Raw genomic sequence first — 57,671 nt, 5'->3', positions numbered from 1 at the left:
TCCTTAGTAGAGTTCGGGCAATCGAAATACGCTGCTTTTGCCCGCCGGAGAAATTCTTTCCTCTTTGCTCCACAAGGCTTTGATAAGCGTTTTCCTTTTCGATAATAAAATCATGGGCTTGGGCAGCACGGGCTGCTGCCTCGACTGCTTTCCCGTCCGCCGGATAACTGCCAAACGTTAGATTTTCTTCAATTGTTCCCGAAAACAAAATACTGTCCTGCAAGATCACGCCGATATTTTCCCTCAGCTCTTTTATTTTTATCTTTTTAACATCCAGGCCGCCGATCAGCACTTGTCCGGCTGTGGCATCATAAAGCCTTGGAATCAAATGGACAAGGGAGCTTTTTCCGGAACCCGTAGCGCCAATAATCCCAATCTTCTCACCCGCTTTTATCTTCAATGATATATCGTTCAATACATATTCACTGTGTTCATTGTATTTAAAAAAAACATTTTTGAATTCAATGTCAAAGCCGTTCATTCCAAGCGAACAAGCCTGATCCTGAATGGACGGCGCCGCCTCCAATACATCATTGATTCTGTCTGCAGAAGCTTTGGCCCGCGAAAAATTTAAAACGAGCATCACCACCATGATCAAAGCGTTCATGATTTGCACGAGATAATTCACAAAGGCCACGATTTTCCCGATTGGCAGGGTACTCTGGTTGACCATATTGCCCCCAAACCACAACACGGCGATGATGCTTATATTCATAACCAGCATGACCACCGGCCAAAGGATCATATTCATGTTCTGCGCTTTGATGCCTTCCTGCATTAAATGCTCATTTGCTTCCTCAAATCTGGCCGCTTGCCTTGCCTCGATGGTAAAGGCCTTAATGACCTGGATCCCTAATATCCCTTCCCGCATAACCGTATTAATCCGGTCTATCTTTGCCTGTACGGCCGTAAACAGCGGAAACGACTTTTTAAGAATGATGACAGCGGCGATCAGAATCACCGGCACTGCCACTAAAAATACAATGGACAGCTTGGGGCTTAAACTGATAACCATAATCATGCCGCCCAAACATAAAAGAGGTGCCCTAAAAGCACTTCTCAGCACCAGACCTACCATATTCTGAACTTGCGACACGTCATTGGTCAGCCGCGTAATCAGCGACGAAGTCTTAAATTTATCGATCTCCAGGAAGGCCAGGGTTTGTATTTTATCGAACAGAGCCTGCCGCAATTTCTCTCCCATATTCATCGCCGCGATGGCGGTAAATATGGAACAGCCCGCGCCGCCTATTAAGCCGAGAAGTGCTGCCAGGATCATTTTCACCCCTGTAGAAAAAACGTAGTCAGCATCCTGATTCATAATGCCGATATCGATGATATCCGCCATGAGTTTAGGCTGCATCAAGTCCATGGATACTTCCAAAATCATCATCAAGGGCGCTAAAACAGCATAAACCGTGGCGCCCCGCAAAAATTTCAACAGCTTAACCATTAAGGCTCCTTCTTTTCTTAAATTTCATAACCCATTCGCTATTTGCCTATTTCAGTTGTAATGAGCGGCAGCGTTAATCCCAACGGTGGTGGCAATGATGTCCATGGGGCTGCCTACCGCTTGCATGACCTGTACCGCTAGCGGGGTCATCCAGTTTTTCCAGATTATCACTTATTTTTTGGACCAATGCCAGCATTTTTTCGATTTCCGCTTTCGGCAGGCAATTGAAAATGGCGGACGTCAGTTTCGCATTGGCCTCCGTAAACCCGTCAACCGCAGCTTTTCCCTTCTCAGTCAGATGAATATGCATGATCCTTTGATCCTTTTCATCCTGCTTGCGAACGACGAAGGCCTCCTGTTCCAGCTTAACGAGCATCTCGGTCAAGGAAGAGGGCCGGATATCCATGATTTCTGCTAAATCCCGCTGAATAACCCCGTCATTGCGGGAAATGAGAAACAACAGGTGAATTTGTCCGCGGTGAAGGCCTGCTTTCGGCGGCATTGCCTGATGCGCATAGCGATACATCTGCCGGTTCAGACGCTTCAATGCATTATAAAGCTCATTTGAACGGATATCAGCCATTGGCATGCTTCCTCCTTTATTCTTATCCGCTAATTAGTTAGGAACCTAATATAATTTTATTATACTTTTTACCCAGCAAATGTCAATAAAAAAATTACCCTGGTATCCCGGATATGGGAGCCTTGGTCCCCGGGTACCCCCTGGAGGTTACGGGCGTTTTTATAGATAAACTGCCGCGAGGCGGTAAAATGCTTGCCAAAGGCCCGGTTCTGAAAGTATTCGATAATGGCCGCCGCCGCGTGGGCGGTACAGGCCCCCAGCTTCCCCTGTTCGGGGACAGGTGTGCTGCACCACTGGCGCAATCCAGGAACTGTCCTATGATACATCCCTGCGGCTACCGGGGCAATGCGTAATCCAGAAAAATGACGCAAGAGAACCGTCCGAAAGCACTGAAAAAGTCGATAAAGCAAGCGCCCCTGAATTATGGTAAAATATAACGGTAGATATTTGCGTAATGGAGGGGCTTGCCTTGCTAAAAAATGTGCCGCACCAATTAAGTATATATAGCGTGCTCTATGATAAAATTCCCAGTAATCATATTCTGAAGATTATCGCTGGTAATGTGGATTTTAGCTTCATTAACGAGTTGCTGAAGGATTCGTACTGCCAGCATCTGGGGCGGCCGGCCAAAGAACCGGAAATGCTGGCCAAGATCCTCATTTTGCAATATCTATATAACTTATCCGATGTCAAAGTCATAGAAGAAGCCCGATTAAACTTAGCCTATATGTGGTTTTTGGGACTCAATCCCGAAGAGGATCTGCCGGACGCCAGCCTGCTGGCCAAGTTTAGGAAACATAGACTAAAAGAAACCAGTGTGGATGATATGATTCAGGAAGTGGTTCGCCAGTGTGTGGAAAAAGGCATAATTAAAGGAACCGGACTAAGCATTGACGCCACGCATACCCAGGCCAATACTAAAAAAAAAGTGCCGGAAAGAATCATGAAGCATCTGGGAAGAAGAATCATAAGGGCCATTGAGAAAGAAAACGGGGTAATCCCCGCCGAGCTCATTAGCGAAGTTCCCGACTATAAGCTCATAGAAGACCACAACGAAGCGAAGCAGAAAATGAAGTCCTATGTGGAAGAACTGATCAGGAAAACCAGAAATAGCCATGTCGATTTATCTATCCTGCCCAACAGCCAACAAGCGGTTAACGAAACCAAAGAAATCCTGGAAGATCAGGAATTTATGGTCAAAGGGTCCGATCACTGGTAGACAAAGAGAGGCGCGCGTAGGCTACAAATCAAAAACAGACAGCTTTTACGGCTATAAGGTAGAATTGCCATGCTCCCGGAAACAAGGATCATTACAGCGGTAACAGTGGAAAGCAGCGCCTATGTGACGGCAGCCAATTTGAGGAATTGTATCAGCGAAGTAAAGCCTGCGGCTTACCCATCAAGAGGTGTATGGGATAAGGCCTATTTTCGCAAACCGATCTTAGATACCTTACAAACCGAGGCGGTAGGCCATCATTCTGTAAACGCCTGTGTCTACAAGCTAGACGAAAGCGGGTTTAGTTACAACAAAGACAGCGACCAGTGGTTTGCGAAATGGGCAATCATACCGAGAAGAAAGTGCGCCAAAAATACAGAACAAAATGACGTGTACCGCTATCATTTTGTGAAATCGCACTGTGCAGTGTCCGTAAATCTGACCGCTGGCAAGAATACTGAAGAAAAAGTACTGCGCGTCAGTGAACACTGCGCGCAATAATGAACATAGTCAGCTTGCCAAGAGCGATCAGTTCAAGCTAAAGTACAAAAAGCGAGCCAGCCATGAGTGGAAGAACGGAGAAATGAAACGTTTCCATGGATTAGACCGTGCACGGGGGTATGGTCTAAAAAGCATGTCCCTGCAAGCCAAACTGACGGCCTTAGCCGTAAATTTGAAAAGGATAGCAGCCCTGATATCCTTTTGCGGCCATGCGTTTATGCAACAAATTGTCAATTTTGCAGCCTATTGCCGATTGACTCCGATTTTTACCCAAGGTTAGTTAAAAAAAACAGGCTTATATCAGTGGTTTCGAACCGTCCAAACTGCCCCCTTGAATCTGGAACCTAGACCACTCTTGTCAAAGCTTTTTTGATCGTTTATAGTATAAGTAACAGCTTTATCCAAAGGAGAGCAACAGTCATGATGCGTTCTGTCAACCGGATGAATGACTATGTCTTCAAACGCATATTGGGTTCAGAAGGGAACAAAGATATACTCATCAACTTTTTAAACGCTGTGCTCAAATCCCACCCGGTCATGAACTCACCGACGTCGAGCTGCGCCGCTACGAACTGCGCGAGAAAGCCATCATGGAAGAGCAAACGCTTATCTATGGTGCTAAAGCGGAAGGCAGGGCAGAAGGTAAAACAGAAGGTCCGAAACAAAAACTAGAGGCTGTATCCCCCTCAGGGATACAGCCTCTAGCAATATTACTAGTCAATTGCACCTAATTTTATTATATATTTGTAGTTTCTGTCAAAGATTATCTTAAAAAATTCTCGCGATGGCCGAAAAACTGGCAACGCAGAGGGAATCACGCAAACCATCATCCGGATATGAAGGATAGTATCCAACTTATCTTTGCCAATTTTGTATCTCTATAATATTGCCCTCTGGGTCGCATGCATACACTACCGTCAAAGTCCCAAGCTCGCCATAGTCGCGGCTGACTAACTCGCCAAGCTGTTCGCCGCCATGCTCTATGATCCTTTTTAATGTAATTTCAACCAAATCTACAGAAAAAGCCAAATGGCCTAATCCTTGGCGGTTAATCACTGGTTTGCCGTCAGTAATATTATCAGGGCTATATTCAAAGATTTCTAGAGTTGGCCCATTATTGTCATAACCAGGAAGAGTAAGATCAATTCCCCGGATCGCGACATTATTGATTTTTGTAATTCTATCGATCCAGTTGCCTGATAAATTTCTTTCAGGATATATCGGCTTACAATGAAATACATCAATATAAAATTGGGCTAATTTTTTCCAGTTTTGCGCGATTATATTGGTATGCACATATCGTATATTATTTTCCATAAGGTCCTCCTCCCTAAACTGTCGATGTTGATCTCACCTATTCCTTATTACCTCCCAGCAATTATGCAAATCGCGCCGCTGATACATAAAGTATGTGAAGAGCGATGCCCCGCTTGTACCTGCTATCGGTTTTTGGCATCGCTGTAGCCCGAATACGAACAGCGCAGCTACTATCAAGGAAAATGATCAGATTGAGTGGCTTTAGTCTATCCACCCTTTACAACCATGGTTACGATGGTATCGGCGATGGCGGCATCATCCAATTGATCATTGGCCAGCACGGGGGCAATCTTCTTGCCGGTTGCTTCCGGGTTGATCGCCAGTACCCTGTCATGTAACCAATGCTCATCTTTAATCAGCGGACTTTTTAGCTTATCCAGCAGGGAAAGCCGTTCCTCATACTCCGCTTTGAGTGCGGCCGCCACTCGTGTTTTATCGACATAGGTCAAATCATCTGATTTGAATATGGCCAGCATCCCGGCCCGGATCACGGCATCACCCTCGCCTCTGTTCGTCATGCCTTTTTCAAGCGCCGCGTACAGCAAACTGTTGTATTCAGCAAAATAGCGGAAATCATCCCGGTATAGCGCCGCTTCCACGCTGAACAGCATATAATCGTAGCCGGTCAGCGGCTTGGCCGCTTGGAGATCATCGCCGAAATAAAGCTGCGAGTTTTTCACAATCAGTTTGTTCATGTCGAATTTGCCGCCGTCAGCGCCAATGACGGCAAAATAGCCGTTGTGCAGAGAACTTCCGCCCAAATTATCGGTGCCGGCGTGTTCATTGTGATAGACCAGATGGATGTCTTTATCGCCGCCGGCTAAGAGTTCCGATAAAGCGCTGACCGCACTGTCGACCACTTTGAGCGTGGCAGACAACTGGCCAATGGTCAGCAGGCTGGAAATGCTGTTGGCCAGGGTAAGAAAGGACGGAAAGTAGTCTTTATTGACATAGGCCAATAAGGCGGCGCTGATTGACACATTGCCGCCGCGATAGGGCACCAGGTTGGTCAGGGAATAATTCAATTGCACCCCCTTGCCCAGGGAGCTTTCATTCAGATTCAAGGCCAGCGGGCCGGCCACGCTGGGCAGCTCCTGGGCGGCATTGGCGCCGAATTGCACACTGACGACCGAGGAGACCACCGGCACGTATTTGCGGAAGAGTTTCCGGTCGTTTTTCAGGAACATCTCCGCCAGGCGCAGGCGAAAATAATGCTGCCCCTCTTTGAATTCGATCTTCTCTACGTCGGACGTTACCGGCGCATAAACGTAATGCTTGGATTCTTTTACAAACAAATTAGCAAACCAGTCAATCAAGCCCATGTTTATCCATCCCGCTGCCTGACGGCAATCCGTATCTTCTGCCGCCGGCATTTTTATTTTTTCTCATCAAGTTTGAAAAAGGCGTTATCACTCCCGTAGTTATTATCGCGAGCCAACTGCATGATCAGCATACAAAGCTCGAATATCAAATCGCCCGGTGGCCGCCGGGCCGGTATCGGCTCCTTTTATAAGCCGAAATGATTGGTTTCTATCCATTCCATATTCAGCAGTGACCAGAAATCGGTGGCCAGTTTATTTAAAACATATTCATAAGGCAGCCAGCCGTACCCCGCCTGACCCCAGGTGGGGCCCCAGGAGTTGCGGATTAGGAGCGCCCCGGTGGTTTCCCGGTCATAGCGGGTGTTTTTAATTTTCAACGTATCGTCATAACCAAAGGTCGCTACCGCGTGGCTCCAACTAGCCTTTTCATCCGGTCCAGGACCGGGAATGTTGCCGGGAACATCGGTATCGGTAAACGAAGCGAAGCCGTAAAAGCCGAACATGGAAGGCACACCGGCCGCCAGATACTTTTTTACGCTGCGCAAGACATCGGCCGGAGCTGTATTGTTGCCGGCGGGATCGTGGCAGAAATACTGCAGCGCCTCGTAATTGTCCGCCACTGCGTAGACGAACGAAGTTGGCTCTTTATTAAAGTCAGGGTCCTTGTCGGTATAAGGCCAATATTTTTCCGGCGGTACGCCGCACAACGCCAAAGCCCCCATCGTATCCCGGATGAAGGCCCCCTGATCCTCGGTCACGCCCTGGAGGTTGCGGGCATTTTTGTATATGAATAGCCGCGAGGCAGTAAAATGTTTGCCAAAGGCCCGGTTCTGAAAGTACTCGATAATGGCCGCCGCCGCATGGGCGGTGCAGGCCCCCAGCTTGCCCTGTTCCGGCACGGGTGTGCTGCACCATTCGCGCAAATCGGTTTTATCCGGCAGCGGCTTGGTATCGTCGACTCTCAGGCGTTTGATGGTTTCCTGCAGGTAGGGATGGTGTTCGGTATAGTCGCGTAAGTCGGGCAGGGGCGGCAGCCAACCCGTCCCCACTTCCCTGCGGTCAGGCAAAATGACATGTGTATTCATGACAATCCTCATTCTCCCTTACAGTTGCTGATCCAGGTCAGCGATTTCCTCTTCCAGTTGCTTGATTCGCGGGTCCAAGTCGTACAACACCTTTTCCGCACTTTGCTTGACGCGTTGCTCGGCATTTTGGACAGCCGTCTGGTTTATGGGGTTCGCCGGCTTCCCGCCGGCAGCCAGATCTGCCTTCAAGATCTCGTTCTGTTCAAATAGTTCCAGTAATGCTTGCGCCTCATCACTTCTCAGTCGCGCCAGCTCGGCCTTTTTTTTGCAGAAAGATGTGTTTTAGCTCATTATAAGTCATAGGTACCCTCTCCCTCTAAAAAATTGTTATCCCGTTTTATTGCCCTGTTTGCATACCTTGTCCGGTGCTGTTTATACAGCGCCAGAAAGGTTTTGATCTCGTCGGCCATTTCCGCTTGCAGCAACCGGTTGAACGGCTTGCTGTCCCCTTGCGGCCGAACGCAACAGAGTCAGGCTTGACTTATTTTAAAAAAGTCAATAAGTCAGCCTGACCCTGTACCCGCACCACATTTTCGGCACAGTGCCTGTAGCAGATGTTTCTCATTATTGTTATTAAGATAAACCACTTCTTTATTGTATTTGCCGGCATAATGCACTGCTCGGTAAAATAAGCTGTGGCCTAAAAACCGCCGGTTGATCACGATCACATCGGCGGCGCCGAGTATAGCCAGATCAAATTTTACAGTTTCGGGTGAAATCAATCTAAAGTTCGGATATTTGGCTTTTAGCCGTTGCTGCCAGTCTGTTCGTCCGCCAAGGATGACTACTCGGAGCAGCATTATTTTGGCCAATAAGTCCGGGCTAAGGTCTTCTTCGTTTGACGGCTGTTCTTCTGCCGCTGCCAGCAGCCGGGTCAGCACCTGATTGGTTTCCTGTTCCTCATCCAGCCTGGCCTGCAGCCGGGCTATCTCTTTTTGGGACGTGCTTTCACTTTTTTCCAGCCTGAGCTGTAATTCATTCAAAGCCTGTTGCTTTTGCGCCAACAATGGCTCTAAAGACGAATTTTGATTCGCTTTTACCGGCAGGGCTTCCAGTTCCCAGATTTTTTGCCGCGCCTGTGCCAGTTGCTCTTTCAGCTTGGCTACCTGCAGCGGCCGGGATGAGGCTTTGTCAGCCAGCCGGCCCTGTTCCAGGGCAAAGCTGCGCAGCGTTTCATAGTAGTGAGCGCAGGCGCGTATGAGCAGTACTTGCCTAAAATAATCTAGAGCGGTTTGTTGCAGTTCGGCAGTCAGGGTTGTCTCTGCCGGCAGCGAGGCTGCCAAGAGATCAATGGTCGTTCTCAGTTCTTGGCGGCTAATATTGACATGCTTAATAGCCTGGATCGGCAGGTCGCCGAAAATTTCCTGTTTGAAGGGTAGTACGGGAGTCTTTTGTTTGTATTCTTGCGTACAGAAATATTCGTCCAAGTTAATTGGAATGCCCTTTACTTGTTCTTTAATATATCCCCAAAGCGCCGCTGCCAGCTTTTTTTGCGGCTCTGTCAGAGCTGGCGTCCGGGCCGGGCTTCTGTGCATCCGTTCCTGGGCTTCCTGGTAAAATACTATGTGCTTATGAAAGTTTTCATCCTGCTCGCTAACGCTAATGGTTTTACCGAACAGATTGACCAGAAACCAGAATATTGGAAAATCCGTGTTTAATGTATCGCTGGTAGTTACATCCCTCGGGGAAATTCCCGGCGGCAGACCGGACAAATTGCCTATCTCACATTCCGTCAGCTTTCTACCCTTTTTCGCCAGCTTGCTCCAGAACGGGGCAAAGGGGACGGCGGGACCGCTGGCCGCTACATAGGCGTAAAACTGCCGCCAGCATTTTTGCAGCAATTGGCTCAGGGCCGCCAGCGCCGGTTTGCCGGACTCTTGCTCGTTCAAAGCGGTCAGAATAAAGGCCGTGGCTTTGTGACAGTAGGTTTCCGTCAAGACATCGCATTCCCGGTAATAGCGGTTGTAACCCGCCAGCTTGGGCGAAAGCGCCCGCTCAATGGGGATTGTTTCATCGGAGTAAATGCTGTCCAGTTCGCGCCGGGCTGCCGGATTCTGGGCGATGCTCTTGGCTATAAAGGGGATCAGATCAATTTCAATTTTTCCACTATTTTCTTCTTTCATTGTCGGCACACTCTCTTTATGAATATGTGTACTATAAGCAAACAACTAGGAAGTCAATTTACGAAAAAGGAACCTCACTTATGGATTCCTACTTCGGCCGGATTAAGGGATAGCCGATAGCGTAAAGCTATCGCCAAGGGGCGAATATCCTGCAGTTCTACAGGCAGTTGCTGCCAAGCTTGCCTATACGCTATGCCGACCGAATTGCCTAACCCGACGAACAAATAAAACAAGGCCGTGAATTTTTGCCGCACCGCGGCAGTACATAGTTTTTTATCCGCACCGATAACAAAATTTATGTTATCATCTTCAGTAAGCATAAAATCTTTATTCAGGGGGCCGTTGAAATATATCAGTTCCGTATTGGCGCCGGCCTCGGCGATGCTGCTTAAAACCTCGGACATCGGCCAGGATCTGTTGCGGCTGCGGACCGTACCAAAATACACCCGGCCTTTCTCCATAAATTCAGCGGCGATATGTACGATCTGGGGCCGGTGTTTGGCTACGGCCGCCTGGAGCGCAGCCAGATCGGCCACTGGTTCCTTAATCAGGTTAAAGGGCCGGCATTGTTGCACCGACTGCGTCAATGCAAGAGTTTTTTTCACCTCCTGCAGTCTGGGATTAGGAGAAAACAGCGGCACCAGCATAACCAGATCCTCCTTGGTTATGGTCGCAGCTTGTACTTGGTTCATAGCCTCCACCTCTTATTGTGCTTTTATTATGTTCTTGCCGCAAATCCTCGCCAATTCTCCGGCAAAATCATAATAAAGGAATCCGCACCGTTCCGTAAGTGCCTGAGTATAAACGATGCGGATTCAGCTACAATCTTACATTAGCAAACTATTTTTTTTCTTGCGCTGCTGCCGCTTGCACTGCTGCTGCTTTGAATTTCTCAAGCTCTTCAGGCGGTAACATCACTTTGGCATGTTTAGTATGGGAAGCGCCTCTGGCGAAGGCACGCGGAGCTGCGCTAGCAGCCGGAATAACCACGGCGGCGGTATTCAGCTGTCCATAAACCTCATGCGGATCGTCAATACCTAAACCTTGGGGATTAGTAGTAGCATTATAGAGTGTAGCATCCGCGCGTTTAGTCAACGCGGCGCTGGACACATTAACGGAAGTATCAATCGTATAAATCTCTGTCGCCCGCACAAACCACAGTACGATTCCGTCGTAAGCCAACAGCCAAGTGGCACCGGAGGGTATTAGGTTTTGTGTGTAGGTGCTATAGTCGACATCTGGTACTGTACCAAAACTACCACCTTTTAAAAACGCTTGCGTAGTTTTCACCAAGCGATAAGTATAGAACTGGTAGTTAGCATCAAAATTGGCCGTCAATACATAGGCATTGGCACCAACTAAGGCAATATCGACATAATCACCGTCAGTAACAGGAGTAACCATGCCAATTGTTTGTGTTACCTCTGGAATAGAAAGATCTACTACCTCTAATTGGGAAGTAGCATTGCCGCCAGGCTGTTGTACTCCCCCGAAGCTGGTCACATAGGCAAATTTATCCGCGGCAATAGCTATTGAATTAGCGTTGGCATTCAGATCAATAGTTTCAAACAAATCACCGGTAGCTGCATCGACAAGTACAAGCTGTGAATTGCCATAATTAGAATAACCTTCAGCATTGATAAACAATGCGGCCAAATAAAGTGTTCCATCAATTTCAACAGCATCCATATCCACGCCATGGCCTTGTTTACCCGCTAGTGGTGTATACGTGAAAAACGGATTGCCGCTGGCCGCATTGAACGTTGTCAGATCAACCTTAATAATGTCTACGCCGTCATAGCCCATGAGGAACATATCGTTACCGTTCGTGACAATGCTATAGGGATTATTAATGTCCCAATTGGTATTTGTCCTAACTACCGGCGTTCCCCATACTCCATTAGCAGCCGGATCAAAAATACCGTATAAAGAACTGGTACCATAAGTATAATCTACTACCAACGCTTTGTATTCCGAACCCTTCAGAAAATTGAGAACGCGCGCATCATGCCCCTCAAAATAGTTGCCTCCCGGTAACGTTTTTACCACGCCCGCATGTACGGTTCCGGCACTATCGACCTGACTGATGCAGCCGTAAAGCTTTCCCGATGTGTAATTGTTCATTACACCTGCCGCCAATACCGATTCTTGCAGTAAAGCTCTTTGCTCTGACATTTGACAAACCACCTTTCCACTTTTTATTTTTTTGACACATTCAGCAACAGGCGCGGCAGCGCTGCTGCAGAACATATTGCTGGCCGTATCTATTTTGCAGTGCCTGCTTATGAAACAAGCACCAACAAACCCCATTAGAAACTATATTCCAAGGTTCCGTAATACATGCGGCCGGCTAAGGGATAATTATTAGTATAGATGGCCGCGCCGTATCTTTTGGTAACCTCCGGCCCTTTATCAAAGATATCGTTGATGCCGGCGGCCAGTTTCCAATTCTTGTCGAATTTATATTTAGCGCCGACATTAAAGGTGCTAAGACCATCCATCCACCAACTTTTTTTGGCATCCGGGTCTCCGTCATCCTCGGTCTGACCGATAAACTGCTCGTCCATATAATTATATTCAATAAAAGTATTCAATTTATCACCCGGCCACCGGTAATCCAGGCGCGCGTTTACCACCCATTCCGGCGTATAGGAAATCGAGGTCTTGGGACCGGAGCTCTGGATATCCAGCACGGCCTTGGCGCCCGGATACCACGGTTTTTGCCAGGTGCCGGCCAGGTTCAGGCTCAGGCGCTGCCATTTCATATTGTGGGTCAGTTCGAGGCCGTGGACCTTGGCTTCGTCCATGGGGAAATAGGTGCTGGGCGCATTCGGCATCTGTGGCATCCACAGCGCGAACTGATTTTTGGCCCGGCGCTGGAACCAGGTCAGGACGGTATCGGTATCGGCTGTGGCCAGTTCGCCTTGCCAGTTAATACTAAAGTCAAACTGGGTGCCGCTTTCCCAGGTGCCGGGCGAACCGGCGTCAAACGCTTTGTTGGCGCCGGGATTAGGAATAATGGTCGCGCCGTCGCCAAACAATTCATAAAAATTCGGATGGCGGTTATAGGTGCCCCAACTGGTCTTAACGCTCCAATGGTCGTTGAGCTGCTTTTGCAAGGCGGTGCCGGCCGACCAGCGCCACTTTTTATCGGCTTCATTCATCGTCTCCATGTCAACCTTTTCCGCCCGCACGACCGGCGTCAGCTTGAAATCACCGGCCTCATTCAGGGTAATGGTATCCTGCACACTGAAGTGGTACTCCCGGATTTTATATTGATCAATGTATTTTCTATTGCCTAAACCAAGATTCAAATTCAGGGTATCCTGTTCGCTGACATTGGCCTTCATGGTTTCACGACTGACGTCGCCGCTGAATTCCAATAAGTGACTGTCGCCCATTTTGTAGGCCGTATTCAGGTTAAAGCCCCATTTTTTTGAATGGTAATGGGCCCACAGTGTCCCCGGATATTGCGGATCTTCCATACCGGCAATATATCCGGGGCTAACACCTATGGCATCTAAAATGGCTTTGCGTTTATAATAGCCGGTATTATAATAATCCTTTTTGTTGTCCAGATAACTGACCTGCCAGCCCCAGTCCAGCTTGCCCGCCGTAGCCCGGCGGCCCAGCAGGAATTCCTTCTGGTCAATATCCTGCGTTTTGTCCCATAAGCCCTTTTCGAGATTTTCCTTGTTAAAATAAATTAACGATTGCGGGTTAGTCGGATCGAAGGGGAGCGCTGAAAAAGGCTGGCCGACGCTGAACGGTAGCTCCTCATGGAGTTTTTTCCAGGCGGCTTTAACCGTCCAGTTGTCATTCTGCCACTTCACCATGCCGTTACTGTTTTGGTAGCCATTGCTCGTCCGTTTAACATCCGCCTCTGCATATCTGTTTGAATCAGGAACCGGATTACTGGCATGAAAATCAAAATCGCCGCCCCAGATATCGCGCTGGAAGGTTGCCAGCAAGCTGCCGCTGCCGACCGGGGCCGTAAACTGATAATTACCGGTATAGCCGCCGTAGGATTTCACGCCTTGCGACACCATGCCGCCCAATTGATCCGGTTTTTTGGTGACAATGTTGATCACGCCGCCCAGCGGGGCGCCGCCGAAACGGGCCGGCACATAGCCGCGGTAGACTTCGATGCGCTCGACGTTATCGACCGGGATGGCCGAGAGATTGACCGCGCTTTCGCTGTTGAGGTTCATCAACACCCCGTCGACAAAGACCTTAACCTGCGCGCCGGTTGCGCCGCGCACCCGGGCAACCGTATAGTGACCGGCGCCGGTAATGCGCTGCACATAGAGTCCCGGCACCGCTTCCAGCATCGCCGGCAGATCCTTTTGTTCCCCCTTATAGGTATCGGGATAAATGACTGATACCTGGCCGGGGCTCAGCTTCTTTTCCCAGTCAGGACGGGCCGCCTGGACGGTGACGGGGGTAAAGGCAAATTCATTGGCGGTGCCGGTTGGCAGCGTGACCACAGTTGTGTCTGCTTTCACTGCCGGTGCAGCCTCACTGGCCGAATAGCTTACAGTCGTATTGTCTTGATTTTCCGCATTACCTGCTGTTTCAGGACGATTGGGTTCTGCTACACTTGGCGGTACTTCTGTTGGTGCCGTCACCTGCCGCTCCGGCAGTCGCGGCTCAACCGGCGGCACCTGTCCCATCACTACGGTCGTTGTCTGGGCCTTGTCAGCGCCAGGCACTGCGGCCCCGCTGCCGGTCACGCCTTTGCCGCCGCCAAAGCCGCCCCAGGCAAAGTCCAGCTTGCCGTCAATGCGCCAGTCACTGCCGATATCGCTGCCGGTCGTTTTTACAAAATCAAGATTTAAATTGCCGTCCGGTGAAATCTTCATCGTGCCGCCGACATTAAATTCCCACCAGGTATCCTTGCCGCCGGCAGCGGCGATAGATCGGTTTTGATAGCCATACACGGCATGAATATCCTGTTCGCCGGCAAATTCATGAGCCAGATTGACGCCGGCATAGATGGTGCCTTTGTCGTTGATTTCTTTGCCCAAGCGCAGATGCAGCCTGCCGGTGGCATTGTCATACCCTCTTTGATTAATCCGCAAATGATTGCTGAGTTGATACGTGGTTGCGTCAACATGCCCCAGGAAGAAGGAGGCGGCCGGTTCCCACCACCAGTTGTCCGCCAAAGCATTGAGCTTACCGTATTGCAGGCCCATTCCGTAGCCCCAGGTGCGGGACGTACCGTCAACTATGCCGCTGTTGCCCGTACCGTCGCCCAGATTGGCAACCATGCTGAATTCATTTTTCAGTTTGCTCGCGGTTACGCCTGCATCCAGATAGTGCCCTTTATCGCCAACCCAGGCGCCGTACAATCCGCCGCCGAGGCTGTCTTGCTCCCCGCTGCCGCTTTGCGTAGTCGACTTGCCGTCAATTTTATTCAGATAAAAACCGGTATAAACTCTGCCGTTGTAAAATGCTTTATTTAAAAGCTTGTCGTAACCGACTTGAACCCCGTTATAGCTTTGGTCAAAGCTGCCGCCATAACGGCTCTTGCCGTCGACTTTACCGTGATAAGCCTGGGCCCAGACGTTTTCCCGGCCGTCGCCGTCAGCCCCTGCCGCACTGTGCAGGTCGGCGCTGCCGCCATAGCGGGCATGCAAATCAGCGGTACGGCGGAACATATTCAGGTAACTGCTGCGCCACAAATTATTATTGATAATCGAATTGTCGCTGACGGCTTTACCGGTCGTCGACATTTCGCCGGTATCAACAAAGCTATAGCTCTTCAGCCACCAGGCGGTTCCTTTTTTCGCAGCCGCATCCTCAGGATCGGTGAAATAGTTATCGGTCTGCTCAATAACCGGCGTGATCTCATAGGTGCTGAGGACGCCGTCGGCAACAGATTTCTGCGCTTGCACATTAAAGTTTTCGGCGCCGTTTAAGATACCTAATAATACCGGCAAATTAACCTGACTTTGACTATTGTATAGCACAGCTTCTCCGGCCGGCAGATACCCCAAGCCCGGCACCCAGCCCAACTGCAGGTTCAGATTGGTTTTGCCCTCCGCTGTGTTTGCCTGCGTTGCATTAGTAATATAAACGCTGTCGGTATTGCCGGTGCTAAAATACATTGCCGAGTTGAAATCGTTCGGGGTCACAAACCCTGTATCACTAATTTTACCAGTTCCGCTAGCCGGCGCATGCTGCAGCGCGGCATCCATGCTGTAATTGCCTAAACGAAAGGTGGTGCCTGCCGCTAACGTCGCATTTTCAATAAACAAGCTGCGGGCAATCTTGTGGGAAGAATATCGGTTGGGTTCACTGGTGCTTTGATCTCTATCAACTACTTTGCCTTCTACATGGTCATATGTAAAATAACCATCAATATGGCCGATCTCGCCGTTACTGATTGCACCAGGCTTAGAATAAGTAATAACATGATTAATCAACGGATCGTCGCCGGAGGTATTCGCATAAGTCAAATCAATAACAGAATTGTCAACGGTGCGTAAATCTTTTACTGTAATCGCCGTTCTTACATCGGCTGGTAGCGGTTGTACGCTTTGATCATTCTGCCAGTCTATCGTGCCGCCGCTGCTGTCAGGAATAAGATTGCCGTCACTGTCCATAACCCAGTTCTTATTAACAGCATAATCCGTGTCCAGAACCGAGCCGCTTGCCATATAGAGCACCCGGTCCAGCGGCCGCCAGCTATTGTCGCTGGACTCGCCGACTTTTACTTCATTATAGGCGTAAGTTTTCTGTCCCGGCGTTAGATTGGCAACAGTTTGCGTAAATTGAAACAAGCTGGAGGTGTCTTCCAGTTGCAACGAACTGTCTCCTACTATCTCGTAATCAGGCAGCTTCGCAACCCCCTCATCTGTCGCCGGTGGATTTGTCAGCCCTTGCATTTTGGCCAATTCGGCGCCGGTAAGCTTAACTAAGCAGTACTCATATGGAGGCGCATACTCTTTGACGAAGTCCGTCAATTGCTGCTCTTTGTCACTGCCGTCCGGAAGAGCCATAATATCCGCCAAACGATTCTGGGTAGCAACATCTAACAAATTCTTGTCAATGGAATTAATTATATTAGTAATATTATAACTTATTAAACTTTTTGTGCTCCAGTTAGATGAAGTTGCCCCCGTGACAACCGTCGTACAATACAACTTGCCGTTTATTTTAACCGCCAATGCATTATACTGCATATTTTCCGGATTACTGCCGGCAGCCGCTAGGGGAGTTATTTCCCTCAGCAAATTTCTTATCCCTGCAGCTCCAAAAACATTATAAGTGCTGCCATTATAGGTATAATTCAATTGTGAACTGTTAATCTGCAGAGGATAATAGCGAGTAGCTTCATTAGCCGGCTGATAACTGCCACTCCGAAAAGCATCCCTGCTCCAGCCTCCCAGATCTATATATTGGTAATCAGCCGTAGCATTGTCCGCCCAAGCGACCGCCGGCAAGGCCATTACCCCTAGCGCCAGTACGCAGGCGACACGCGCCGCCAGGCTTTTCGCGCCACAGCGCCGGCGGACCGACTTCGCCCGGCCGTTATTTTTCGCCAGTTCGGATACCACCTGCCAACAGGCGCGGGTCCGGTTCCAAACGACTTTATAGATATGATTTAAAATTTTAATCATTCCTTTTCTTTCCATCCCGGTCATCCTGGACACCCGGTGTACACCCGGCCGGCAAGCTGCCTGTCCACAAGAAGGGATGTTTCTTACTTTATCTATTGTGTTGCTTGTTTCACTTTGGCTATAGCGTCGGCCGTGATGTCCGTACCGCCGTAAACTATAGTGGCGGCATCCAGAACTGCTGTCAGGCCCTTTTCCTCAGCGACGGCCTTAATGGACGCTTCGATTTTGTCGCCCACGGGTTTCATCAGTTCGTCTTCCCGCTGAGCCTGTTGCCGGGACAGCTTATCGCTGTACGCCTGTTTTTTCGCCGGCGGCAGGTCTTTGGCATTGGCGTCGTAGTCTATCTGGGCCTCGGCCCGCATGGCCTGGATGCGGTTCAGGAGGTCCTGGATGCCGGGGTAACCGGCAAAGACCTGCTGTCTGTCGACATAGCCGACGGGTTGCTCGTTTTTAGCCTTAGCGGCCAGCGCCGACGCGGGCATCAGTAGTCCGAATACGAACAATGCGGTAACAATGATTCCTAATAATCTGTTCATTTTTTCCTCAACTTAATATCTTTGAAATGTTTGCATACAGGTACAAGCAATGCTTGTACGCCGGTAAAACTTGACATATAACCGAAATCCCGGCGAATAATACCGAATAAAAAAACTCCCTTATTGGGAGTGCTTACGCGAACCGACCGAATTGGTCTTGGTTTTCACATAATCTCCTCCCTGTCACTCGCAGGTATAATGGCGATTGCTGGATAAGGCAGTTCTCCTGACTCCGGTTCATAGCTCTCTTGCACCTTCCCAGGACGTACGTCCCAGTGGCAATTTCGCAAGCTTGCTCTCCGTTACAGTGGCGGGACCGCGCCGGCTTTTCACCGGTCTTCCCTATTAAGTCCTTGCGGACACCTATCCCTACGTTATGCTGTTGTCGTCCCCTGTGTAATCATATGTTTCCTTCAGGATAATATGACTCTTTTGTCCATTTTACTACTGGCTTTTTCCCGTTCCTCTGGCGAAAACATCTGCGTGTCCGGCTCAATCCGTCATATTACTTATTACAGGCATGCTCCTTTCCTCTTAGTCTTCATACCAAACTCCAGATAGTAATCTTCTTCCCTCCTTTTTCGGTAACGATTTGTCTTGTGTAAAGATAAAGCTCACACAAGACAAGATCTTCTCCCTGTTCATCGCAGGTCAAGCGAAGATGTCGGCACAGGCAGTTCTCCTGACTTCAGATCATCATCAGTCCGCCTTCCCAGAATGTTTATCGCATTCCAGTGGCATTCGTTAGACTGACTTCCCGTTACAGTGGCGGGACCGTGTTGGTTTTGCACCAAACTTCCCTATTAAGCCTTCTAAAAAGGCACCTGTACCCGCATGGATTCTGATTGTTCGTTCTATGTTTGTGGGTCCGTTCCCATCGCGTCTATGCTATAACAGCTACTGAAGCTTGTACCTCGTAAAAAATCACGAAAATCCGCTTTCGGCTATTGCTGCTGTCTGTTTTAATCTATGTATATATAAATTATTGGTCTGGTTGTCCAGCTTTGTCAAAATACAAAGAAGCCCCTCTGCGATGATAGCATCAGAGCGGCTTCTTTTACCCCGGCGAATCTGCCGGATAAAATGCAATAACTGGCATCGGAATCCCCTCCCTATCGCTCGCAGGTCAAACGGTGATTGTCATACAGGCAGTTCTCCTGGCTCTGGATCATCGCTCCACCAACCCTTCCCAGAAACCTTTGTTCCCAGTGGCATTCATGGCTTTGCTCCCCATTACAGTGGCGGGACCGCGCCGGTCTTTAACCGGCTTTTCTGTTAGGCCCTTGCGGGCACCTGTACCAAATTTGATTCATATTCTACTTTTTTATAAGAATTTCCTTAATCTTTCGTTAATTCGATAATAGCATTGGTGGATTTTTTTGTCAATGGATAACGGTATGTATACAACGATAGTGGCTTTGGGGTCAGGCCTCACACTTCACACAAATTGTTGCTAATCTTTTCTGCCAGGCGCTTCAGTTCATCTCTGTCAACGACTTTGTTGTACCCTCTAATAATCTCGCTCATGCTTAGGGATAGCATCTTAGTCAACTCTGTTTTTGTCATTACTCCCATCCGAACGGCTACGTAGATGAGGATATTTATCGCCGCTACCACGCGACGATCATGTCTTTCATGCATGATCTGTTCTTTATTGATCTCGCTGACTGATGCTACTGTTGCTAATATTTCATCAAAAGTAACGGACGGGGCTTCTGGCGCCTCGGATGTTTCGGTTGTCTCCGGCTTCGAATATATATGCTCAGACCATACTATCATATTACCATTAGTGTGAATAGTGAGGCCTGACCCCGAAAGTCTGGATTGACATTATGGTTTCTACGGTAGGTGGTGGTGAGTACAAGTCTATCCTTGAGTCTACACCTGATTTTTGGAAAAAGGAGTTTAAACTCAACTTCGAATCAGTTTTTAATTGCTTCCATGCGGTGCTACCATCCATGGTAAAACAAAACCATGGTCGATTGCTTTGTTTCCTTTCAACAACAGGTGGACTACCCGGACTATCAGCATACGGAGCTTCAAAGGCTGCTTGCAAAAGTCTGTTAGAATCAATTACTGCAGAACATGCAAAAGATCACATAACTGCAAACGGTATATTCCCGGCTTTGTTCCCACTTCACTTTCTTTAAAAGCTTTTGATCATCCTGGCGGAACTGAGAAATTGGAAAAAGTTATGGCCAGCCTGCCTTTAGGGGACGCTAATACAGTAGGAAATGTAGCAAGAACTGCATTAAACATTCTTGAAGACGATAGATGTACAGGTCAGGTTTTGGTTTTAAAATAGATTCATCTTAGTGCTGTATTACAATAAATCTACAGTACTCAAACAAACGGGATATAGGAGAGTGTAACCCGTTGAGGAAAAAAGATAAAGACAAGTATTTCGCCGTCTACGCGGAAATCGGCAGAAGAGTTTCATATTACCGCCATCTGCGCGGATTAAGTCAAGAGGAACTCGCGGCAAAGGTTGATATTAGCACAAGTCATTTAAGTAAAATTGAAGCACCGAATACTGCGGCGTCCCCCGTTCAATAGACAGAAAAAGCACAAGGATAACATAGTTTTTCACAGGATAGCTTACTATTTCGCTGATTTAAGCAGCCATAGCCAACAAATAGTACTCTTCGGGAGTTCGGTATCCATTGGTGGCATGAATTCGTTGCCGGTTATAAAAGATTTCCACATATTCAAATACGGCGGCCCTGGCCTGTTCGCGGGTACCGTTGCCCGATCAGCCATTCATATTTCATCTTGCCCCAAAATGCCTCCATTGGTGCGTTGTCCCAACAGTTGCCCTTCCTGGACATGCTGCAAATAAATCCGCGCTCTTTGAGTACATCCTGATAATCCTTAGAGCAATACTGGCTGCCACGATCGGAGTGAATGAGTACGCCGTGGGGCGGCCGAGCTCGCTTGCAGACACTGTCTAACGCCTGCATGACCAGTTCTTTGGTCATCCGCTCACTCATGGATAATCCGACCACTCTTTGCCCGCATAGGTCAATGATGGCAGCCACGTACAGCCAGCCTTCCTCCGTCCATAGATAGGTGATGTCACTGACCATTTTTTGATTGGGCCTGGAGGCTGTAAACTCACGGTTTAACAGGTTTTCGGCAACGGCAAGGGCATGTTTCGAATTCGTAGTGGCCTTGAATATTTTGGCTGTTTTAGAGTGAATGCCCGCCTGCTTCATCAGGCGTTCTATCCGCTTATGATTTACTCTCAGACCCTTACGGCGCAACTCTTGATAGATTTTACGGCAACCATAAACATGGCGTTTCGTTTGATGAAGTTGCTCAATCTGCGCCAAGATGGCCTCGTTTTCTAAGTCCCTTTGGCTTTTCGGGCGATTTTCCCATGCATAGTAGCCACTGCGGGATACCCCCAGCACTTTGCACAGCTTCTCCACCCGATAGGTTTGGCGGTTAGCTTTGATAAATTTGAACCGTTTTATTTCTGGTTCTTCGCGAAGTACGCTGCCGCCTTTTTTAAAATCTCGTTTTCCTCCCGCAGGTCACGATTTTCTCGTTCTAGCTTTCTTAGCCGCTCATCGTCTGGACTGAGCTTGCCGCTGCCGGGAAAAGGGGCATTAGGTTTTTCCCGATACTTTTTCAACCACCCATGAAGCGTATTCTCATTGATCCCTAACTCGGCTGCCACTTTGGATACCGGCCTACCGGTCGCTTCTACTCTTTTCACCGCTTGCAGTTTAAACTCGGCGCTAAACTGTTTCACCATTTTCATTCCCCTCTCTGATTCCAGTATACTACGCGTTTCTACTGTCCATCAAAGGGGGGACGGGGCATACACCCATCAGCTTTTCACTTGATATACTTCTCGTGATTGCCGATGGTCTGGATGTCCATATTGCAGCATTCTTTAATCCACCTGAATTATTTAATCCTTTTATAAAGAATACTGACAATAGTTAGCCAGCCGACCGGTATAGTCGGTTTTAATTTTTATAAACGCCGCCCCAGGCCTTACTGAAAAAGCCTCCTTACGTGCTGGATAACGAAAAAGCGGTTCCCGCCCCAAGGCTTACTGCCGGATTGACCGAGCGAAGCTTTGCGGTGGGAACCACTTTTTTATAGGACGCCGACAAGTTAAGAATACTAATAAAAGCAATAACAGGTAACCCGCCGGTAGCTAGTGTCTTGACCACATTATCTTTTTAGTTTGCTGACGGCCAAAATGGCAAATGGCGGCGTCAGCCCCTACTAGCAGACCCCTGCCAGTAGCATCGTCGGTGCTTCCTTCCCTTTACCATTTCGCCCTAAAACTAAATTATAACATGCCAAGACACCAGGAGTGTTAATTAACTTTCTTTCTAAGTTTTGGCAATGGCGTAACCGGCTCAAGAATTGCAATCGCTTGCTTGCTGAGTTTTGCATTGTCGATGTCCAGCACATAGTGCTCCTTTGCCCCGTCATAAGGGTACCCTTTATCGGCTTCCTGCATCGTTTCGTCCAAGCACGGAAGAATTTTTACAAACACAGTATTATCGCAGACAAGTAAAATCGGTTTATCGTTTACATAGACCATATACTCCCCGAACATCTTTCTGTAACGGATTTCTCCCGCACCGGCGATCTGGTCGCAGACATATTCAATAAAATCGATAGTACTGGCCATTCTTACCCCTCGTCAAACGCTGCCACCGCAATAGGCAACGCCTGTATCACGATATTCCCGGTTGCAGGCAGCCCCACCAAAACGGCGCTGATGATTTCCTCCCGGGTCGCGCCCAGAGACTTTGCCATTTTTACATGGAAAGGCAGGCCGCCCTCAAGGCGAACTGCAGCCAGCACCGCAATATAAACGAGTTCTTCAGTCTTTTTGTCAAGGGCACTTGCTTTATCGAGTGTCTGCACAAACTCCATCCAAGCGCCCTGTACTTTTGGAGCCTCTTTTGAGAAGGCTTCAAAGGATTTACTTACCTTCATGGTTTTTCTCCCTTCATCCTGTTCACTTATTTTCTTGGGGTTATATCTATCGCATATTCTGCTTTTGCTTGCATTGTGTATTTTAAGATAAACGATTTTTTCGCTTCCGTATAGCCGTCTCGCTCATGCTCATAGATTTTTAGCAGGAGCATTTTTAGCCCGTATTCCGAGGCAGTCTCCGGATGTGCGATTAAAAAGTCGCAAGCCAGTTTTATGGGGAAATTCCCTTTCAATGTTTGGTCATAGTTACTCTGCTGTGGGTATTATAAAATCCCAAGGTCTTTTAAAATGGCCTTTGATATTTCCCTGGCCTTACCGCCAGTAGCTCCATCCGGCGCCTGAATATTAACGGCAAAGAAATACCGGTTTCCTGGTTTTTCTACACAGCCGACAAACCAGCCGAGCTTTTGTTCTCCATCTTCCAAACCGGAACCGGTCTTGCCCAGCAAGCGTATCCCATTGTTTTCCGACACCGTGATATTCCGCTTGACTACTTCTATATTATCTGGCGAAAACGGCAATGTACCGGCATATAATCTGCGCAAAAGCTCCACTTGCTCGCGCGCTGAAATCTGGAGCGAGGAACGCAGCCAGAAGGTAGTAAGTCCACCGGAAATATCCCGGTTGCCGTATTCAATCGTATCGAGATAGTCCTGCATTCTCTTGTCGCCAATGCGAGAGGCGAGTTCCTGGAAGTACCAGACTACTGAATCCCGAGTGGCGGCTGCGAGTGTTTGATCACGGTTCCATGCCGGGAACGAATACTTTTTTCCATTCCACGGAAACAATGTATACACGTCTTCAATATCTAAAACACCCGTTTCCAGGCCAATCAGCGAATTGTAGATTTTGAATGTGGAACACGGTGACAAGCGGATTGTGCTTTGCGGTTCGTTAAACACGGTGTATTGGTCTTGCGCTTCATCATACATAATAAACGTACCAGTAATTCCTGGAGCATACTTCTCAAAGTCGCGGCGCTCCACAAAATTAGCCGCATTCACACTGGCTGTAGCACTAAGAAAAAAAAGAGCCACAGCAAATAAAGCCAAAAATACTCTTTTCACTCTAAACTCATCCCAAAAATTTCTATAAATCCCAGCAAACTTAGTATAGCATTGTCTAAAATATTCGTCCAGTCAACCTAGTTTTCGCTCCGTATTTCAGCACTACCCTATCGCCTCTATCAACTGATAAGGAGCGGACAGCCAGCCATAGAGCGGTATCCGTTGGTTGTGTTACCTAACAAAATGAAAAGTTGCGTTTTCCTCATTTTGCCACTATAATTGTAAATGATAAATATAATCATTATCATTTACAATTATTTTTATATGCCGTGATTCTAAAACTTACCGCCCGCTTTTGCCGCCGGATTATCCAGTTCTACTACCATTAATATAACACAACGAACCGTGTTACATTCAGCGTGCCTCCTGTTTGCTTAGTGCCGTCACAGCGCTGGGAACCTGTTATTCTTCCCGGTCCGGCCGGAATGTGAGACAAACAGTGCATAGATCATGTTCAAGGAGTGTGGAATCAGCCAAATGGAGAAAAGCAAACAATCCCCTGTTTTGTTTAAGGCAGACTCAACGCTGAGAGAGAGAAAAAAGGAGTGGGTTCGGCAGGTCCGGTTAAAGCCGGATATTGGCGTGCTGGGAGATGCTTGCAGAAACGAAAGGAGTTATCTTATGAAAACGGGGAAGAAGTGGCGAAAAATCAAACTCACATTACTGAGTTTCGTCCTTATGGCCGCATTGAGCCTGCCGGCATATGCCGCCGAGGAGGAAATCATCTATCAGTTGGACGAAGTGGTGGTAACTGCCTCTGGCTTCGAACAGAATATTATCGATGCGCCGGCCAGCATCACGATAATTACCAAGGAGGAACTGAACCGGCGCGGCTACTCCGACCTGGCCGAGGCAATCGGCGACGTGGAAGGGGTGGACGTGCTTAGCGGCACTGGAAAAACCGGCGGCCTGGATATCAGAATCCGCGGCATGGACAGCGAATATACTCTGATCATGGTGGACGGCATCCGCCAGAACGGGACCACCGACGTGACCCCTAACGGCTTTGGCGCAATGAACACCAGCTTCATGCCGCCGCTGGCGGCCATTGAGCGCATCGAAATCATCCGCGGCCCGATGTCGACCCTATACGGGTCTGATGCAATGGGAGGCGTGGTGAACATTATCACCAAAAAGGTGGCCGACGATTGGAGCGGCTCCGTTACGCTCGACCATACCTTCCAGGAAAATACCGATTTCGGCGATATATCCCGTTTCTCGTTCTATACCAGTGGGCCGCTGACCAAAGATAAAACGGGTCTGGCCCTGCGCGGCAGCATCCTCCGGCGGGAAGCCTCCCTGGTTGAATCTTCCTCGACCGGCATCGACCTGTCGAAACGGGGACCCAATCCGGTCAAACGGGATGTCTACAATCTGGGCGGCCGCTTCACCTGGCGGCAGGATAACAATAACAGCTTCTGGCTGGACGCCGAGACGGCCAAACAGAAATACGACAACAGCGCAGGCCAATTGGGGACGCTGGGCAGTTCAGGCGGTTATGCCGATGAACTTCGCTATGAGCGTCAGAAAGTGACGCTGGGCAGTGAAAATAAGGTATCCTTCGGCACCTGGACTACCAGCCTGTCCTATAATCAGACCGAAACCAAGGGACGGCTGATCCCGGCATCGGCTGTTCCCTCCGGTTCGCCCTATATAGGCATTCCGCGCGAATTAAAAAATTCCAACTGGATTCTGGACACCAAACTGGTCGCTCCCATGGGCGAAAACCATAAACTGATCGTTGGCGGGCAGTACTGGGATGCGACGATGGAAGACGGACTGGTGATGGTGAGCCCCGGCGGCGGCAAATTCAAGCAGGAAAGCACGTCTTTCTTCGCCGAAGATGAATGGCGGCTAAAGGATTCATTATCGCTGACCTACGGCGGACGCTATGAACATACCGATTCGTTCAGCGGCCACTTCAGCCCCCGGACCTATCTGGTCTGGCAGGCCAAGGAAGGCTGGACGGTAAAAGGCGGCGTCAGCACCGGCTATAAGACGCCGAAACTGTCGCAGCTGCATGACGGACTCAGCGGAGTTTCCGGTCAGGGAACCGTCCTGCTTATAGGGAATCCTAACCTTAAACCGGAAGAAAGCACCAATACCGAACTGGGCGTTCACTATCAAAACAATAGCGGCTTCAGTTCCAGCGCCACAATGTTTCACAACCGCTATACCAATAAAATTTCAGGCTATAGCATTGATGCTAATACATCAAGTTACACAAACGTCGGCAAGGCCAAAACGCAAGGGCTTGAACTGAGCACCGTCCTTCCTTTGTGGAATGAAGACTGGTCGCTGAATATGAACTATACATACACCCACAATGAGCAACTGGGGGGAAACGATGACGGCGCCCGCCTGACCAATGTACCGGTGCACATGGCCAACGCACGGCTGAACTACCGGCTCAACGACCGGACCGCCACCTGGCTGAAAGCGGAATACCGCGACAAGACCGCACGCTTCACCCAAAAATACGATAATCTTTCCGCTGCCAATAAAGCGGTCCATGACGCCTTGGGCGGTTACTTCAAATCCTATACCTTACTTAACCTGGGCGGTTCTTATAAAGTATCGAAGGATGTGACGCTCAATTTAGGGATTAACAACCTGACGGACAAGGATTTTACCGCCACGCATGTGATCAGCTATGGCAGCGGCAGCAGCACCACCACCGCCGGCGACTATTTCACCAGCGGACAGACGACCACCGGGTACGTGGTCTCGGGCCGCAACTACTGGATGTCGGTCAACGTCACCTTCTAAGCATCTAGGCAGGCAATAATCCCTTATTCTTCATTAACATGCGCATCATGATGCGCAGAATTTTCTAACGATTCATCACCACACCGTATTGGTTTTTTACATCAACTTTATAGTGGGACAGCCACTCATCCCCCATCCCCTGTATTTCATACTTCCATTATAAGGGGCTGTCGCGCTAAGAGAGCGCCCCAAAAAACAAAAGACGGCAAACCGGCACTTCATTAAGTTGAAGTGCCCCCTGTCAAGTAGACCGAGCAAAAAAAAGAAAAGCATGGTATTGAAAATGGATGCCCCAAGGCGTCCGTTTTCATTTTTACGGCACTATGCTGCAGCCAAGAGTAAAGCACGTAATTCCAGCGGCGCGAGGCCGCCCGGCTTTTCTTGGAAGCGTCTGTTGTTGTAAAAACGGATGTAGTCGTCAATCGCGTTTTTGAGGGTGTCATAGTCAAGGAATCTGTGAAGGTAATACATTTCGGCTTTCAAAGTGCCCCAAAACGCCTCCTTTGGGCCGTTGTCAATGCAGCGCCCAACGCGGGACATGCTCTGTATCATACCCTGAGCGTCAAGTTTTGCCTTGAATACTCTGTTCGTATACTGGAATCCCCGGTCACTATGAAACAGAGGTTTTGCGTTTGGTATTTTATGGCGGCTTCATCGAACGTGTCAAACACTAACTTGTTGTTATTGCTGTGGCCAATAGCATAGGAAACAATACTTTTATCTTTCAAGTCGAGAATCGCGCTGAGGTACATCTTTTCACTGTCCCCATATTTAAACTCTGTAACATCCGTAAGCCACTTTTCGTTGAGCTTTTCAGCAGTGAACTGACGGTTGAGGATATTCTCCGCCGTGATCTCCGGTGTGGATTTGACATAGTTGGGTTTCTTCCGGCGAATAACCGATTTCACCCCAGTGCTTTCATGACTCTATAAACGCGCTTTTTGTTGCAGTGCAGGTGAAACCGACGCTCTAAGTTGAGCTGCATCCGACGGTATCCGAATATCCCATTGGACTCTTGGTAGAGTACGCACATATAGTCAATCAACTCAGTATCCTTGGCTGCTTGTTCGCTGCTGCCGTCTCGGTGAAGCCATTTATAATAAGAGGAACGGTTCAGTTTGAGAATGGCGCAAAGCGCACGGATAGGATACCGCTTCTCTTCATGTACATTGCTTACCGCCAAATACTGATTCTCAAGCCGCACTAGGCTTAGTCCACACCTCGCCCCCTTTCGAGTGCCTCCATTTTTTTTAACAAGTCGTTCTCCATCTGAAGCCTCAGATTTTCAGCTTCTTTGAGCTTTAACTGCGCACGCAGTTTTTCAACCTCGCTCATAGAAGCTTCCTCTTTGCATTTGCCACGGCGATCAACGAGGCCCTCAGGACCATCGTTTTCGTATTTCCTGACCCATCCATAAATTTGCTGATAGGACACACTGTAGCGTTCAATGGCCTTCCCGTAGTCCTTATTGTTGGCTATGCAATAGCTGACAATCTCAATGCGTTCCTCTATTGTCGTCTTGCGGCTTTTTACCATGTAGATCGAACCCCCACTATTTGGCTGCTTGAAGTCTTCATGGTCATTATACCGCTTGATCCACTTCTGTAAAATAGCATCGCAGCTAATATCGTATCGTCTACAAATATCCCTCAGGGAACCCTGCCCAGATTGATACGCCATTACCGCTTCTTTCTTAATTTCTGGTGCGTATTTGCGCCATCGCTCAGACGGAATTAAACCGTCAACTCCCCGTGTTTCATACAATCGTGTCCATTCTCTCAATCGGTATTTCTTAATCCCATATTTTTGCGCTATCTCACTCGGACCTATTTCCCCAGATAGATAGGCTCTGACCAATTCCACTTTCTTTTCCGATGGCAATTTCCCTTTATGGGGCATAAAATATGCTCCCCTTTCCATATACAGTGTTTTTTTATTTCCACTGTCTACTTTAAGGGGAGCATATCATAGCCGGAAGCCGTCTTTTGTTGTAAAATCAAATTTGTGAAAATCCAGAAATTACAACCAAATTATACAACAGACGGGAACATATATCAACTGGTCTTGCCGATGGATATCGGCGAACTCATCCCGGCAGACGATTCGGTACGGTTACTCAGCGCGATACTCGAAAGGATGGATTACAGCAAACTATACGCCGCGTACTCCCGCATGGGGAGAATCGAGAGGTCACCGAAGCGTCTGTTCAAAATCCTCGTCTACGGCTATATGAATGGCATCTATTCCAGCCGCAAACTCGAACAGGCCTGCCGTAGAGACATCAACTTTCTATACCTCTTAGGCCGGGCAAAAGCGCCCGATCATGCCACAATTGCCCGATTTCGCAGCGAGCGACTGACAGGCATCTTCGGGGTCAGGCCTTACACTTCGCACAAATTGTTGCTAATCTTTTCTGCCAGGCACTTCAGTTCATCTCTGTCAGCGACTTTATTGTACCCTCTAATAATCCCGCTCATGCTTAGGGGTAGCACCTTGGTCAACTCTGTTTTTGTCATTACTCCCATCCGAACTGCTACGTAGATGAGAATATTTCTCGCCGCTACCACGCGACGGTCATGTCTTTCTTGCATGATCTGTTCTTTATTGATCTCGCTGACTGATGCTACTGTTGCTAATATTTCATTAAAAGTAACGGATGAGGCTTCTGGCGCCTCGGATGTTTCTATTGTCTCCGGCTTCGAATATATATGCTCAAAAGTTTCGGCTTGCTGAATCTCCGACTGTTCTACTTCCATATATTCCATATACTTCTCAATCGCTTTCGTTTTGTTATTAGAAAGCATGGATAATATAAATTCCGTATCCACGATACTGCTGTTTCCAGTCTGATATGCAAGATGACTAGTCCACCAGGGTTGAGAGGTCCCGGCCTTTATGGGATTCTGATGAATATACCGCAACAGGCTTACAAGATACTGATCACTATTACACAGCTTTGCCTTATATCGCTGTTCGAAGACGTGGCCCACTCTGTCATATTTTCGGTTATAGTATTGGGTATAGCTCTGTTGTATCCCTTGCATGATTTTAGAAAGTGGTTCATCTGCAACTCCACCCAGCAGGTGGACATGGTTATCCATGATCGCATAGGCGTACAGATGAAACTGGTACTTCTGTTTATACCTCTCAACGAGGGCAAGGTACTTTGACTTATCAACTCCATCATGAAACACAACTTCTCGGTTGTTGCCGCGAGCTATAATATGATACAGCGCTCCCGCATAATGAATTCTCGATTGTCTTGCCATCTGATACCACCATCCTGCCTTTCTCTTCCGAGACCATACTATCATATTTTACCATTAGTGTAAATAGTGAGGCCTGACCCCAAAATAAAAAGCAAAAAAGCAAGATTCGCAGCTCCGACAGCCTGCGAATCCCACCCTCGTTCAATATCTGTGTTATTGTGTGACGGACGGCAAATTGTCTAAATTATTCTCTTCGTTTTCATCCGGCAGAGATTTTAAATACTCAGTCCCGTTTCTTATAGCAACGCCGACTCCTTGAATGCCGCCCTGCTTAGCAAGCTGAACACCGTCTTCTTTGCTCAAGACACGACCATCCGACAACCGATAACCGGCAACGCGCCCGCCTTCCTTTACCAGGGCGACGATTTGTTCGGCATCCACATTCGGTTGCGGTATATCCTGTAATGCCATCATCGGCAGCTCTGACAAATCATTTTTTCTATCAGATATAAATATCAACCTCCAATCACCGTTTAGTTTAAAGCGATCTCTTTAAAAATAGTTTTCCAACAAAGAAGGATATTATTCTATTGACCCCGGCGTCCGCCTTCGCGGACGATAATCTTATTCTCCGACTTCTATAAAAACAGTTCAACCTGTACTCCTCAGTTTTACCATCAGCTCGCGCAAAGGCAATATTTTACCGGCGCGACTTAGCTCTTCCGCTTCATCCAGTTTTTCTTATAATTTCATAAGGGGACACTCGGGGACGTCAGACTCTGCGAAAACAATTAAAGATTAACCTGATAAAACTAGCCTTAAACCATGAACGTCGATGCGCTGATGGAGGTGATAACGATTGACTACCGGTTCTTTTATCTATGTGATTGACTATTCCTATCGGGAAATTCGTTATCTGCGACGCTTTCTTTATTTACTCACCTGCTTCGGCGCAGCTCCGGAAAACAGCAGCAACCCGATTCAATTAACTTCGCCGATCCATTGCAGCGCCTTTTTTAAGCGCAAGTGGAGGTTGTCCATGTGGTCGCCGTCGTCCCAGATAAGCGGTATGTCACGTTCAAATAATTGCTGCTCCAATACAAGCTGAGCCCGCTGCACGCATTGAACGGAATGACGCAAAGGGGGAGGCTCACAGGATCCTTCCCTGCGTCCTGAAAGTAAAAGAACGCGGCTGGCGGTGCTGCACGGCGCATGGTTCTGCATGAAGTCAATGAGACTCGGATACCACAGGGAGCCGGATATGCTGACCGCACGTCCGAAGCAGGCCTGTTTGTATATCGCATACAATGAGATCAGCCCGCCGAGCGACACCCCCAGGATACATGTATTTACAGGATCGGGTAAGGTTCGGTAAACGTCATCGATATAAGGCTTGAAATCATTGGCCAGAAAATCAAGATATTGCTCCCCCAACCCGCCGAACGCAGGTACACCGGCCGTCAACGCCGGCGCCGGCCAGGGCGTATAGTCATCCAAGCGATTCCGGGGAATGACGCCTACTATAATATGTTCGCGGCCGTGTTCCTCTATTGTGCCGTTTGCACTGTCAACCATAGCTTCCAAAACAGGGAGAAGCCGGTCGCCGTCCTGCACATAGACGACGGGATAACGCTTATCGTCGTGGAGGTAGGACGCAGGCAGGCAGACAAGATAATCCCGATCCTCGAATTTGTTTTTGTGGATTATAATTTTCAAATAAACATCCCATCCTTTTTTTCCATATACTTAATGGGGGAATTTCTGACAACAGCAGTTTTTATCCCGCTCCTACTGCTGCCGCAGCGCCTCATTGATCCACAGTGATACCAGGTGGACTGCACCGCGAAAACCTACAAAAGGCGGTTCGTAGGGATTCAAACGCCACTTTATATCCGGATTCGCAATTTGCAGCTCCGCATTGCGCCCGGCCCAAGCCAGAACCTCGCCGCTGGCCATGAGCAATCCATTGCCCTGACTTTGAACCGCTTGCGTCCACTGTTCCTCGGTAAAATAGGGGACGTCCTCAGACGCCATAGCTGGGCTGTCGCACCAGCACCTGCCCTGGGGCAGGGAAAGTTCGCCGCAGGCAAAGGACAGGATGCCTTTTACCACGTCGGCATGGCCGCCGACGGATAAGCGCCTGTTCTCCGGGTGCTCCCTAACCTGCCTGAATAAGGGCAGCGCCGGCGAAATCAGCCGCAGGGCTTCGTTCCGCTGCCCGTTCACGTAGCTGCGGTCGGGCGTTATACCGGTGATTTGGGCCAGTTGCTCAAGACATTCGCACGTTCCCTGTATGCCGTAAGGCCGGGCCAGCAAATACGGCGTGCCGAACCGCTGTTGCAGTTGCTCCGCTGCCGGCACTCCCTCCCGCCGGAGCACCAGGTTGACATGCGCCCCGCCTAGCTGCTCGATTTGCTTCACCGACGTATCCGAAGTCAGGACGCACAACGGCCTTAGCCGGAAAGTCCCCGCCAGGATACGGGCGATCTCGCCGGCGTCCGCCTGAAAGCGGAACAAATCGGCGCAGGAACCGATCAGATTAAAAGTCGGCAACGGCGTCTTGGGCACATCTTGGGGTAGTATTTTGACAAGCTGCAACAGCGTTGCCTGTATCCCACGGTGCTGGCCGCTATCAAAACCGACATTACTAAAGGGAAGCAGGCGCATATCCGGGTAATCCGGCTGCAGCTCCCGACAAAGCGCGGGAATATCCGTGCCAATGATCTCCGGCACAGCGGAGGGCAGGAGAAACAGGACACGCGGTTTGTCTCTACAGGCAATATCCGCAACAGCGCGGCTCAGTCGCCCGGTGCCGCCAAGGGCAACATCAGTTTCGTCAAGATGGGTGGCATAAAGTTTGCAGGCGTCCATAACGCCGGCCCGGTTCAAAAATACCCGGCCGTAGAGCATATGCCCCATGCAACCGAATTCCAATAAAGCGGCATCGCGGATGGAAGCCAGCGTCCACAACATTCCCATACGGCCGGAGGGAATCGGCTTGAATCTATGCAAGCCCATGCCGCGCACCTCCTTCCTTTACCACCGAAGGCTGCTCCAGCGCGTGCAATAACTTCCGGAGCAGGCTGCTTGTCCTTTCATAGCCGGACAGGCCGTACAGGTCGGACAGGTATGGCACGCAGGGAAACCGGACTTTTGCGCCGGTCACATCCCCCAGGCATAAATCAGGAGCAAGGCTTGCCAGCAGCGGCGCGTCCGCACCGCTGTTGACCATATGGCAGACCAGAGGGTCATACCCAAGCGCCTGTAAAACTTCGGCCCACTGTTTATCGTCCGGCCAGAATTCCTCCAGGTGCAGCAGCACCGGCTCCATGCCCATAGCTGCCAGAAAGGCAGCCAGCGGCAGCGCCCTGACAGGGCCAATATGAGCGCAAATATAACGGCAGCCATGCAGGCGTTTTCTCGCCTGCTCCTGCAGGGACAGGGCTTCCAACCGTTCACGGTTAAATTCATTTCCCCATTGCAGTCCCAGCTTCTCAGCAATCGCCGCATAGAGTGCATCAATCTCTGCCGCAGCATAAACAGTGTGCAGGCGAAAAGCGGGAATGCCGAAGGACTGCTCCATGGCTGCCGCCAAGGGGTCCGCAAACGGCGACAGCACCAGATTCAGCGCCGCATCGGGGGCCGCTAGAAAATCGTCCAGCGCAGACCCCGGCGACAGGCAGCGCAGGGAAAAACCCTGCTGTTTTAGCGCGCGCAGAATAGGCGGCAGGGGGATATGTTTTTCACCCGGTGAACGGCCCAGCACATTGATGACCTGCGGCCGCACCGTCCTTGGCTCCATCAGGGTGCCGATTGCCTGCAGCGTTTTCCATGAGCCGGCGGGGAAGCTGTTGCACTTGAAATGCCCCAGCATTACACAGGTTAAGCGGGCCGACAGCTTAGGCTGCGCCTCCCGGACAAGGCCCTCAATATCCTCGCCAGTCAGCTCAGGCACACAGGTGGCCAGCAGCAGAACGGCTTTGGCCCCGGCCTGATCCAGCTTTTGCAGCGCCTCCATCAGCCCCTGGCGGCAGCCAAACACCACCTCGCTGGCGTCGAGCACATACGTCCAGTGTTGTTCTCCCGGTTTGACCTGAGTATTGGCCAGGACAATACGGCTATAAGTGGCGCATTCCGGCGTTCCGACCACCAACGACGACAAGCCTTTGATATTCCCCGCCAGCGCCAAGGCCGGATGCAGGGGGCAATGGCTGCCCGGAAAGGCGGCGGGCGTCAGGAATTTTACCCCCCCATTGGATTTAACGGCGGAAAGTCGCTTTAAATGGCTTACAGCGGGCAAGAGCATTCACCTCCGTCCGGGTCCTCCGCCCAAAGCCGCGCCAATTGCCGGTAATGCGCAGCCAGCGGACTGGCGGGAAAAGCCTCCACCACGGTTTTCCCCAACGCCTCGGCCTGCTGGATAAGCGGGTCCCGGGGCAGGCGGTACAGCACCGGCACGCCTATTTCCCCGGCGGCTTTGGCTACCAATTCCTGCTCGTTATCAAAATTCTTGGCGTTGAGGATCAATCCCCGCAGCGTCGCGTAGCCGCGTTGCCCGAAGCTTTTAACTGCCTGGGCAATATTGGCGGCGGCATAGAGCGACATCATTTCGCCGGAGGTTACGATGCACACCTCGTCCGCATAGCCGCCCCGGATGGGCATGGCAAAGCCGCCACAGACCACGTCCCCCAACACGTCGTAAAGCACCACATCAGGCTTGAATATTTTATAGGCGTTAAGTTCCGCCAGCTTTTCGAAGGCAGTGATGATGCCCCGCCCCGCGCAGCCCATCCCTGGCACCGGGCCTCCCGCTTCCACGCATAAAACGCCGCAGGCTCCCTTCAGCACAAGGTCGGAAAGCTCCGCGTCCCCTTTTTCCCGCAGGGTGTCAAGCACCGTGGGAATGGGGACGCCCCCCGTCAGGTTGCGGGTGGAATCGGCTTTGGGATCACAGCCGATTTGCATAACAGTCAGACCCATGGCGGCGAGCGCCGCCGCTACGTTGGACACTGTGGTGGATTTTCCAATACCGCCCTTGCCGTAAATGGCTATTTTTTTCATGCCAGCACCTGCTTTCATTTGTTTTCCTGCCCCTTGATCAGATCGTAGGAAATGCAGGCGGGACGTCCGGTTCGGGGGTCTGCGACGACGTTAGCGTCGATATGGAAAGTCTCACGGAGCACCGCGGCCGTCATGACCTCAGCCGGCGGGCCGTGGCGGATGATATCCCCGCTGCGGATGGCGACCATATAATCTGCGAAACGCGCCGCCAGGTTCAGGTCGTGCAGCACCATGACAATCGTGCAGTTCTGCTCCCGGTTGAGCCGGAATAAAAGCTCCAGGACCTCCAGTTGATAGGATAGGTCCAGATAGGTCGTCGGTTCATCCAGCAGAATGAGGTCGGTTTGCTGCGCCAGCGCCATGGCAATCCATACCCGCTGTTTTTGTCCGCCCGAGAGATTATCCACCGCCGTGGTTTCCAGCTCCGTAAGCTTCGTGACCGCCAGCGCCCAGGCGATGATTCTTTTATCCTCCGGTCTGAGCTTGCCGAAACCCCGCTGGTGGGGGAAGCGGCCATAGGCCACCAGCTCGCTCACGGTCAACCCCGCCGGCGCCTGCGGCGACTGGGGCAGGATCGCCATCTTCTGCGCTATTTCCCGGGTGGAAAGGCTGCGGATATCCTCGCCATTTAAGTACACCATGCCGTTTTTCGGCTTCAAAATACGCCCCACTGCTTTGAGCACCGTGGATTTCCCACAGCCGTTCGGTCCGATGATGGCGGTGATCTTTCCCCGCGGAATCTGGAGCTCCAGCTCATCGACGACGAGGTTGCCGTCATAGGCGACGGCCAGATTTTCAGTTGCAATGCTGTTCATATTCTATCCCTGCCTTTGTTTACTGTCTGCTCCTGGTGAGCAGGTACAAAAAGTACGGTGCGCCCACGATCGCAACCATAATGCCGGTGGGAATTTCAAAGGGCTGGACGATCACCCGCGCGATCGTATCCGCAACCGACACCAGCACCGCTCCGGCCAAGGCGCAGGCGGGAAACAAAACCCTGTGGCCCGGCCCCACCAGCCGCCGCGCCAGATGGGGCGCAATCAGCCCCACAAAGCTGATGCTGCCGCTGACCGCCACACAGGAGGCTGCCAGCGCCACCGCGGCGGCCAGCAGGCGCCGGCGCTCCTTTTCCACCGCCGCCCCTAAGCCGCAGGCGATATCATCCCCCAGACTCAGCACGTCCAGCACGCGGGCCTTGGACAGCACATAGGGAATCAGCAGCAACAGCCAGGGCAGCAGCGCCAGGACAAACTTCCAGTTGGAGCCCCAGATGCTGCCTGCCTGCCAGGCTGCCACAAAATCAAACTGCGTATCGTCCAGCTTGACCACCAGCACCGTGGTCAGGGCGGAAATGCCGGCCTGCACCGCCACACCGGTTAAAATCAGTCGAATCGGCGCAATGCCGGTCTGCCGCTTGTAAGCCAGAGCATAAATCAGAATCGCCGTGATCCCGGCGCCGATGAGTGCCAGGAACGGCAGGGTAAAAACCGACAGGATGGACTGGGACCGAAAAAACAGCACGAATAAAATGACCGTCAGCCCCGCGCCGGCGTTGATGCCTAAAAGGCCCGGGTCCGCCAGCGCGTTGCGGGACACGCCCTGGATAATGCAGCCGGACAGCGCCAGCCCCGCGCCCACCAGCATGGCAATTACAATGCGGGGCAGCCGGAAGCCGAACAGGATCAGGTTCTCCATGTCGCTGCCGCCGCCGAACAGCGTGCGCAGCGTATCCAGGGGCGAGAGCTTCGCGTAGCCGGTGTTCATGCTGACGAGGAACGACAATAGGAGCAGTACCGAAAAAGCGAGAACAATACCGGTATGCCTGATAGCAATTTTTCGTTTATAGGCTTGGTTTTTCTCCTGCTGCGCGTTCATCACAGCGCCCTCCTTTCCTTGCGGGCCAGGTACAGAAAGAAGGGAACGCCGATCAGGGCGATAAGCGCGCCGATCGGCGTTTCAAAGGGCGGGTTGAGCGTCCTTGCCCCCAAATCCGCCAATACCACCAACAGGCCTCCCGTCACTGCCGAGGACGGGATAATGAGCCTGTAATCCACACCAACCAGGAACCGGGCCAGGTGCGGTACGATCAGTCCCACAAACCCCACCGCGCCGACCACCGCCACGGCAGCACCGGCCAGCATCAGCACGACGGCGGCGCAGAGAAGCTTGACGAGCATGGTATTCAGTCCCAATCCCGTTGCCACATCTTCGCCCAGGCTCATGATGGAAATGGAACGGGAAAGGGCGATTGAGCCCAGGAGCGCGCCCGCAATCAACGGGGTCATAATCCTGATTTGCTCCCAGTTGGAGCCGGCCACGCCGCCCGCCGTCCAGAACATGATGTTCTGCGCCACGTCGAAATACAAGGCGACGCCCTGGCTGAGCGCAGCCAGCAGCGCGCTGACCGCAGCGCCCGCGAGCACCAGCCGCATGGGGGTCGCCCCGCCGCGCCGCAGGGACGCGATGCCATACGTAAGCCCCGCGCCGATTGCCGCGCCGATAAAGGAAAACAGGATGACCTGCAGGTAGGCCAGTCCGGGGAAAAACGCAAAGCAGAGGGCAAGGGAAAAACCGGCCCCGGCGTTTAGACCCATCAAACCGGAATCGGCCATAGGATTGCGGGTCACCCCCTGCATAACGGCTCCTGCCACCGCCAAGGCCGCGCCCACCAGGGCGCTGGCCAGCACCCGGGGCAGGCGCAGATCCACCACGATCAGGTGCTGCGTATCGGCCGCGTTAAAGTGAAACAAGGCGTTCCATACCGAGGACAGCGGGATTTGGGCCGCTCCTCTGGTAATGGAAAAGGCCATGATCACCGCCAGCAGCCCTGTGCCGCCGGCGATGATCAGCCCTGCCGCCCAGGGGCGGCTTTGCTTTTTTATTTGCTTTATTTGAACCGGCTTTGCCGGGGCATTTGATCGATCCATTGCTTATGTTCTCCTCCATGTCACGCGCTGAACCGTTGGCCTATTATTGCTGGAACAGCAAAAAGCCGGGCGCAGGCTTTGGCTGAAAGCTGCGCCCGGCTTTTTGCTTATATAAGGAGAATCTTACTTGGTCATGCTCTTGACGATGGTTTCAATTCCAAGCTTAATACCCAGGGGGCCGGCTGTCCGTACCGCCCCGTCCAGGTGGTAAACATGCCCGTTTTTTACGGCGGTTAACGACTGCCATACGGAGGAAGCCTCTGTTTCTCCCGACAGATAGCGTTGCCTGTATCCGTTCGCCTCCGACCCTAACGCGCCGAACAGGAAGATATAATCCGGGTTCATCGCCGCTATACCCTCCAAAGAAACCGCTGCCACCTTCCCGGGATAACCGTCCGGAGACTTAAGCCCCAGACCGTTCTCTTTGTCAAACCACACAGGATTTTCCCCTGAGCCTGTTATGACAAAGCTGCCTTTGTTGCCGCTGCTCTCAAATAGTAACGCCACAGTTTTATCGCTATTCCCGGAAAGCTTGCTCCTCGATTCAGCAATCAGCGCTTCGATATCCGCAATGTAGGCCGCCGCCTTTTCTTCTTCACCGAGGTACTCGGCAAAATCCCGCAACTGTTCCTTCCAGTCAGGGCTGTTGAACATCGCCACGGGAGCGATCTGAGAGGCTCTCTCATATAACTTCATATCCAGATGCTCTGCCTCAGCGGTCTGGAGAATAAGGTCAGGCGCCAGTTCCGCCAGCTTTTCAAGATTTGGCGCCTTGCCTTCCCCCAGTTCCTCAATTTGTGTTTTCGCAGCGTAAGGCTGCAGGGTTCCAAACCCGTTTAACGACCGTTCGGCATAAGTAGACGCAAGGGGCGGAATCTCCAAGGCCAACATACTTTCCATAAAACCAAAATCAAGAATCGCCACCCGGTCAGGTTTTTTCTTCAGGGTTATCTGTTTGCCTAAAGCATCTTTAATGGTTCGCGGCCACGCCGCTGCTGCTGCACCGGTTTCAACGCCAGCTGCCGGCGATGTTGCTGCGCCACTGCCCGCGGGTGTCCCCGCGCAGCCGGCAAGTACGCCCGTCAATAGGACGAGAGAGACAATCAGCCCTATATGCTTTTTCATTGTAATTTGCAACTTCCTCCGTTATTTTTTATAGGCTTGACATATTACCAGATTGCTTATAGCATAAAGATATATCTATGGCGCTCAACCATAGGCAATTACCGCTCCTGTCGACCTATAGCCACGAAATGAACCGCGGCCACTGCCACTGTTGCCAGATAGTTTTTAGAGCTTCTGCTTCTGTTAATGACTATCATTATCACTGATCTGTTTGTACCAGTATAACAAACTGCAAAGCACAGGCAAATAGATATTTTCCCAAAGCCTTGATTTTTTTCAAATTTTGCCCGAAATATAGCTATAAATAAAATTAAAACTTAATCAAATATTGATAAGAAAACCGCTAACGCGGCCCTTTGGCTTTGCGCATAGCAGTAATCCGGGAATATAAGGGCATGGGTTTACTTTTGGCATTACCCCAAGAGTAACAAAAGGTCTGGGCCCGAAGCCTCCAAAAGCTGAAAAGCCGGGCATTAACCTTGGTTCCTTGTTTTATCAGGACTTGCAGCCTCGCAAAACTTATACTTTCTGATCTTATAAAGAAAACTCGGCTTGCGCCGAGCCTTAGCGAAAGGGGAAGCCGATGTTGCCCTTAGCCAGGGAAAGTTATACTTTCTATCAGGATAAAATATCAATGATAATGACTATTATTGTCATTTAATTTTGAAAAAGAAACTCACCTTCAGGCGGAGTTTTTACCCCGGCAGAAGGTGAGTCGGCCTTAGTCAGAGATTTAGCGCTCTTATTTCCCGCTGATGCAAGCAGGAAGTTCCAGAACGGCTTGGCAGGGGAACATTTATAAACAAGAGCAGTCTTTACAGACTTGTTGCCGCTTAGGAGGATACAAAAAATGAAGGTGGATATCAACGATCTATCCGGCTATTTTGCCAAAATAAACTTTAGCGTAGTTGATATAAGACGAGCGGTTATCGAACCTGGAAGAAAACGTTTCGGTACAGTTACTTCGCCATTTTCAGGTATGATTTTTCCGCTGCGCGGCCGGTCAAGAATGTTTTTGGACGGCGTGCCCTATGACATGGAGCCAGGGAAAGTATTCCACGGCGGGCCGAATATGCCATTGGATAAAGAGGTTCTGGGACAGTCAAAATGGGATTTTATGGTCATACATTACCAGGTGCACGGCAATACCCAGGGGACGTTTCCCTATGCATTGTCGCATTATGAACTCAGCCCGGGCTATAATTCCGGGATAAACGACACGCTGCATCAGATGTACCATATCTACGCAACACCGGGTAATCTGTCGGCGCTGAAAATCAAATCCCTGTTTTTCATCATTTTGGATGAACTTCTAACTTGCGCCGATTGCCGGTTACATAACGGCAGCCGCGAACTGGTGGCAGAAGCCGCTGAATACATGAAGAATCACTATATGGAACCGCTCACCGTACCGGAATTAGCCAGGCAATATGGTCTGAGCAGCAAACAGTTTGCCTATTTGTTTCAAAAGCATACGGGCATGAGTCCGAATAAATTTCTGATTGAGTACCGAATGCGGCGGGCGAAAGAACTGCTCTGCACCACAGCCTGCTCGGTCGCGGAAATTGCGGAGTACGTGGGTTATTCCGATCCTTATTACTTCAGCCTGTTATTCAAGAAGCGAACGGGTTTGTCTCCCAGTACGTTGCAGGTATTCAGGAAAAATAAAAAGTTGATTACCAATTAAAAAATTACTGTACAGCATGGCATTCTAAAGCTGGCTGCAAGGCAGTCGCAACCCCTTTGCTCATAAGGGGTTGCGGCTGCTTTTTTGCTTTTTTACTGCCAAAGCCGGGATCTATTATAGATTTTGAATGCTCTTTGTCAATACGATCGCTACCCGTTGCCGCCGACAGCTTAAGCCGAATGATGTATTTTTTTGTTTTGGAAAAAAATCCAGGTCTGTTTAGAAATATATCAATTGTTTAGAAAAATATCAATTTACTCCCATGTTGGCTGTTGTTATACTCAATACATAAATTGAGAATGATCCTCATTCCCGGTTTTGACAGTTATAATGAAGCTGGCATAGCGCTGTTTGTCTACAGTTAAGTTATGTGCAAAGGAGTCGAACGGTATGAAGAAAAAAATGTCCCGCATCAGAAAAAAAGTCCTGTATGCCCTGATCGGCAGCAGTCTGTTCTGGCACGCGCCAGTAGTTGCCTACGCAGAAGAAGCGCCGGAAACCGCCGCGGTGGCCGAACAAACTGCCGAAGAACAAGTTGCTCCCAGCAAAGCAACTGCCAGACGGTCTGTATTCACCCTGGAAGGGATTGAAGTGACCGCCAGGCGCAGCCGCGATCTGCCGCCGGCCTATGCCGGCGGCCAGGTGGCCCGCGGCGCCGGGCTCGGCGTACTGGGCAACAAGGATTTCATGGACACGCCCTTCAACGTCACCAGTTACACCGCCCAAACCATCGAAGACCAGCAGGCCGAGACCCTGTTTGACGTGTTTACCAACGATCCCTCCGTCCGCTTTGCCACCCCCGGCGGACAGGTCAGCGAAAACTTCCGAGTCCGCGGCCTGGAGGTAAATTATCAGTATCTCTATTTTAACGGCATCGCGGGTTTGGCGCCGCACTATCGTGTTCCCGTGGAATTTCTGGAACGGGTGGAAGTGCTCAAAGGGCCCAGTTCCTTTCTCTACGGCGGCGTGAGCACCTCGGTGGGCGGTGCCGTCAACCTGGTGCCCAAACGGGCCGGCGAGGAGGATATCACCAACTTTACCACCAGCTATGCCTCCTCTTCCCAGTTCGGCGGCCATATCGACATCGGACGCCGCTTCGGCGACAACAAGGAGTGGGGCATCCGCTTCAACGGTCTATACTCGGACGGCGATACCACAACCGACGACCAATCCCGTAAGCGGCTGCTGGGCGCCCTGGGCCTGGATTACCGCAAGGACAAATGGCGCCTGTCTCTGGATGCCTATAGCACCGAGGAAAAGTACGACGGCGGTCTTATCTCCATGTATGACTTAAGCTCTTACGTGAAAGCTCCGGACGGCTCGATCAACGTATTCAAAGGGGTGTCGGGCACCACCCGGAATAACGGGATTTTGTTTAAAGGCGAATATGACATCCAGGACAATGTAACCGCCTATGCCGGTATTGGCAAACTATCCGCCAAAGCCCACGGCTTCATCAACGGCAATCACGTACAGGACCTGCAGGCAGACGGCTCGGCCACTCTCAAGGGTATCTTTAAGCAATACTTCTGGACCGACACCACGGCCTCCGAAATAGGGCTGCGCGGCACTTACCAGACCGGCGCGGTAAAGCATCAGGTCGTTTTGGGGGCAAACTTCCAGGATACCGATTTTTCCAATGCTTATACCAGTACAGCACTAAATATGGCAACGAATATCTACAACCCGGCTGCGGTTGCCGACCTTTACAACAGCCTGAAGGTGGGCAAGGGCAACAAGACTGCCGTCACCGAGCTTTCCAGTTTCCTCCTGGCTGACACGCTTTCCTTTGACGAGGATAAGGTCCAGTTGACGCTGGGGGTACGGCGGCAAGATGTGAAACAGACAACCTACAAGTATGCCAGTAGCCTTGCTACCGGTTCACCGGCATCAATATCCACCTACGACTCCGACGCCAACACGCCGATGGTCGGCCTCGTCGTCAAACCGTGGGGAGAAGCGGTGTCTCTCTACGCCAATTATATTGAAGCGCTTTCCCCCGGAACCGTGGTGGGAGCAGGCTTCGACAACATAGGTCAAGTACTGGCGCCGTACAAAACCAAACAGCGCGAAGTCGGCGCCAAGTGGGACAAGGGAGCTTTCGCCAATACGCTGGCCTTTTTCCAAATCGAAATGCCCAGTTATACGACTACTAACAAGATCTATTCCTATGACGGCAAACAGAAAAACCGCGGCATTGAATGGAATGCCTTCGGCAACATAGCGAAGAACCTCCGCCTGTTGGGCGGCATTGCCTATACCGACGGCGAACTGGTCCGCTCCAATACCGTCGCCAATAACGGCAACACGCCGTTGGGCGTACCCAAATGGACGATGAATGCCGGCGTCGAGTGGGACACGCCGTGGAATCAGGATTTATCACTTTCGCTGCGGACCGTATATACCAGTTCCCAATACGCCGACAATTCCAACAGCTTCAGAGTACCGAGCTGGGTGCGCTATGACATCGGCGCACGGTACAAGACCGTGATGAATAAAATCCCGGTCACCTACCGGCTCAGCGTGGAAAACCTGTTTGACAAACACTATTGGTCAGGTTACTCCGACAAGAGTCTTGCCACGTTAGGCAGCCCCCGCACCGTTAAGCTGTCGGCAGCCATGCAGTTTTAAACAGGGTTATCACTATGAATGTTGCTATGCTTGCTGCGGTCCGCCGGCGAAAAGAGCTTTGAGCCGGTAAAGGTCTATCATGTCAAATTTGGGGATATGCGCACCGGCCCCGGAAAACCATTTCATCCTTGAAATCATATATTATTTCGGTATATAATGAACATATGAATACGAATAATATTGCTGACGCGGAAAAGCCACGGATGAAAACTCAACAGGCTTACGATTTTATCCTTTCCCGGATTCTTCAGAGAACCTATAGACCGGGTGACCGCATTGTCATTGACCATGTCGCGGCTGATTTAAATTTGAGCATCATTCCTGTCAGGGAAGCCATCCGGCAACTGGAGGCAGACGGGTTTATCCAGGTAATCCCCTACAGCGGAGCCATTGTCCAGCTAATGAATGATACCGATTATGAGGAAACGCAGTGGGTGCTGTCGATCCTGGACGGGGGAGCGGCTTTCCTGGCGACCGGACATCTCACACCAGCGGATATCGAGACGCTGCAAAACTTAAATGACGCGATGAAGGAAGCATTGGCTAATTTTGAGTTTGAAGAGTTTGGCGAGTTAAATAAACAGTTCCATGAAACAATCTATCAACGCTGCGATAATGCTTACCTTATCGGCCGCCTCCGGCTGACCTGGCAGCGGTTGGCCCAAATGCGCAAAGCTGTTTTTTCATTTGTTCCCCGGCGGGCCAAAGAATCGATTGCCGAGCATGAAGAAATGATCAGGCTGCTGCAAGCATCGGCGCCGCCGGAAAAAATTGAGGAGTTTGCCCGCCAGCATAAGCTGAGGATGCTCCACGCGGTGATGCACCGCAAGCAACTGCCTCAATCTTAAATGCAAGGCTTTTGCCGATGGCTGCTGAAGTACTTGACATAAGCCAGCTTTCTAACGGAAAAAGAAAGCAGGGACTGCCGGAGAACGTGTTAAGCGTCTCCGCAGTCCCGTTTTTTTATTATCTTATCGCTAAATAACCGGACCCCGCATATAGATGTCCATGGAGTTAACATAGCCTGATATTTCCGCCTTAGTCATAACGCCGGAGGCGACGTTCACCAGCTCGTGCAGCACGCGCCTCCCGGCGTCGGGAATCGTGTCATCCCCGTCAATTACGGCGCTCAGGTTCATATCGATATGATCGCTCATCTTTTCAGCGGCAGTGCGGCTGCCGGTGATTTTGAGCACCGGTACAAACGGGAAGCCCTGGGGCGCTCCCCTGCCGGTGGCAAATACAATAACATTGCAGCCGGCAGCCGCCAGCCCGGTAAGAATTTCCGGCTCCCGCCCCGGAGAGTCCATCACCACCAGCCCTTTGACGGCCGGGCGCTCGCCATATTCATAAACCGCCTGAATGGGCGCCGATCCGGCCTTGGCAATGGCGCCAAGCGATTTTTCCTCAATGGTTGTCAAGCCGCCCTTAATGTTGCCTCCTGTCGGCTGTCCGCCGCGAATATCCTCGCCAACCGCCATGGCCCGCTTTTCCATGCGCTCCACCAGCCGGAAAATATCCCGGGCGACGGTCTCATTGGCGGCGTGCCGGGCCAGAATATGCTCGGCGCCGATGAATTCCGTCACTTCACCCAGAATGGACACGCCGCCGGCTTCCACCAGCAAATCGGAGGCCACGCCGATAGCCGGGTTTGGCACCAGTCCCGAAGTGGTATCTGAACTGCCGCATTTCATGCCCAATACCAGATTACTGATCGGAAAGGGCTCGCGTGTGGCATTCGACGCTTCCCGCACCATCTCCTGGGCCAGCAGAATTCCTGCCGCCGTTGTCCGGGCGGCACCGCCTGTTTCCTGGACAATGAGATGTTCCACCCGTTTACCGCTGTCCCTGATCCCCTCAATTACCGCTGCTAAATCAGTACTTTCACAGCCAAGACTGATCAAAATGACCGAATGCAAATTGGGATTGCGCCCCAGGCCAATCAACGCTTTATTTACAAGGCCGATATCAAGCGGCGTCTGGCAGCAGCCCTGATGATGCGTAAAACGGGCTGTTCCCTGAACCTGGCGGACAATGGCTTCCACTACTTCATTGACACATACGACAGCGGATAACACGCCAACCAGGTTTCGCGTCCCCACTGTGCCGTCAGCACGGCGATATCCCATGAACCGCATATTTGTTTAATCCTCCTTTTGTAAGTCGCCGCGGCCACGCAGACTCTCTATATTTTGCACATGCGCATGACAGCCGCTCGGAATATCGGCTGTTGCCCGGCCGATTACCTCGCCATATTTTAAAATATCATCTCCCAGACGAATAGGGCGAACAGCAAATTTATGCCCATAAGCAATATCCTGCCGCAAAACTACCTGCGTTAGCGTCAGCCCCAGCCGGACTGACGCCTCCTGGCCCGCTTTTAAGTCTTGCACTGCGGTCGCCACATTATCGGTATCACTCAATACGATTGCGTCGATAGCCATATTTTCTCCTCCTCTGCCGGAATCATTGGCAAATTACGGCCACACCGGCAGGAATCACTGTGATTTATCCCGGTCTTTACCAGCAGCCGATATCTGTCAGGTTTCCCGCATCATCAAAGACCATGGTTTCCGGCCGCCCGGCTATGGCTAGGCAAGGATGCGCCAACGCCTCAGCCAGCATGGACTGCGAAATAAAAATATCTTCCAGCCGCAGTGTATTGCCAATACGTACCATGCGGACAGCTGCCGGGTCAAGCTTGTTGCAGGTCTTGACGCCGGCCAGAATAGCCATACGGTCCGATTCCATAATCACTGGTATCCGCGCTGCCTGCAGGGTTGTCGAAGTCAGAACATTGGTATACGTAGCGTCAAAGTCAATTTTGCTAAACAGGCGGCGGGTGGTGATATCCGCCATTCCCATCCCGACGGCATTACCGTGGCTGGCGGAACTGACATCCAGCACAATTAATTTGTTGGGGCCGGGGCCGACATGTAAGCAGGAGGTTGACGCCCGGCCGGTAATATGCGGATCCATGCCGCTGCCTGAAAATTCTTTTCCCATTTGATCAACAATCAGCACATCGACAGGCTGCAAAAACAGTTTCGGCATATTTGCCTTGGCTTCCGCCAGTAGTTCCTGCTCGGTTTCGATAATTGATTCCGCAGGGATGGCCACAAGCTTCGCCAGCCGGTCATAGGCATTCTCAACCGTGGCAATGCCAAACAAAACCGGGGACCGCTGCAGCCCGACCCGGGCTATTTGCACGATAAACCGGGCCATGTGCTCAAAGCCCAGAGCATGGCAGGCAGCGGCGCCTTTCTGCTTGCCCAGGCCGATGGCCAGCATCTTTACCAGGCCGCTTTCATTGGTCCCACTGAAAGCACTGTGGGCTTTGACCCGGTTAATGACCACGATGCCATCCGCCGTCGCCGCCGCTTGATCCATTAATACCGGCAGGCCGTTATTCAGTTCTCCTAAAGCAACCACTTCCATGGAAGCAACAATCGGACAGCCGGCACTTGACTCGGTGACGCCCAAACTCGCCAGCAGCTGTTTCTGGCCGGCCGCGGTGGCACCGCCGTGGCTGCCCATGGCCGGGACAATAAAGGGCCTGGCCCCCCGGCGCTGGAGTTCCTCAACCACAACCTTTACAATCCGGGGTATTTCAGCCATACCCCGGCTGCCGACAGCAATCGCCACCCGCATGTCCTGCTTCACGCGACCGGCAATGTCCGGCTGCCGCAATTGTGCCCGCAGCGCTGCCGGCACATTATCAATGGCCGCGGCGGGAAAGCATTGTTTGACCCGGATCATGGGCGGCAGTCTCACACTTTGCAACAAATCATTAATAACCGCCACCTAACCACCTCCATTCATTGCACTGCCTAAAATCAGCTTCACCCGCTTTATTCCAGCTCGGCGGCCAGTGTATCCCGTTTCTTTTTCCAGGAACCGTAGCTGCTAACCGCCAATATGGCCGCAATGGCAATCATACACCCCAGCGAAATCGGCCGCATAAAAAAAATGCTCAAGCTCCCGCCCGACATCAAGAGCGATTGTACAAAAGACGATTCTATCGGTTTGCCCAGAACAAAGGGCAGTATGGTTGCCGCCATCGGAAATTCAAGTTTTTTCATGAAATAGCCGATGACGCCAAAAAGCAGCATGACCCACACATCAAATATGCGGTTATTGATGCTGTAAGCTCCCAGGACACAGAACGCCAGTACCAACGGGAAAAGCACCGGGAATGGAACCATGGCTACTTTGCCCCAGATCCTTGCCATCGGCAAATTCATGATTAACAGCATGACATTGCCGATGTACAAGCTGGCAATAACTCCCCAGACAAATTCAGGTTTCTCCAGAAATAATTGGGGACCGGGAGCCAGACCATGCATCATGAACGCCCCCAGCAGGATGGCGATGGTCGGCGAACTGGGTATCCCCAGCGTGAACAGAGGTATATTGGCTGCGCCGGCGCAGGCGTTATTGGCCGTTTCCGGGCCGGCTACCCCCTCGATAGCCCCGTTGCCAAAACGGTTGGGGTCTTGCGCCACTTTTTTTTCTACGGAGTAGGACATTAACGAAGCGATAACGGAATTGGCCCCCGGCAGCAGGCCTACCAGAAAACCAATAACGGTGCCCCGGCCAATGGCTCCCATTGTCGGCTTCCATTCATGTTTTTCCGGCAGCAGCTTTTTTACTGCATGCGGCCGGTTCCGGGACGTTTTTTCCGACACACCCAGCATGATTTCCGACACGCCGAACAAGCCCATGGCGATAGCCACCAGTTCCAGGCCGCTGTTGAGCTCCAGCACACCAAAAGAATAACGGATGCTGCCCGAAACAGGATCATCACCGACCATTGCCAGCAGAAATCCAAACAGGGCGGCGATAATACCTTTAAGTAACGATTTGCCCATCAGACCGACCAGCATCGTCAGGCCGAGCAGCATTACGCTGAAAAATTCAGGCGGTCCGAAACGCAAAGCGGCTTTTGACAAAATCGGGGCAATAAAAGTCAGGCCGATTATGGCCGCCGTGCCGCCGATAAAAGAACCGATCGCCGATACTCCCAGCGCCGTGCCGGCCCGCCCCTGCTTGGCCATTGCATAGCCGTCAATGCAGGTGATCACGGAAGCCGACTCACCCGGGGTGTTGATCAAAACAGAAGTGATGGTTCCGCCATACTGCGAGCCATAATAAATGCCGGCCAGCATAATAATTGCCGACGTGGGGTCCATGCCGAAGGTCACTGGCACCAGTATGGCGGTTCCGGCCACCGGCCCCAGTCCGGGCATAATGCCGACGAACATCCCCATGGTTACACCGATCAGACAGTACAATAGATTCCAGCCTGTGGTTGCCACCGCAAAGCCTAACAATAAATTACCGACTGCTTCCATTAATGAATCCTCCTTCTACCAGCCGAACATACTGACGGGAAGCGGAACCGACAAAAGTATGGCGAAAATCCAGTACAGCAATACCGATGTTCCCAGTGAAACAATTACATTGTAGTACCATCGGAGATAGCCGCTAAACATTAAAAACAACATCAGGGAAGTGGCAATTACAAAACCGGCATACTCCACAATAGCGGTAAATATGATCATGTACAGGAAAATCAGACCAGTGTTCTTCAAACCTTCTTTATCCGGCAGCACCGTGCTAAAATCTATTCGTTCCTTCGTAATCGCATAACCCAGGTATAGTACAGAGAAGATAAGCATAAACAGGCTAAGCCAAAACGGCAGAAAACCCGGTCCGATACCGTTTCCCAGCCGGCTTTGATAACTATAGCCAAAGGATGCGGAGAAAAACAGCAGGGAAAATAAGAGAAAAAATCCCCCGGCCCATAAAGATGCATTTTTGTACATATCCCACACCTCATTTATTCCGCATTGCGAATAGGAAAAAGGATATTTAGCCACCTAAACATCCCTTTTCTACTCGTTACTGTCGGTTGTACAGTTATTTATTGAGTACCTTGGGCACGAGTTCCTTATACATCCGGTTCATTTCCACAATTTCCTTTTTCACTTCTTCCCCGGGTTTGTATTCAATTTCCAGGCCGGCGTCCTTGGCCATTTTCTGAAATTCCGGGTCCTCCATAATTGCCCGGTAGGCGTCATGGATCTTCTTTACTTTGTCCTCCGGCATGCCAGCCGGTCCGATAATAATCATCATGTGGGGATGGGCAACCGGAATACCGAGTTCGGAGGCGGTGGGAACATCGGGCAAGTTGGGAATTCTTGTTTTCTCCAGGGCGGCAAGAATACGGATCTGGCCGGATCTGACTTCATTGATGATTTCCAGGGGCTGTACGACAATGTAGTCGAGATGGCCGCCAATAAGGGCCACCGCCGACGGGCGCCCGCCGTCATAAGGCACAAACTGGCTCTGGGTACCGGCTTTCTGATTGAAGTCCATGCCTACCAGATGCTGCAGACTGGCAGTGGGGCAACCGGAAAATTTCAGCTGATTGGGATTCTTTTTGGCATAATCCACCAGGTCCTGCAGGGTGCTGAACTGGGAATCGGCCTTAACGGCCAGCACCAGGCGCTGGCGGACCATCCCCATAATATACGTGTAATCGTCAATTTTATAGGGAACATCGACTAGGTGAGGTCGCAGCACAAAACTGCCGTAGGTATTCATGCCGATGGTATAACCGTCCGGTTTGGCTTTAGCCACTTCGGCTGTACCCGGAACTGCAGCCCCGCCGGTCTTGTTGACCACAACCATGCTTTGTCCGAAATACTTTGGCATAAAGTTGGCGGTTAAGCGCTGCGACATATCGACAGCGCCGCCTGCCGCCCAGGGTACAATGTTTTGTATCGGTTTTGTCGGGTATTCTTCCTTAGCCGGAGCGGCTTGCTGCGAGCAGCCTGTCAAAAAAACCGCCAGTGTCAATACGAGGGCCGCCAGGCTGACAAGCAAGCTGACCCCTTTGTTCCCATGCATAAATTTCATTAACTATTTCCCCTCCACTGATTTTTCCTTATGTATGCTTGTTACTTCACTGTCACTACCTGGGAGGCTTTTATCGTTTCCTCCGTTAACTCCTGTCCCAGACCGGGAAGCTCAGGCACCTCGTACACGCCCTGCTTCGGCAGATAATCGTATTTGCACGATTTGGTATTGGCCTCCAGCAAAGCGTACCGGTGCAACTCGTGAATAATAAAATTGGGGATAACCGACTCAATGTGCAACGCCGCCGCTGTGGAAATCGGCCCGCCGCAAACATGCACCTGCACGGTCACATCATAAATATGAGCCATATCGCAGATTTTCTTGGCTTCCGTCAACCCGCCGCAAGTGCATATATCCGGCTGAATGACGGCAATGGACCCATCCTCGAAAAACGGCCGGTAGCCCCAGCGGGTATAAATTCTTTCACCGGCGGCAATCGGAATATTCACTTTGTCGGCTACTTTTTTCATTTGTTTGGGGTTCAGGGGCATAACCGGTTCTTCATAATAATAAATTCCCAGTTCCTCAATCATCCGCCCAAACTGAATGGCCGCAGTGGTGTCGGTAAATGCATGCATCTCCACAATGATATCGACATCCGGCCCGATTGCTTCCCGCATAGCTTTCAGCCGGTTGTAGCCCACACGCAGGGTACGGTCGGGAAGAACGCCGGTAAGGCCGCTCTGGTTGTAATTGCCTTTGTCATCCAGGACGGTTACATCGACTTTTATCGCATCAAAACCTTCGTCTACCACAGCACAGGCAACTTCCGCATACTGTCCGGGTGTCACCAGCAGCGACTTGTCCTTGCCTTTGCCCCAGCCCAACTGAAGCTGGCTGGCATAGGTTCTGATCTTATCCCGGGTTTTTCCGCCCAGCAATTGGTACACCGGCGTGTTGAGCGCTTTTCCTTTAATATCCCACAAAGCAATATCTATGCCGCTCATACCGGCGGAAAATACCGTTCCTCCTCCCTGACCCCAAAAGGTTTTTTTCTGCATCATATCCCAGATGGCCTCATTTTTCATCGGATCCAGGCCAAGAATAAGCTGCGCCAGGTCCTTGGCCATGCCGAAGCCTGCGGAAGCACCCACGCCATAGGCCAGGCCGACTTCGCCAAAGCCTGAGATTCCTTCGTCTGTGTTGACCCGTACAACAACCGGTCGCCATTTGCTCGTCGCCGAGCTGAAATCATTCGCAACATCAATAATGTCCACACTGGTAATTTTCATCGCACTACTCTCCCCCACTCATTCTCATACCACTCCGGGTCGGGCAAAATCCCAATGACTGTTTGTCACCATATGCCAAAGTTTGTGCACATGCCTCCCTTAATTTAATAAAAATAATATATTATTTTTATTATTATCATATATTGTTTCTCATTGTATCGCAATAGTTTATATTTTTTTGTCTAAAATTGTAGAATAGTTGACGCTATCCCTGTAAGAAGCCAATGGCACTGTTCAGCCCGTGGGTCGCTGACGCAAAAAGGCCAGGTGCCGGTTTCAGGTGCCGGCACCTAGCCTTCAGATGTCTGATCAGCTAATTCTACAGATACACATACGGCCCCGGCTGTCAGCCAGCGCCGGTTTCATTCTAGCACCTGCCACCCCATTCGTCAATCCCCTGCCGCTCCAATACCGCCGCCAATAACGGCAGCACGCCGTAGAATCAGGATTTATCACTTTCGCTGCGGGCCGTATACACCGGTTTCCAATATATCAACAATACCAACACCACCAAAATACCGGACTGGGCCTGCGGGGGTCTGATTATTTTTGCTGGGCAATTTTCAAACCCATACCGAGGAGCAATGCTCCGGTAAGTGTCTTTAACCATTTTTGAACTGCTGATGCGGCAATAAGGGGACGGAGTTTTTCCATGCCTAATACCAACAGGCCGTACCAGGCAACGGCAACCAGCGAATAAAGGACGGCCAGAATTAGGTACTGGAGGGCGACATTGTTCTCCGGATGAATAAACTGTGGAAAAAACATAATAAAGAACAGCACTGCTTTAGGGTTCAAAATACCGGTCAGGAGGCCTTGGGAATAGCAGGCCAATCTGCTTTTACCGGAATTTACAACAGACTGACAGTCGGCAGACCGGACATTGGCCAGTGGCTGCCGGTGCAGCCGGTAAGCATCGGCCAAACTCATGATTCCCATACCGGCAATATAGGCGGCGCCGCATAATTTTAATAAAGTATAGAGTTCTACGGACTGCATGATGATTAGCGATAAGCCCAGGCCTGACAACAGGGCGTTGCAGTAAACGGCCGTGGCAATGCCGCATACAATGTATATACCGGCGCGGCGGCCATTGACGCCGGCCGACTGCATGACCAGAATTGTATTGGGACCCGGTAAACACACCAGCAGGGCGACAACCCCGATAAATGAATAAATTTCTCTCGGGGAAAAAGGCACGACTGATTCCTCCTTGCCGGCTGCAGGCGGCTAACGATTGCCGGTTTGTGCAAGACATTGCTTATACCTTATGCAGCGGCCATAATAAATGTATAATCTAACTTTAGCAGTGATAGGCGATAAATGGAAGTATTTTTTAAAGTAAAAAAGCTACCCACTATTTCAAAGGTAGCTTACAGTTAAATTCTATTTTCAAGGAACAATCTTCTCAGTCTTTTCAACTTCAATAAATTACTTCCTTTGCCGGCAACAGCCTCTATTGATCCGCTGGTGACGCTTCGTCTGATGAAGGCGATTCATCGGTCTCACACTTCGGCAGCTCACAGGTAGCGCCCTGAGATTCAAAATACTCCAGCATGTCGCTGACACTATCCTGCGAGGCCTCAGACCCTGTTGTTTCCGGATTGTCCGCCGCAGTGGAAACGGCGGTTTTCTCCGGTAAAACATTTCCGTAGCGGTCGTTGGCCTGTACGGTTACGCCCGCCGTTAGCGACAGCACCATCAATATGGAACATAACAAAATCACTCTGCGGCCGACGTTTTTGCCTGCGGATTTGGCATGCGCTGTCCGGCTATTTTCCTGTTTTGTTTCATAACCCATCATATTGCCCCCTTTTTTCAGTGTCACGGATCACTACAGATCATTTAAGTCGAACTCGTTTCCGGCTGTCAATTCATCTTGTGTAAACTGGTCATTAAATAACCATGTGGATAAATAGCGTTCTCCCGTGTCCGGCAAGATAACAATCACGACCTTGCCGTTGTTTTCAGGACGGGCTGCCACCTGGATCGCCGCATGGGCCGCCGCCCCGGAGGAGATACCGACTAAAATGCCTTCCTCGCAGGCCAAACGGCGCGCCATAATGCCGGCATCCCGGTCATGAACGGTTACGATCTCGTCCAGCAGATCCCGACGCAGAATTTTGGGAACAAAGCCCGCGCCGATGCCCTGAATCCGGTGCGGGCCCGTCCTGCCCGCGGACAGAACAGGCGAATCCGCCGGTTCCACCGCGATAATCCTGACACCGGCTTTTCGCTCCTTCAGCACTTTTGCCACGCCGGTGATCGTACCGCCCGTACCCACACCTGCTACAAATATATCCACCTGCCCCTCTGTGTCCTCCCATATTTCCTCCGCGGTCGTACGGGTATGAATGTCGGGATTTGCCGGGTTGTTGAATTGCTGAGGAATAAAGGAATTGGGGATTTTTCCGGACAATTCCACCGCTTTTTCGATGGCGCCGTCCATTCCTCTGCTCCCCAGAGTCAGTACGATTTTCGCACCGAAGGCCTTAATCAGCTTGCGCCGTTCCAGACTCATGGTTTCCGGCATAGTCAAAATTAGCGGATATCCCTTGGCGGCGCATACAAAGGCAAGACCTATACCAGTATTGCCGGAGGTCGGTTCAATGATTACAGTGCCAGCTTTGATTTTACCGGCTCTCTCGGCCTCCTCCAGCATAGCAACTCCTATGCGGTCCTTGACACTGGACAGCGGATTAAACGACTCCAGCTTGACCAGCACAGTAGCCGGGATGTCCTTGGCAATGCGCCGCAGCCTGATTAAAGGCGTGCCGCCCACCGTTTTTGTAATGTCCTCATATATCTTCAAAAATTCGCACCTCCAGGTTGCTATAGGGCCTCCGTCTGTTTTCCGGATACCTCTGCAAATGTTAAAAGCCCGTCGCCAAACAAAATACTGTGCACAGCGCTTTTGTCACAAATCATCAAATAACGCCATATTCATATTCTCCCGTCAGCTCACTGTGAAAAATTTTTTGGATATTTGTACAAATTTCTTTAAATTCCGGATTGGTACGTCTTCTTGGCCGCGGCAGCTCTACGGGAATGATATTGCGTATGACGCCGGGCGAGGGAGCCATCAGTACAACGCGGTCCGATAAGTACACGGCCTCCTCAATATCATGCGTGATGTATACCACCGTCAGCGATGTTTTGGACCAGACCGCCGACAGATCCTCCTGCAGACGCTCACGATTGAAGCCGTCCAGCAAACCGAAGGGCTCATCCATCAGCAATATTTTTGATTTCACCGCCAACGCTCTGGCCAGCGCCACCCGCTGCCTCATGCCGCCGGACAACTGGTAAGGATAATTGTTTTCAAAACCCGCAAGCCCCACTGCCGCCAGCGCATTTTTGGCGGTCACTATGCATTCTTCCTTCGCAATACCGCGCAGCCGCAAAGCGAAGGTGATGTTATTCAGCGCTGTCTTCCACGGATAAATGGAGTGATCCTGAAAAACCATGCTGATATCAAAACGGTGCTTGTTTTTAAACAGGCTGTTGTACACGGGGGAGAGGAAGCGATATTTTTTCTCGTAGTCGCGCAGTTCATCCTTATTAACAGGGGGCGGCTCCAGCACCACCTTGCCATCAATGGTCACTGTCCCCTCCGTGGGCAACTGCAAGCCCGCAATCATATTGAGTATGGTGCTTTTGCCGCAGCCGCTCGGCCCGACAATGCTGATAAACTCCCCCCGGCGGATGCTAAGGGAGATATCCAGGATCGCCGTCATGCCCTCCGCTTCTCCGTTATTAGTGCTAACAGAGAAAAATTTGGTCACACTGTTCAGTTTCACAAAAGCCATTGCCCATTCCCCCTATCCCGTAACCTCTCCGATCTTCCAAAGCGACAGCTTGAGCTCGATAAATTTCAGTATCTCAATCATAAACCAGCCAAAGCCGCCCAGCATTACCATTGTCACCATCATCCGGTCGATCTGAAAATAATGCTTGGATTCCATAAGCATCCAGCCCAGGCCGCTGCTGGCGCCAAACATCTCTGCCAAAACCAGGCAGACGATCCCCATCGCCGTCCCGATCTTCATTCCCATTAAAATGGAGGAGAGCGCCGACGGAAAAACAACCTGACATAAAATCGTAAATTCACTTGCCCCGAACAGGCGCGCGGTGTTGATCAGCCTACTGTTAGTGTCTTTCGTGCCGGTGTAGGAGTTGAACAGCACCGGATAAAACACGCCCAAAAACACCAAAAAGCTTTGCATTCTCAAGTCCACACCCAAAAAGATGATGGTTATCGGCACCCAGGCAGGCGGCGGTATCGGCGCAAACAACTGGAAAAGCGGCAGCAGATGCTTCCTGATGAATACACTCCAGCCCATAAGCATTCCCAGAGGCACCGCCAAAAGCAGCGCAATAAAAAAGCCGATGAAAAACCGCAGTACGCTGATGGCCAGATGATCAAGCAAACGGTTGCCATGCATATCGGCATCGACCAACGCATCATAGAAGGAAACGGCAACCGTTGACAGGCGTGGCAACAGGCCGTCCGGAATCACCTCGAAAAGCGGCAGCAGCTCCCAGGCCAAAAGAATCGGAATAAATACCGTTGCAAAGGCTGGCGTAACAAAGCTGCCAAAAGAATTTTTCAAAAATAGCAACAGATCATTTTTAATTTCGATTAATGTCGGTTTTCTCATGAGTCCCCTCCAAAAATATGTACCAAAAACACCCCGTTAACCTGCCAAGACCACAACTCCCCCGAGACTGACGATCCAACCGGCGGTACAAATTCGCATTTTCCGGTTAGAAAACTTGGCTTATGCCAAGTCCTTTAGGACGCCGGCAGAAGCCGCCTGTGCCCTTCAGGGTAAAGATTTTTCTTATCCCTTAGATCATGGCCCCGGATTTTTATAATTCTGATGGGGTAAAAAAGGGGCGAGGAATGATCCCTGCCCCTTTGTGAAAAACATGCTAAATGACCTTTGTCTGTTACCAGGTAATGCCTTTGAATTCCTCAGCAAATGCTCCCGGAATTGGATTTTTGTTAATGATTTTCTGCTCTACCAGGAAATCTCCCAGCGCCTTGTGGAGGTCGGTCGTCAGTTGAGTTGTGAAGCCAAGACGGTGGTTGCCTCTTCTGATCGCTTCCGCCGGAGCGCGGGTATACTTGACAGCGATCTGCACGATGTCCTCCGCTACAGGATTTTGGCGGATCAATGCATTGGCCTCGTCGATCGCCTTGATGAATTTTTTGGCAGCATCGGTATTTTGGTCGATGAAATACTTGTTCGCGTTAATCGTGCGGCAGGTGCTGTCCTGCAGTTTATCTCGGAAGAGAGTGGTGTAGCCCGCAAGCTCTGCGATGCTGGCATGCGGCTCTTCCACAATGATGCCGTCCACCTGATTGGCTTTCAAAGCAGCGATTGCCGCGCCGCCCGCAAGGTTGACCAGCTTAAAGGAAACGCCGGCGTCCTTGGCCAGCTTCTGGATGAAAATCACTGCGCAACAAGAGGGTGAAAGTCCGCCGATGGTTTTGCCGTTAAGATCCGCCACTGTCCTTATGCCGGAATTTGGGGACACCGCCAAAACCGAGGTGCAGGGCTTTTTGACCTGCGCAATAAATTCGATCGGCGCCCCCCTTGCCACTGCAGTCATTACGGCTGTGGGGCATGCCCAGTAGATATCAGCCGCTCTGCTGATAACGGCATCACGCGCCGCCGACGCATCCTGCACTTCACGGATAACGACATCCAGGCCGTATTTGTCAAACAGTCCTTTCTCTTTGGCGACATACAGGTTCAGATGATGCGTTGAGGGCGTATCCGCCACCACAATCCGGGTGAGCGGAGCGGGTGCGGCGGACACGCTGGCGCCTCCCCAACCTACCAATAACAGTGTAAAGACTGCTATCAAAGCCAGCGCCGACATGGTGGTAAGTACCTTTTTCAAATCCTTCATTCCCCTTTCATTTTTTATAATAAATTTAATAATTCCTCTATATAATATTTTCTGAAAATTAACCAGGCTACTGTATAACGGAAAACCGAAAGAGTCCGCAGCCAGCGAAAATTCTGGGCTGCCGGGCTGCGCGTCGGATTAAACGGGCACCTTAAGCCAAGTTTGGCCATTGCAATAGTCTATAGTAGAATAACAAAAAAACCAAGGCGCGCTATTACAGCTGCCTTGGCCTTCAAATTTTTTTTGATCAGCCTTGCTTAAATATACATATCTTATTATCCTTAAATGAATAATACAGGAAAATTTTTCATCTGTCAAGCATTTTTCAAAGCCAGGATTGTGTCAGGTCAGTAACAACAGCCCCTGATTAATTATATTGATCCCGGTC

The 57,671-nt window shown here is 50.7% G+C and carries 55 protein-coding genes, 2 pseudogenes and 3 riboswitches (1 of these 60 running past the window's edge); of the genes and pseudogenes, 12 read left to right on the top strand and 45 right to left on the bottom strand.

The features are described from left to right. The 3 genes from SPTER_RS24155 to SPTER_RS24145 all read right to left on the bottom strand — a co-directional run. Positions 1-1,453 carry the 5' portion of an ABC transporter ATP-binding protein gene (locus tag SPTER_RS24155; RefSeq protein WP_144353118.1) on the bottom strand. The gene continues 275 nt to the left of window position 1, outside the view, so the window shows 1,453 of its 1,728 coding nt (coding positions 1-1,453); it begins with the start codon at positions 1,451-1,453; the stop codon falls past the left edge of the window. A 73-nt stretch (positions 1,454-1,526) separates the two neighbouring features. Next, positions 1,527-2,036, bottom strand: coding sequence for a MarR family winged helix-turn-helix transcriptional regulator (locus tag SPTER_RS24150; protein WP_170233421.1), 510 nt, complete (start codon positions 2,034-2,036; stop codon positions 1,527-1,529). A gap of 68 nt (positions 2,037-2,104) precedes the next feature. Continuing rightward, positions 2,105-2,362, bottom strand: coding sequence for a hypothetical protein (locus tag SPTER_RS24145; RefSeq protein ID WP_211367692.1), 258 nt, complete (start codon positions 2,360-2,362; stop codon positions 2,105-2,107). Positions 2,363-2,490: 128 nt separating this feature from the next. On the opposite strand from SPTER_RS24145, the gene SPTER_RS24140 reads away from it, so the two are divergent. From SPTER_RS24140 to SPTER_RS26030, 4 genes are all read left to right on the top strand, one after another. Continuing rightward, the gene (locus SPTER_RS24140; RefSeq protein ID WP_144353116.1) at positions 2,491-3,255 is read left to right on the top strand and encodes a transposase; all 765 of its coding nucleotides are present in this window, start codon (positions 2,491-2,493) and stop codon (positions 3,253-3,255) included. Positions 3,256-3,360: 105 nt separating this feature from the next. Continuing rightward, positions 3,361-3,753 carry a hypothetical protein gene (locus SPTER_RS24135; RefSeq protein ID WP_170233420.1) on the top strand — a complete coding sequence of 131 codons (393 nt, stop codon included), beginning with the start codon at positions 3,361-3,363 and terminating at the stop codon, positions 3,751-3,753. Continuing rightward, positions 3,734-4,033, top strand: a complete 300-nt coding sequence (locus SPTER_RS24130) for a transposase (RefSeq protein WP_170233419.1) — start codon at positions 3,734-3,736, stop codon at positions 4,031-4,033. Before SPTER_RS24135 ends, SPTER_RS24130 begins: the two co-directional genes overlap by 20 nt. A 140-nt stretch (positions 4,034-4,173) precedes the next feature. Next, positions 4,174-4,425, top strand: a complete 252-nt coding sequence (locus tag SPTER_RS26030; protein WP_211367690.1) for a PD-(D/E)XK nuclease family transposase — start codon at positions 4,174-4,176, stop codon at positions 4,423-4,425. 183 nt (positions 4,426-4,608) lie between these two features. Here SPTER_RS26030 and SPTER_RS24120 read toward each other — a convergent pair whose 3' ends face one another. The 10 genes from SPTER_RS24120 to SPTER_RS24080 all read right to left on the bottom strand — a co-directional run bounded on the left by SPTER_RS24120 (position 4,609) and on the right by SPTER_RS24080 (position 19,540). After that, positions 4,609-5,070 carry a VOC family protein gene (locus SPTER_RS24120; protein ID WP_144353113.1) on the bottom strand — a complete coding sequence of 154 codons (462 nt, stop codon included), beginning with the start codon at positions 5,068-5,070 and terminating at the stop codon, positions 4,609-4,611. Positions 5,071-5,276: 206 nt separating this feature from the next. Beyond that, positions 5,277-6,443, bottom strand: a complete 1,167-nt coding sequence (locus tag SPTER_RS24115; RefSeq protein ID WP_144353112.1) for a hypothetical protein — start codon at positions 6,441-6,443, stop codon at positions 5,277-5,279. A 134-nt stretch (positions 6,444-6,577) separates the two neighbouring features. Continuing rightward, positions 6,578-7,477: a C1 family peptidase gene (locus SPTER_RS24110; protein ID WP_144353111.1), complete on the bottom strand. Its 900-nt coding sequence runs from the start codon at positions 7,475-7,477 to the stop codon at positions 6,578-6,580. A gap of 18 nt (positions 7,478-7,495) precedes the next feature. Then, positions 7,496-7,666 (bottom strand): hypothetical protein, encoded by a 171-nt coding sequence (locus tag SPTER_RS24970; RefSeq protein ID WP_170233418.1) that lies wholly within the window; start codon positions 7,664-7,666, stop codon positions 7,496-7,498. A 314-nt stretch (positions 7,667-7,980) separates the two neighbouring features. Continuing rightward, the gene (locus SPTER_RS24105; RefSeq protein WP_144353110.1) at positions 7,981-9,600 is read right to left on the bottom strand and encodes a hypothetical protein; all 1,620 of its coding nucleotides are present in this window, start codon (positions 9,598-9,600) and stop codon (positions 7,981-7,983) included. Between the two features lie 74 nt (positions 9,601-9,674). After that, the gene (locus SPTER_RS24100) at positions 9,675-10,292 is read right to left on the bottom strand and encodes a hypothetical protein (RefSeq protein ID WP_144353109.1); all 618 of its coding nucleotides are present in this window, start codon (positions 10,290-10,292) and stop codon (positions 9,675-9,677) included. Between the two features lie 148 nt (positions 10,293-10,440). Beyond that, positions 10,441-11,775: a hypothetical protein gene (locus SPTER_RS24095; RefSeq protein ID WP_170233417.1), complete on the bottom strand. Its 1,335-nt coding sequence runs from the start codon at positions 11,773-11,775 to the stop codon at positions 10,441-10,443. 134 nt (positions 11,776-11,909) lie between these two features. After that, complete coding sequence (locus SPTER_RS24090; protein WP_170233416.1) at positions 11,910-17,240, bottom strand: TonB-dependent receptor domain-containing protein; 5,331 nt, start codon at positions 17,238-17,240, stop codon at positions 11,910-11,912. A gap of 77 nt (positions 17,241-17,317) precedes the next feature. Beyond that, positions 17,318-17,761, bottom strand: a complete 444-nt coding sequence (locus SPTER_RS24085; protein WP_144353106.1) for an OmpH/Skp family outer membrane protein — start codon at positions 17,759-17,761, stop codon at positions 17,318-17,320. 199 nt (positions 17,762-17,960) lie between these two features. After that, positions 17,961-18,143: riboswitch (cobalamin riboswitch) on the bottom strand. Positions 18,144-18,416: 273 nt separating this feature from the next. Continuing rightward, positions 18,417-18,604: riboswitch (cobalamin riboswitch) on the bottom strand. Between the two features lie 287 nt (positions 18,605-18,891). Then, positions 18,892-19,073: riboswitch (cobalamin riboswitch) on the bottom strand. A gap of 119 nt (positions 19,074-19,192) precedes the next feature. Next, positions 19,193-19,540, bottom strand: coding sequence for a hypothetical protein (locus tag SPTER_RS24080; RefSeq protein ID WP_144353105.1), 348 nt, complete (start codon positions 19,538-19,540; stop codon positions 19,193-19,195). 53 nt (positions 19,541-19,593) lie between these two features. Between SPTER_RS24080 and SPTER_RS26025 the strand changes: the two genes are divergently transcribed. The 3 genes from SPTER_RS26025 to SPTER_RS24070 all read left to right on the top strand — a co-directional run bounded on the left by SPTER_RS26025 (position 19,594) and on the right by SPTER_RS24070 (position 20,317). Then, positions 19,594-19,911 carry an SDR family NAD(P)-dependent oxidoreductase gene (locus SPTER_RS26025; protein ID WP_144353104.1) on the top strand — a complete coding sequence of 106 codons (318 nt, stop codon included), beginning with the start codon at positions 19,594-19,596 and terminating at the stop codon, positions 19,909-19,911. 32 nt (positions 19,912-19,943) lie between these two features. Beyond that, positions 19,944-20,066, top strand: a complete 123-nt coding sequence (locus tag SPTER_RS25775; protein WP_281289533.1) for a hypothetical protein — start codon at positions 19,944-19,946, stop codon at positions 20,064-20,066. A 71-nt stretch (positions 20,067-20,137) separates the two neighbouring features. Then, positions 20,138-20,317 (top strand): helix-turn-helix domain-containing protein, encoded by a 180-nt coding sequence (locus SPTER_RS24070; protein ID WP_144353103.1) that lies wholly within the window; start codon positions 20,138-20,140, stop codon positions 20,315-20,317. A gap of 58 nt (positions 20,318-20,375) precedes the next feature. On the opposite strand, the pseudogene SPTER_RS24065 reads toward SPTER_RS24070, so the two are convergent. From SPTER_RS24065 to SPTER_RS24040, 5 genes and pseudogenes are all read right to left on the bottom strand, one after another. Continuing rightward, positions 20,376-21,518, bottom strand: a pseudogene (locus SPTER_RS24065) (IS3 family transposase). 579 nt (positions 21,519-22,097) lie between these two features. Further along, complete coding sequence (locus SPTER_RS24055) at positions 22,098-22,418, bottom strand: TfoX/Sxy family protein (RefSeq protein WP_144353102.1); 321 nt, start codon at positions 22,416-22,418, stop codon at positions 22,098-22,100. 2 nt (positions 22,419-22,420) lie between these two features. Beyond that, positions 22,421-22,729 carry a carboxymuconolactone decarboxylase family protein gene (locus SPTER_RS24050; protein WP_144353101.1) on the bottom strand — a complete coding sequence of 103 codons (309 nt, stop codon included), beginning with the start codon at positions 22,727-22,729 and terminating at the stop codon, positions 22,421-22,423. Between the two features lie 26 nt (positions 22,730-22,755). Continuing rightward, a complete protein-coding gene (locus tag SPTER_RS25805) occupies positions 22,756-22,962 on the bottom strand; it encodes a GrpB family protein (protein WP_144353100.1) in 207 nt (68 codons plus the stop codon). Between the two features lie 30 nt (positions 22,963-22,992). After that, positions 22,993-23,796 (bottom strand): penicillin-binding transpeptidase domain-containing protein, encoded by an 804-nt coding sequence (locus SPTER_RS24040; RefSeq protein WP_246105656.1) that lies wholly within the window; start codon positions 23,794-23,796, stop codon positions 22,993-22,995. Positions 23,797-24,417: 621 nt separating this feature from the next. Between SPTER_RS24040 and SPTER_RS24035 the strand changes: the two genes are divergently transcribed. Beyond that, positions 24,418-26,565, top strand: coding sequence for a TonB-dependent receptor domain-containing protein (locus tag SPTER_RS24035; RefSeq protein ID WP_144353172.1), 2,148 nt, complete (start codon positions 24,418-24,420; stop codon positions 26,563-26,565). A gap of 321 nt (positions 26,566-26,886) precedes the next feature. Here SPTER_RS24035 and SPTER_RS24030 read toward each other — a convergent pair whose 3' ends face one another. The 4 genes from SPTER_RS24030 to SPTER_RS24015 form a co-directional block, all read right to left on the bottom strand. Then, a complete protein-coding gene (locus tag SPTER_RS24030; RefSeq protein ID WP_246105658.1) occupies positions 26,887-27,105 on the bottom strand; it encodes an IS3 family transposase in 219 nt (72 codons plus the stop codon). Positions 27,106-27,113: 8 nt separating this feature from the next. Further along, the gene (locus tag SPTER_RS24025; protein WP_144353098.1) at positions 27,114-27,473 is read right to left on the bottom strand and encodes a DDE-type integrase/transposase/recombinase; all 360 of its coding nucleotides are present in this window, start codon (positions 27,471-27,473) and stop codon (positions 27,114-27,116) included. Continuing rightward, positions 27,470-27,598 carry a helix-turn-helix domain-containing protein gene (locus SPTER_RS26020; protein WP_425474379.1) on the bottom strand — a complete coding sequence of 43 codons (129 nt, stop codon included), beginning with the start codon at positions 27,596-27,598 and terminating at the stop codon, positions 27,470-27,472. Before SPTER_RS26020 ends, SPTER_RS24025 begins: the two co-directional genes overlap by 4 nt. 176 nt (positions 27,599-27,774) lie before the next feature. After that, on the bottom strand, positions 27,775-28,464 hold the full coding sequence (locus SPTER_RS24015; RefSeq protein ID WP_170233414.1) for a helix-turn-helix domain-containing protein: 690 nt from the start codon (positions 28,462-28,464) through the stop codon (positions 27,775-27,777). Positions 28,465-28,569: 105 nt separating this feature from the next. Between SPTER_RS24015 and SPTER_RS24010 the strand changes: the two are divergent. Continuing rightward, positions 28,570-28,926 (top strand): annotated as a pseudogene (locus SPTER_RS24010) (transposase); the annotation flags it as partial. A gap of 20 nt (positions 28,927-28,946) precedes the next feature. Here the strand turns inward: SPTER_RS24010 and SPTER_RS24005 are convergent. From SPTER_RS24005 to SPTER_RS23960, 10 genes are all read right to left on the bottom strand, one after another. Further along, positions 28,947-29,834 carry a transposase gene (locus SPTER_RS24005; RefSeq protein ID WP_170233413.1) on the bottom strand — a complete coding sequence of 296 codons (888 nt, stop codon included), beginning with the start codon at positions 29,832-29,834 and terminating at the stop codon, positions 28,947-28,949. Positions 29,835-29,987: 153 nt separating this feature from the next. Continuing rightward, on the bottom strand, positions 29,988-30,293 hold the full coding sequence (locus SPTER_RS24000) for a DUF3892 domain-containing protein (RefSeq protein ID WP_342787138.1): 306 nt from the start codon (positions 30,291-30,293) through the stop codon (positions 29,988-29,990). Between the two features lie 462 nt (positions 30,294-30,755). Further along, positions 30,756-31,490 (bottom strand): alpha/beta hydrolase, encoded by a 735-nt coding sequence (locus SPTER_RS23995; RefSeq protein ID WP_144353094.1) that lies wholly within the window; start codon positions 31,488-31,490, stop codon positions 30,756-30,758. A gap of 72 nt (positions 31,491-31,562) precedes the next feature. Beyond that, entirely contained in the window at positions 31,563-32,792 is a 1,230-nt protein-coding gene (locus tag SPTER_RS23990) for a nitrogenase component 1 (RefSeq protein WP_144353093.1), read from the bottom strand. Continuing rightward, positions 32,779-34,074: a nitrogenase component 1 gene (locus SPTER_RS23985; protein WP_144353092.1), complete on the bottom strand. Its 1,296-nt coding sequence runs from the start codon at positions 34,072-34,074 to the stop codon at positions 32,779-32,781. Before SPTER_RS23985 ends, SPTER_RS23990 begins: the two co-directional genes overlap by 14 nt. Continuing rightward, positions 34,062-34,835 carry a nucleotide-binding protein gene (locus tag SPTER_RS23980; RefSeq protein ID WP_144353170.1) on the bottom strand — a complete coding sequence of 258 codons (774 nt, stop codon included), beginning with the start codon at positions 34,833-34,835 and terminating at the stop codon, positions 34,062-34,064. Before SPTER_RS23980 ends, SPTER_RS23985 begins: the two co-directional genes overlap by 13 nt. Before the next feature lie 14 nt (positions 34,836-34,849). Continuing rightward, positions 34,850-35,650 carry an ABC transporter ATP-binding protein gene (locus SPTER_RS23975; RefSeq protein WP_144353091.1) on the bottom strand — a complete coding sequence of 267 codons (801 nt, stop codon included), beginning with the start codon at positions 35,648-35,650 and terminating at the stop codon, positions 34,850-34,852. A 19-nt stretch (positions 35,651-35,669) separates the two neighbouring features. Then, a complete protein-coding gene (locus SPTER_RS23970; protein ID WP_144353090.1) occupies positions 35,670-36,710 on the bottom strand; it encodes a FecCD family ABC transporter permease in 1,041 nt (346 codons plus the stop codon). Beyond that, a complete protein-coding gene (locus SPTER_RS23965; protein ID WP_144353089.1) occupies positions 36,710-37,762 on the bottom strand; it encodes a FecCD family ABC transporter permease in 1,053 nt (350 codons plus the stop codon). The genes SPTER_RS23970 and SPTER_RS23965 overlap by 1 nt, the downstream gene beginning before the upstream one ends. A gap of 123 nt (positions 37,763-37,885) precedes the next feature. Beyond that, entirely contained in the window at positions 37,886-38,887 is a 1,002-nt protein-coding gene (locus tag SPTER_RS23960) for an ABC transporter substrate-binding protein (protein ID WP_144353088.1), read from the bottom strand. 850 nt (positions 38,888-39,737) lie between these two features. Between SPTER_RS23960 and SPTER_RS23955 the strand changes: the two genes are divergently transcribed. The 3 genes from SPTER_RS23955 (at position 39,738) to SPTER_RS23945 (ending at position 44,053) form a co-directional block, all read left to right on the top strand. Continuing rightward, complete coding sequence (locus SPTER_RS23955; protein WP_144353087.1) at positions 39,738-40,574, top strand: helix-turn-helix domain-containing protein; 837 nt, start codon at positions 39,738-39,740, stop codon at positions 40,572-40,574. Positions 40,575-40,964: 390 nt separating this feature from the next. Beyond that, the gene (locus SPTER_RS23950) at positions 40,965-43,205 is read left to right on the top strand and encodes a TonB-dependent receptor (RefSeq protein ID WP_144353086.1); all 2,241 of its coding nucleotides are present in this window, start codon (positions 40,965-40,967) and stop codon (positions 43,203-43,205) included. A 164-nt stretch (positions 43,206-43,369) separates the two neighbouring features. Further along, the gene (locus tag SPTER_RS23945) at positions 43,370-44,053 is read left to right on the top strand and encodes a GntR family transcriptional regulator (protein WP_144353085.1); all 684 of its coding nucleotides are present in this window, start codon (positions 43,370-43,372) and stop codon (positions 44,051-44,053) included. Positions 44,054-44,182: 129 nt separating this feature from the next. On the opposite strand, the gene SPTER_RS23940 is transcribed toward SPTER_RS23945, so the two are convergent. The 13 genes from SPTER_RS23940 to SPTER_RS23880 all read right to left on the bottom strand — a co-directional run bounded on the left by SPTER_RS23940 (position 44,183) and on the right by SPTER_RS23880 (position 57,274). Then, complete coding sequence (locus tag SPTER_RS23940; RefSeq protein ID WP_144353084.1) at positions 44,183-45,343, bottom strand: UxaA family hydrolase; 1,161 nt, start codon at positions 45,341-45,343, stop codon at positions 44,183-44,185. A gap of 6 nt (positions 45,344-45,349) precedes the next feature. Then, a complete protein-coding gene (locus SPTER_RS23935) occupies positions 45,350-45,649 on the bottom strand; it encodes a UxaA family hydrolase (protein WP_144353083.1) in 300 nt (99 codons plus the stop codon). Positions 45,650-45,725: 76 nt separating this feature from the next. Continuing rightward, complete coding sequence (locus SPTER_RS23930; protein WP_144353082.1) at positions 45,726-47,009, bottom strand: nickel pincer cofactor-dependent isomerase, group 22; 1,284 nt, start codon at positions 47,007-47,009, stop codon at positions 45,726-45,728. A gap of 47 nt (positions 47,010-47,056) precedes the next feature. Further along, positions 47,057-48,559: a tripartite tricarboxylate transporter permease gene (locus SPTER_RS23925; protein WP_144353081.1), complete on the bottom strand. Its 1,503-nt coding sequence runs from the start codon at positions 48,557-48,559 to the stop codon at positions 47,057-47,059. Between the two features lie 15 nt (positions 48,560-48,574). Next, positions 48,575-49,033 (bottom strand): tripartite tricarboxylate transporter TctB family protein, encoded by a 459-nt coding sequence (locus tag SPTER_RS23920; protein ID WP_144353080.1) that lies wholly within the window; start codon positions 49,031-49,033, stop codon positions 48,575-48,577. A 94-nt stretch (positions 49,034-49,127) separates the two neighbouring features. After that, a complete protein-coding gene (locus SPTER_RS23915) occupies positions 49,128-50,129 on the bottom strand; it encodes a tripartite tricarboxylate transporter substrate binding protein (RefSeq protein WP_144353079.1) in 1,002 nt (333 codons plus the stop codon). 41 nt (positions 50,130-50,170) lie between these two features. After that, entirely contained in the window at positions 50,171-51,361 is a 1,191-nt protein-coding gene (locus tag SPTER_RS23910; RefSeq protein WP_144353078.1) for a mandelate racemase/muconate lactonizing enzyme family protein, read from the bottom strand. A gap of 543 nt (positions 51,362-51,904) precedes the next feature. Next, a complete protein-coding gene (locus tag SPTER_RS23905; protein WP_144353077.1) occupies positions 51,905-52,561 on the bottom strand; it encodes a LysE family translocator in 657 nt (218 codons plus the stop codon). Between the two features lie 256 nt (positions 52,562-52,817). After that, a complete protein-coding gene (locus SPTER_RS23900) occupies positions 52,818-53,165 on the bottom strand; it encodes a hypothetical protein (RefSeq protein WP_144353076.1) in 348 nt (115 codons plus the stop codon). A 30-nt stretch (positions 53,166-53,195) separates the two neighbouring features. Beyond that, positions 53,196-54,173, bottom strand: coding sequence for a cysteine synthase A (cysK, locus tag SPTER_RS23895; RefSeq protein ID WP_144353075.1), 978 nt, complete (start codon positions 54,171-54,173; stop codon positions 53,196-53,198). A 115-nt stretch (positions 54,174-54,288) separates the two neighbouring features. Continuing rightward, positions 54,289-55,170 (bottom strand): ABC transporter ATP-binding protein, encoded by an 882-nt coding sequence (locus tag SPTER_RS23890; protein ID WP_144353074.1) that lies wholly within the window; start codon positions 55,168-55,170, stop codon positions 54,289-54,291. 12 nt (positions 55,171-55,182) lie between these two features. Beyond that, a complete protein-coding gene (locus SPTER_RS23885; protein WP_144353073.1) occupies positions 55,183-56,022 on the bottom strand; it encodes an ABC transporter permease in 840 nt (279 codons plus the stop codon). 292 nt (positions 56,023-56,314) lie between these two features. Then, positions 56,315-57,274 carry an ABC transporter substrate-binding protein gene (locus SPTER_RS23880; RefSeq protein WP_170233412.1) on the bottom strand — a complete coding sequence of 320 codons (960 nt, stop codon included), beginning with the start codon at positions 57,272-57,274 and terminating at the stop codon, positions 56,315-56,317. Positions 57,275-57,671 lie beyond the last annotated feature (397 nt).

Source organism: Sporomusa termitida (genome assembly GCF_007641255.1).
In the GTDB taxonomy this organism is placed as follows: domain Bacteria; phylum Bacillota; class Negativicutes; order Sporomusales; family Sporomusaceae; genus Sporomusa; species Sporomusa termitida.
The sequence above is the reverse complement of the archived record's forward strand: the minus strand, read 5'-3'. Positions and strand labels throughout refer to the sequence as shown.

What these genes read in the sequence shown, in the direction of transcription:
- SPTER_RS23885 (WP_144353073.1), bottom strand. Translation starts at nt 56,022, where the DNA reads ATGAGAAAACCGACATTAATCGAAATTAAAAATGATCTGTTGCTATTT.
- SPTER_RS23890 (WP_144353074.1), bottom strand. Translation starts at nt 55,170, where the DNA reads ATGGCTTTTGTGAAACTGAACAGTGTGACCAAATTTTTCTCTGTTAGC.
- SPTER_RS24115 (WP_144353112.1), bottom strand. Translation starts at nt 6,443, where the DNA reads ATGCCGGCGGCAGAAGATACGGATTGCCGTCAGGCAGCGGGATGGATA.
- SPTER_RS23965 (WP_144353089.1), bottom strand. Translation starts at nt 37,762, where the DNA reads ATGGATCGATCAAATGCCCCGGCAAAGCCGGTTCAAATAAAGCAAATA.
- SPTER_RS23970 (WP_144353090.1), bottom strand. Translation starts at nt 36,710, where the DNA reads ATGAACGCGCAGCAGGAGAAAAACCAAGCCTATAAACGAAAAATTGCT.
- SPTER_RS24100 (WP_144353109.1), bottom strand. Translation starts at nt 10,292, where the DNA reads ATGAACCAAGTACAAGCTGCGACCATAACCAAGGAGGATCTGGTTATG.
- SPTER_RS23935 (WP_144353083.1), bottom strand. Translation starts at nt 45,649, where the DNA reads ATGGCTATCGACGCAATCGTATTGAGTGATACCGATAATGTGGCGACC.
- SPTER_RS24005 (WP_170233413.1), bottom strand. Translation starts at nt 29,834, where the DNA reads ATGGCAAGACAATCGAGAATTCATTATGCGGGAGCGCTGTATCATATT.
- SPTER_RS26020 (WP_425474379.1), bottom strand. Translation starts at nt 27,598, where the DNA reads ATGTGCGTACTCTACCAAGAGTCCAATGGGATATTCGGATACCGTCGG.
- SPTER_RS23950 (WP_144353086.1), top strand. Translation starts at nt 40,965, where the DNA reads ATGAAGAAAAAAATGTCCCGCATCAGAAAAAAAGTCCTGTATGCCCTG.
- SPTER_RS24145 (WP_211367692.1), bottom strand. Translation starts at nt 2,362, where the DNA reads ATGTATCATAGGACAGTTCCTGGATTGCGCCAGTGGTGCAGCACACCT.
- SPTER_RS24085 (WP_144353106.1), bottom strand. Translation starts at nt 17,761, where the DNA reads ATGAACAGATTATTAGGAATCATTGTTACCGCATTGTTCGTATTCGGA.
- SPTER_RS23925 (WP_144353081.1), bottom strand. Translation starts at nt 48,559, where the DNA reads ATGGAAGCAGTCGGTAATTTATTGTTAGGCTTTGCGGTGGCAACCACA.
- SPTER_RS24095 (WP_170233417.1), bottom strand. Translation starts at nt 11,775, where the DNA reads ATGTCAGAGCAAAGAGCTTTACTGCAAGAATCGGTATTGGCGGCAGGT.
- SPTER_RS24140 (WP_144353116.1), top strand. Translation starts at nt 2,491, where the DNA reads ATGGAGGGGCTTGCCTTGCTAAAAAATGTGCCGCACCAATTAAGTATA.
- SPTER_RS23955 (WP_144353087.1), top strand. Translation starts at nt 39,738, where the DNA reads ATGAAGGTGGATATCAACGATCTATCCGGCTATTTTGCCAAAATAAAC.
- SPTER_RS23975 (WP_144353091.1), bottom strand. Translation starts at nt 35,650, where the DNA reads ATGAACAGCATTGCAACTGAAAATCTGGCCGTCGCCTATGACGGCAAC.
- SPTER_RS24015 (WP_170233414.1), bottom strand. Translation starts at nt 28,464, where the DNA reads ATGCCCCATAAAGGGAAATTGCCATCGGAAAAGAAAGTGGAATTGGTC.
- SPTER_RS23990 (WP_144353093.1), bottom strand. Translation starts at nt 32,792, where the DNA reads ATGGGCTTGCATAGATTCAAGCCGATTCCCTCCGGCCGTATGGGAATG.
- SPTER_RS23980 (WP_144353170.1), bottom strand. Translation starts at nt 34,835, where the DNA reads ATGAAAAAAATAGCCATTTACGGCAAGGGCGGTATTGGAAAATCCACC.
- SPTER_RS26025 (WP_144353104.1), top strand. Translation starts at nt 19,594, where the DNA reads ATGGTTTCTACGGTAGGTGGTGGTGAGTACAAGTCTATCCTTGAGTCT.
- SPTER_RS23960 (WP_144353088.1), bottom strand. Translation starts at nt 38,887, where the DNA reads ATGAAAAAGCATATAGGGCTGATTGTCTCTCTCGTCCTATTGACGGGC.
- SPTER_RS23910 (WP_144353078.1), bottom strand. Translation starts at nt 51,361, where the DNA reads ATGAAAATTACCAGTGTGGACATTATTGATGTTGCGAATGATTTCAGC.
- SPTER_RS24035 (WP_144353172.1), top strand. Translation starts at nt 24,418, where the DNA reads ATGAAAACGGGGAAGAAGTGGCGAAAAATCAAACTCACATTACTGAGT.
- SPTER_RS23900 (WP_144353076.1), bottom strand. Translation starts at nt 53,165, where the DNA reads ATGATGGGTTATGAAACAAAACAGGAAAATAGCCGGACAGCGCATGCC.
- SPTER_RS24105 (WP_144353110.1), bottom strand. Translation starts at nt 9,600, where the DNA reads ATGAAAGAAGAAAATAGTGGAAAAATTGAAATTGATCTGATCCCCTTT.
- SPTER_RS24030 (WP_246105658.1), bottom strand. Translation starts at nt 27,105, where the DNA reads ATGTCCCGCGTTGGGCGCTGCATTGACAACGGCCCAAAGGAGGCGTTT.
- SPTER_RS24110 (WP_144353111.1), bottom strand. Translation starts at nt 7,477, where the DNA reads ATGAATACACATGTCATTTTGCCTGACCGCAGGGAAGTGGGGACGGGT.
- SPTER_RS23920 (WP_144353080.1), bottom strand. Translation starts at nt 49,033, where the DNA reads ATGTACAAAAATGCATCTTTATGGGCCGGGGGATTTTTTCTCTTATTT.
- SPTER_RS24120 (WP_144353113.1), bottom strand. Translation starts at nt 5,070, where the DNA reads ATGGAAAATAATATACGATATGTGCATACCAATATAATCGCGCAAAAC.
- SPTER_RS24090 (WP_170233416.1), bottom strand. Translation starts at nt 17,240, where the DNA reads ATGGAAAGAAAAGGAATGATTAAAATTTTAAATCATATCTATAAAGTC.
- SPTER_RS24050 (WP_144353101.1), bottom strand. Translation starts at nt 22,729, where the DNA reads ATGAAGGTAAGTAAATCCTTTGAAGCCTTCTCAAAAGAGGCTCCAAAA.
- SPTER_RS24080 (WP_144353105.1), bottom strand. Translation starts at nt 19,540, where the DNA reads ATGATAGTATGGTCTGAGCATATATATTCGAAGCCGGAGACAACCGAA.
- SPTER_RS24150 (WP_170233421.1), bottom strand. Translation starts at nt 2,036, where the DNA reads ATGGCTGATATCCGTTCAAATGAGCTTTATAATGCATTGAAGCGTCTG.
- SPTER_RS23945 (WP_144353085.1), top strand. Translation starts at nt 43,370, where the DNA reads ATGAATACGAATAATATTGCTGACGCGGAAAAGCCACGGATGAAAACT.
- SPTER_RS23940 (WP_144353084.1), bottom strand. Translation starts at nt 45,343, where the DNA reads ATGCGGTTCATGGGATATCGCCGTGCTGACGGCACAGTGGGGACGCGA.
- SPTER_RS24055 (WP_144353102.1), bottom strand. Translation starts at nt 22,418, where the DNA reads ATGGCCAGTACTATCGATTTTATTGAATATGTCTGCGACCAGATCGCC.
- SPTER_RS26030 (WP_211367690.1), top strand. Translation starts at nt 4,174, where the DNA reads ATGATGCGTTCTGTCAACCGGATGAATGACTATGTCTTCAAACGCATA.
- SPTER_RS23915 (WP_144353079.1), bottom strand. Translation starts at nt 50,129, where the DNA reads ATGAAATTTATGCATGGGAACAAAGGGGTCAGCTTGCTTGTCAGCCTG.